This is a genomic window from Caulobacter sp. BE264 (assembly GCF_031457805.1).
Taxonomy (GTDB): Bacteria; Pseudomonadota; Alphaproteobacteria; order Caulobacterales; family Caulobacteraceae; genus Caulobacter.
Genome location: NZ_JAVDXI010000003.1, coordinates 390,607 through 445,212 on the forward strand (window position 1 = coordinate 390,607; position 54,606 = coordinate 445,212).

Sequence of the window (54,606 nt, forward strand, 5' to 3'; positions counted from 1 at the left end):
CATGCCGCGCGTCGGATGCCGCCATCGCACAAGCGCCTCGAAGCCGCACACCTCGCCGTCCGAGGCGCGAGCCAGCGGCTGATAGTGGACGACCAGCTCGTTGTCGGCGATGCCTTGGCGAAGGTCGCGCGCGAGATTGCGGCGTTCGCGGATGGAGTCGTCCATCTCGCGCTTGAAGAAACGGTAGACGCCCCGACCGCTTTCCTTGGCGCGATAAAGCGCCATGTCGGCGTTGGCCATCAGGGCCTCGGTGGTCCTGCCGTCGTCCGGATACAGGCTGACCCCGAGGCTGGATCCCAGCGCCAGATCTTGGCCGTCAAAGGCTACGGGCGCAGCGAGCATTTCGATCAATTGGCCGGCCAGTTCTGCGGCGGCGGCCGGCTGATCGCCGCCTGCGATCTGGACAACAATGAACTCGTCGCCGCCCAAGCGCGCCGCAAAGGACGGGGCCTGCACGGCGGACTGCAGCCGCCGGGCGGTTTCAACCAGCAGGGCGTCGCCCGCCAGGTGGCCATGCTGGTCGTTGGCCTCCTTGAAGTGGTCCAGATCGATGCAGATGACCGCCAGGCTTTCGCCGGACGCCTCGACGCGGTCGATGGCGGCCGCCAGGCGCATCTGCAGCGAGTTGCGGTTGGGCAAGCCGGTCAGGCCGTCGTGTTCGGCGAGATAACGGATCTTCTCTTCGGCGGCGCGACGCTCACGCAGGTCGCGCACCGCCAACACCGTCAGGCCCGAGGTTTCGACCCGGGCGCCGTCGTCCATGAGCCGCGAGAACACCTCGACCGGGATTTCTCGCCCCCCGACGACGGGGCGCAAGTGGCCCTCGCGTCGCACGTCGTCGCGATTGGGCCCAGCCTCGTCGAAGGTCAGCATCTCGCCGAAAAGCGGCCGTCCGACCAGCTCCGACAGTGGCGCGCCCGCCAGCTCGCAGAACGCGGCGTTGGCGTCGTTGATGCGGCCCGACTGCACGACCACGAGCCCTTCATAGGCGGCGTTGGCCAGACGGCGGATGCGCTCGAGGGCCGACCGCGACGTCTGGGATTCGATTGCGACGGCGCCCAGTCCGCCCAGGATGATCATGCTGGTGATCGAGCCGACAGCTAGAGTCAGCATGCCGCCGGATAGAAGCTGATCGGGGACCGCGACCGAGGCGTCCGGCACAATGGTGATCGCCGACATGCCGGTGAAGTGCAGTAGGACAATGCCAAGGCAAAGCAGACCGCCGCCGAGCGCCTGGCGCCGGATCGTCCGCGCCGTGCCGGCCAGCACTAGCGCCGCGATCGCGCCGCAGACCCCGAGAATGGCCGAAAGGCCTACCGTCGCATGTTCCCAGACGAGTTGGCCCTGCGTCACAAAGGCGGACATGCCCATGTAGTGCATGGCGGCCACGCCCAGGCCGATCAACACGCCGCCTGCGAAATCGTTGGTGGTCGTACGCTGCGCCGAAGCGACTGCGAAGCCGCTGGCCATGAAGAGCGCCGCGATCATCAGCGACAAGAGCGTGCCGGTCGGGCTGTAGCCGGTCTTCAGCCCCGGCGTGAAGGCCACCATGGCGATGAAATGGGTGGCCCAGACACTGGACCCTGCGACAAGGCCGGTCAGCAGGAGCCAGGCGGCCCTGACGACGCCGCGCGCGCCGCGCATCCGTGAATAGAGGCGGAAAGTTGTGAAGCAACCCGCCAGACAGACTACACCAGCGACAAGCACGAGCCGCAGGTCGTGCTGAGTCGTCAGGCAGGTTAGAAACTTGAACACGCAACGCCCCCCGAGGGTCACTCGCCTTTAAGGCTACCGGAGGAGTTACGAATAAACCCTTTCTGAGTACCGCCGCGCGTTGTGCTTGATCAGAGCTTGGTGCGGCTGCGATGCCACCGCCAGGCGCTGTCGAGGATGGCGTCCAGGTCGCGCGAGGGCCTCCACCCCAACTGGTCCCTCGCCTTGGCGTTGTCGCCGATCAGCACAGGCGCATCACCGGGGCGTCGCGGGGCGACCTCGAACGGCAGGGAGCGACCGATCGCCCTTCCCACGCCATCGACCAGTTCACGCACCGTGGTCCCGGTCCCGGTTCCGAGATTGAAGGCGTCTGACGCTCCGCCCGCGAGAAGCCGTCGAAGCGCTGCGACGTGAGCGTCGGCAAGGTCGAGGACGTGGACATAGTCGCGCACGGCCGTCCCATCGCGTGTGTCGTAGTCGTCGCCGAAGATCGTGAAGCGCGATCGTTGGCCCAGCGCGACTTGGATCGCCAGAGGGACCGCGTGAGTTTCAGGCTCGTGCCACTCGCCGATGCGGCCTTGTGGGTCGGCGCCGGCGGCGTTGAAATAGCGCATCACCGTACTTCTGAAGCCCACATAACGGTCGTAGTCGGCCAGCGCCTGCTCGACCATCAACTTGCTGCGACCGTACGGGTTCAACGGCGCCTGTGGGTGAGTCTCGGTCATCGGCAGATGAACGGGATCCCCAAAGGTCGCGCACGTTGACGAGAACACCAGAGCGTTTACGCCCGCGCGTCGGGCCGCCTCGATCAGGGTGATCGCGCCGCCGACATTGACGTCGAAGAAGACGCCGGGATTTGTGACCGACTCACCCACTTCAATGCGGGCGGCGAAGTGCAGGACCGCCACCGGCGCATGGGCGGCGAACACCGCGTCCAGACGCGCAGCGTTGCGGATATCACCGACTTCCAGCGGTCCCCATTGAACATGCTCGCGATGGCCGTTCGACAAGTCATCGAACACGACCGGTCGGAAGCCCGCCTCGGCCAAGGCTAGACAGCAATGCGCACCAACATATCCGGCGCCGCCCGTCACGAGAACGGTTTGCATCGCGTTCCTCTTTGCACAATGCGCCATCGCTAGCGACTTTGCCGAACGCGCGGAAGAGCGTATCGCGCGTTCTTCGCGACCACCATCTCGCGCATCGCTCAAGCTCTACGGGAGCTCGGCCGCCGCCCGTTTGGCCAGCTGATGCTCTCGCCACGAGATGAACAGGGTGGAGCAGACCACGATCACCGCGCCGACGATCGTCGCCATACGCGGGACTTCATGGAACAGCAGGAGGCCCACGATCACCGCGAACACGAGCCGCGTGTAGTCGATCGGCGCCATCACGGCGGCTTCACCCGCTTCCATGCCCTTGATGTAGGCGCCTTGGGTCAAGGTGCCGATGACGCCCATGACGGCCAGCAATCCGAGGTCCGGCCAAGTCGGCCAGCGCCACACGAAGAGGGCGGGCGGGATGGAAAAGACCAAGCCCAGGACTGCAGCATAGACCAGCAGCACGAACGGCGTGTGGTCCCGGGTCATGACCTTCATGCCGGTGATGGTCAGGGCGAACAGGAGCGCTGCGCCCAGGGCGCAGAGTTGCGGCCAGCCCAGCCAAGCCTCCACGCCGCCCTCGCCGGGTCGCAGCATGATGATCACGCCGACGAAGCCCACCAGGGCCGCAGCGATCCGCCGCGGCCCGATCGGTTCGCGCAGCACTAGGCCCGCGAGGGGCACCAGCCAGAGGGTCCGCGTGAAGGACAGAGCGTTCGCATCCGCGAGCGGCAGCTTCTGATAGGCGTAGAAGCTCATGATCAGCGCCAGCACCCCGGCGCTGGACCGGAAGATCACGATCCCAGGACGCGTCGTTCGGAACGCCCCCCGCCAGTCCCGGGCGATCAGCGGCAGCAGAACGAGGGCTCCGGCGAGTTGCCGGTAAAAGGTCTGCAGGGCCGCCGGATAGTCGTCGCCCAGGAACTTGATCAGGGTCGTCATCACCGTGAAGCCGACCGCTGAGGCCAGCATCCACAGGGCGCCGCGCAGGTTCGGACTGAGTGTCACCCGGCCCCGCCAGCCGCCAGCAACTGGGCTCGCATCTGCTCGGCCTGCTCGGGCGTGATGCCCATGGCCGCCAGAATCGGCGAGGGCGTGTTGGCGTCCCAGGCGCTGCGTGGGCCCACGGTGATGCCGCCGTCCACGACGATGTGCGTTCCGGTCACGAACCGCGAGTCGTCACTGGCGAGATAGAGCGCCGCCGCCGCGATGTCCTCCGGCAGGCCCGATTTCGGGATCGGCTGGATCTTGGGCCCGATCGAGGCGATCTGGGCGGCCATCTGGTCGGCGACCTCGCGCGGCAGGCCCATCGAGGCCCCGAAGATCGAGGTGGCGATCAGGCCGGGGCAGATGGCGTTGACGCGGATCTTCTGCGGCGAAAGCTCCGCCGCCGCGCAGCGGCTCATGTGGATCACCGCCGCCTTGGCCGAGGAATAGGCCAGGGGGCCAAAGCCCGCCTGCAGGCCGGCGATCGAGGCGGTGTTGATGATCGAGCCGCCGCCGCGCTTCAGCATCAGGGGCAATGCGTGCGTCATGCCCATGGCCGGGCCGCGCACCAACAGGGCGAAGGTCTTGTCCCAGGCCTCGGCGCTCAGTTCGGCCACGCCCGCCGGCGTGCCGCCGTGGCCGGCGTTGTTGAACAGGATATCCAGGCCGCCGAAGCTGCTCTCGGCCAGGGCCATGGTCTTGGCGAGATCGGCGTCCGCGGTGACGTCGCAGCGGGAGAAGCGCACCTTGTCCGGGAAGCGCTGCTCCAGCATGCGCCCCTTTTCGTCCTGCAGGTCTGCGGCGACGACGCACGCGCCCTCGGCGACGAACAGTTCGACGGTTCCCAGCCCGATGCCCGAGCAGCCCCCGGTGATGACGGCGACCTTGCCGTCCAGACGTCCGACCATGGTGAATTCCCTCCGCGTCCCGACCTCACGCGGGTCAGTGATCAATGATCATATTCGCGGAGCGAACCAGGATTGGCTAGGGGTTTCGCTCAGCTTTCGAGCGCTTGCGGCGCGGGGCGACGGGCGATGGGCTCCACGCGGCGTCCAAGGTGCGTAACCGCCAGCCAGAGCATGCAGGGGATCAGCAGCACCGCCCAGGCCACGCCCAGGCCGACGAGGCCTACGGCGGCCACGGCTCGATGAGCGAGGCTGGAGCGCTCCTTGGCCTCCAGGGTCATGACGCGGATATCCAGGCCCATCAGACTTCAAGCCCCCTGAAGTTCAACAGCACGACGGTCTCGTCACGAAGGGTGTCTACAGGAGCCTTCATGTTAGCGCGCCGCCTCGTTGCGGGCGCGGATCTGCTCCCAGCGCGCGTTTTCCGCCGCGCGGGACTCGCCCGTTGTCGAACGCCTGGACAGCGCTCGCACCACGTCGCCGCAAGCTGGACCGATCAGCGACCAGGGCTCGACGCAGTAGCGGAAGAAAAGACGCTGCGGGTCCGACATCAGGCGGAACAGCCACTCCATGCCCATCGGGCCCATCCAGCGCGGCGCGGCCTTCTGGACACCCGCTTCGTAGTCGAAAGCCCCGCCCACGGTGAAGGTCGCCGCCGGCCCGTAGGCCTTGTGGTTCTCCAGCGTCCAGATCTCCTGGCGCGGCATGCCCATGCCGACCAGGACGATATCGGGCGCATAGTCGCGGATCTTGGCCACGACCGCCTCGTTCTCGGCCGAGCCTGGGGTCACGTCGAAATAGCCTTGATGCGTTTCGATACGCGCGTTCGGCCAGTCCTGGCGGATGCGCTCGACCGCCTTTTCGCCGACCCCCGGCGCGCCGCCGACGAAGAAGACCTTCCAGGCCTTCTCGCTGGCCAGGGCCCAGAAGTCGTCGCGCCAGTCCAGATAGGTGCAGCGGTGGAAGCGCCGGCTGGCGCGGCCCACCAGGCGCGCCCAGAAGATCAGCGGCACCGAGTCGACCTCGACCAGGTCGGCGGCCTTGTAGAACTCGCCGATCTGGTGGTCCTTGCCGATCAGGTACAGGCTGTGAAGGTTGTGATTGGCGACGATGGCGCTTTGCCGCGCCTCCAGCTTGCCGGTGACGAAGTGGAAGACCTCCTCGGGGCGCACCAGGTCCATGGTCCCGCCCAGCACGCGCACGCGCTCCTCGGGACGCCGCGACAGCCGGAAAGGGCGACGCGGCGCGGCCGGCGCGGCTTCGTTGAGGCCGCTCTGCTCCTGGGGAACGAACATCTCCGCAGAGTCTCCTAGTCTTGGAGACATTCTGCGGAGATATCCTGTTTCCTTCGCTAAAAAGGATACTTAGCGGGATTTAACCACGTCTCGGACGCCCCCTTCAGTCGACGGTGATGACCACCTTGCCCATCGCCTTGCGGCTGGAAAGGTGCGCGATCGCCTCGCCGGCGCGGGCCAGCGGGAAGCGCTCGGACACGTAGGGACGGATCTTGCCGGCGGCGTAGAGGTCCATCAGCTCCTTGAGGTTCTGGGCGTGGCCCTTGGGATCGCGCGCCACCGCCGCGCCCCAGAACACGCCGACGATGTCGCACGACTTCAGGAGGGTCAGGTTCAGCGGGATCTTCGGGATGCCCGACGGGAAGCCGATGACCAGGAAGCGGCCGTTCCAGCCCGCCGCGCGGATGGTGGCCTCCGAATAGTCGCCGCCGACCGCGTCATAGGCCACGTCCCAACCGTCCGGGCCGCAGGCGCCCTTGATCAGGTTGGCCAGTTCCTTCTGGCCGTCCTTGTCGAACGGACCGCGCGGATAGACGACGCCGCTGTCGGCGCCGTGCTTGATCGCCAGATCGATCTTCTCCTGGCTCGAGGCTGCGGCGATCACCTTGGCGCCCATGGCCTTGCCCAGCTCAACGGCGGCCAAACCGACGCCCCCCGCCGCGCCCAGCACCAGCAGCGTCTCGCCGGCCTTCAGCACGCCGCGCTCCTTCAGCGCGTAGTACGAGGTGCCGTAGGTCAGGACAAAGGCGGCCGCCTCGTCGAAGGGCATGTTGTCGGGGATAGGCGTGCAGCGGCCCTCTTCCAGGGCCAGCTTCTCGGCGTAGCCGCCCCAGCCGGTCGAGGCCAGCACGCGGTCGCCGACCTTGAAGCGGGTCACGCCCTCGCCGACCGCCGAGATCACGCCCGACACCTCGCCCCCCGGCGCGAACGGGCGCGTCGGCTTGAACTGGTACTTGTCCTCGATGATCAGGACGTCGGGATAGTTCACCCCGCAGGCCTTTACGTTGATCAGCACCTGGCCCGGGCCGGCGACGGGATCGGGCAGCTCCTCCAGCACCAGGGTCTCGGGACCGCCGACTTCCTTGCTGAGCACTGCCTTCATGATCGCCTCTCCCCAAATCTTTTCGCTAAAAGGACGTTCTTCGCTAAGAGCCCGGACGCTAGCGCGGGACGCCGAGCCAAGGAAGCAGAATGTCAAACAAACGTTTTAGTCTCGCCCTGCACGGCGGCGCCGGGGCCAAGCGCGGCCACGACTACGGCCTCGAGATCGCCCACATGCGCGGCCTCGTCGAAGCCGCCCGCGATCGCCTGGCCGCCGGGGCCGGCGCGCTGGACGTGGCGGTCGAGACCGTCATCGGCCTCGAGGCCAGCGGCCTCTACATCGCCGGCAAGGGCGCCTCGCCCAACGCCGACGGCGAGTACGAGCTCGACGCCAGCCTGATGGACGGCGCCACCCTGCGCGCCGGTTCGGTCGCCGCCCTGCAAGGCTTCAAGAGCCCGATCCTGGCCGCCCGGGCGGTGATGGAGCACACCCCCCACGTCATGCTGGCCGGCCAGGGCGCCATCGACTTCGCCCGAGAGCAGGGCCTGGAGACGGTCGAGGACCCCGACGCCTGGTTCACCCGCGCCGGCGCCTTCGAGGACAATCACCCGCCGGACGCCTTGCCGACCGGCACGGTCGGCTGCGTGGTCCGCGACGGCGAGGGGCGCCTGGCCGCCGCCACCTCCACCGCCGGCGTGTTCGGCAAGCGGCCCGGCCGGGTCGGCGACAGCCCGATCATCGGCGCTGGGGCCTGGGCCGACGGCCACGCCGCCGTCTCCTGCACCGGCCAAGGCGAGTACTTCATCCGCGCCGCCGTCGCCGCCCAGATCGCCCACCGCGTCCGCTTCGGCGGCCAGCCGCTGGACGTCGCCGCCAAGGCCGCCATCGACAGCGTCGCCGAGCTCGGCGGTCACGGCGGACTGATCGCGGTCGATCGGGACGGAAACATCGCCATGCCGTTCGTCTCCAGCGGTCTCAAACGCGCCGCCCTGTCGCCCGACGGGACCATCTTCAGCGCGGCGTTCTAGAGAAATCCTCCCCCTCGCGGGGGAGGTGGTCCGCAGGACCGGAGGGGGAAGTTCTCCTGGCCCGGCCTCTTCCCCCTCCGTCGTCCCTTCGGGCCGACACCTCCCCCGCTGGGGGGAGGATTTTGGGAACATGCGTCCGCCGCTTCACGCGGCGTGACCGCTGAAGGTGTTGGGGAGGCGACGGAGCGTCCGGGCGAACCCGGAGACCGTGAGTTTGTGTTTGCGTTTCGGCTCGACTGTCCGCTCCGCCAGGTTGTTCTTGCCCGTGAGGATGGGGGGCGTGAGCGTCTTTCAGCTCGGGACCCCAGGAGCCCCCGGACGGGCGCGGACCAACTGGAGCGGCTACATCCGTGTCCAGCCCGACGATCCACGATAGGCGGCTTGTACGATCACCGCCCTGTCGCTCCGCGCTCGCCTCTCTGCGGCCTCTTCCGGGATCCCGGATCTATCCAACGAACAGACCCCGGTCGAAACCGCTTCGAGACCACGCGGCCCCGCTCAACCTAGCCCCGCCGCCGTATTGGGCCGGATCCATACGCCCTCCCCCGCGACGGGGATGGCTATGATTGTGCGGCAGGATTCAGCGCCGGGGACAAGTTGGCGCATAAAAGTGATAAGCGTTTGATTTCATTGGCTACCGAGTCGCCAATTCCGAGCGTTCACGGCCGCCGATCCCCATAAATCGGTTCCCTCTCCCAGAGGGAGAGGGTGGCCGCGAAGCGGTCGGGTGAGGGGTTTCAAAGCCGCCGCCCTGCCGGCGCTCCGGCCAAGGCCTTACCCCCTCTCCCCGGCCCTCTCCCCATGGGAGAGGGGGCAAGGCGCCCAATCGCCGCGCATTCGGCGGCGGGCTTTTGCCCCGCGGCGCTTTTCGTTCCGCAGCGGCGCGCAAGGCGGCGATACCGGAGAGACGCGAGGGGAGCGGGGCATGATCGATCGGCGGGGGTTTCTGAATCTGACGGCGGCCGGGCTGGCGGGGGCGACCGGGGCTCAGGCCCAGCCCTCCGCAAAGCCGACGGCCAAGGCCAAAGCCGGCGCGCCGGACGTGGCGGTGGTCGGGGCCGGGGTGTTCGGGGCGTTCACGGCCCTGTCGCTGCGCGAGCGGGGCCTGTCGGTGCTGGCGCTGGACCAGTACGGCCCGGCCAGCCCGAGGGCTTCGTCCTCGGGCGAGACCCGCTCGATCCGCGCCGGCTATGGCGACCAGGGCTTCTATTCGGCCTGGTCGATGCGGGCCCTGGCGATGTGGAAGGCGCGCGAGGCCGATTTCGGCCGTCAGCTCCTGTTCCCCAACGCCCGCCTGGAGCTGGCCCAGCGCTGGACCCCGGGCCTAACCGCTCAGAAGGCGATCTTCGAGCGCCTGAACCTGCCCTATGAGGTGGCCGACCGCGAGGCGTTGCGCCGCCGCTATCCGCAGATGGCCTTTGACGACGTCGAGTTCGCCTTCGTCGAGACCGCCGCCAGCGCCGCGGTGATCAAGGCGCGCGAGGCGGTGCTGGCCGCCATGGACGTCTTCGCCCGCAAGGGCGGGGCCTTACGCTTCGCCCGCGCGGTTCCCGGGCGCGCCGAGGGCCGGCGCCTGAGCCATCTGGCCCTCGACGGCGGCGACAGCCTCGCCGCCGGCCAGTTCGTGTTCGCCTGCGGGCCGTGGGCGGGGAAGCTGTTTCCAGAGCTCGCCAAGCCGCGCGTGTCGGTCTGGCGCAGCGAGTACTTCTATTTCGGCCCGCCGGCGGGCGATGACCGCTTCTCGTGGCCCCACCAGCCGGCCTGGCACGACCACATCCTGGGCGGCTATGGTTTCGGCAGCCTGGAGCGGGGCCTGAAATACGCGCCCGACGCCGGCGGCCGCGTCACCCAGGACCCGGACGCCGCCGAGCGCCTGCCGACCGACTATCTGCTGAAAAAGGGCCGCGACTACATGGCCCGCCGCTTTCCGGCGATGCGCGACGCCCCCGTCATGGAGGCCCGCGTCTGCCAGGTCGACAACACCGCAAACAGCCACTTCGTCATCGACCGCCACCCCGACTACGACAATGTCTGGCTGGCCTTCGGCGGCGGCGGCCACGGCTTCAAGCACGGCCCGATGGTGGGCGAGTACCTGGCCGACCGCCTGCTGGGCAAACCGGCCGATCCGGAGACCGCGCGGGTGTTCAGCCTAGCGGGGCACGGGGCGGGATGAGGGGATGCGATGATGCTCCCCCGCAGTGCGGGGGAGCTGCCGCGAAGCGGCTGAGGGGGCGAGCTGGAGGCCGAACGTGCGGGCCCCCTCCGGCCCGCTGGGCCACCTCCCCCGCGACGCGGGGGAGGATCTAGGCCCCCGCCCGCTCCCGCACCGCCCGAAACACCATCGCCATCTCGATGTGGGTGTGCACGAAGCCGCGTTCGAACAGCACGGTCAGCAGGCGGTCATAGGCGTCGTCGTGGTCGCGCATCGTCACGCTTCCGGGCGTGCGGGCTTCCTGTTCGACCAGAGCCAGGGCCTCCGGGGCCTCGGCGCGCAGGGCGGCGAGGACCTCGTCGATCTCGTCGGCCGTGTAGTCCGGCGGCGCGTGGGCGCGGCCGGGGTCGATCGGCGGGCGGCGAGAGAAACCCACGGCGGCTTACTGCCCCAGAGCGTGACTTGCGCCGAAACCGGCTTCCACTTTCGGCGTCACGCTCACCCCTCGGCCCGGGTGAGCTTCCAGCGGATCTTGGCCCCGACTTCGGGGCGGACCTGGCTTTTCAGCACGATCTGGCCGGCCTTGCGGGCCAGGCCGTGGTCGAAGTGGGCGCTGGGGGCGATCTCGACGTCGATGGCGTCGTTGCGCAGCCACCAGCCGATATTGTTCGGCCCCCGGATCAGCACGCTCTTGCCGTCGCGGGCGATCGAGGCGCGGGCCTCGGGGTGCAGGTGGAAGCGCACGGCGAAGGGCAGGTAGCGGCGCGGGCCTTCGGCCGCCTTGGGGTCGAGGGCCAGGGGCGAGAGGCTGTCTTCGCCGCGCAGCTCGTCATTGACCGCGTCGAGAAAGAGGCGCCGAGCGTGAGTCAGGCCCAGATGCCGCCAGCCGTCGTGGACGATGTCCAGCCAGACGCCGCCGACGTCGTCGTGGCGCTTGGCCTCGACCTTGGTCGCGCCATCGACCAGCCAGGGTCCCAGGGCCTTGGCGCGGAAGCCCGACAGCGGCCGGCCGGCCGAGCCGTCGCCGACGCTGACGGTCGAGGCCGCGTCCGACAGCCGGAAGGCGTGGGCGCCGGCGGCCTCGGGGCTCCAGCCGCAGCTGGTGATCAGGCGGTCCTTGGCGCAGACGATCTCCAGCGCCGCGGGCTGGGCGCAGGCGTTGACGCTCAAGGGGCCGGCCGGGGGGGCGCCGCAGTCGGCGATCACCTCAAGGCTGCCGCCGATCATCTTGTGATAGCCGCTGTGCGGGGCGGCGTTCAGGGGGCGGGGACCGGCGTCGTCATGGGCCAGGGCGGCGGCGATCCGCGCTGGGCCGACCGTCTCGCCGCCGTGGAAGGCCGCCAGATGTCCGTCCCCCAGGGTGAAGAACCGCGTGGCGCTGGACAGCCGGTCGATGGCCCGCGACAGGGTCTCGGGGCTGGGACGGCCGCGCTGGCCCAGGGCGTCATCGAGGGTCAGCAGGTCGAACAGAAGCTCGATCCCAGCCTCGGGGCTGCGGGTGGCGTGACCGCCGTCGCCCAGCACCATGGCGTCCAGCCGGGGGACCAGGGCCTTGAGGGCCTTGTCGATCAATTGCTCGCCCGCCTTGCCGGCCAGGACGCAGCCGGCCAGGCCCGCGGCGGCGGCGCGTTCGAGGGCGCGTTCGGGGCTGCGCCTGATCTCCAGCAGGTGGCGACCCTGGCGGGCGAGATCGAAGACGAGATCGGCGACCTCGGCGTCGCTGCCTTCGGCGGCCAGGCTCTTGGCGGCGCAGGCCAGGTTGTGGACGCGCCGCTCCAGGCATTCGGGGCCCCAGGAGAAGGCGTTCCACTTGCCGAACACCCGCCGCCAGTCGTCGATCAGGCGCAGGGCGCGGCGGGCGCCGTCGGGGCCGGCGGCGACCAGGTCCGGCAGCCAGTCGAAGCGGTGCAGGCTGACGGCGAAGCGGCGCGAGGGGCTGGCGGTGTCGAACGGATCGCCGTCCGGGCCGAGCCGCAGCGAACCACCGTCCAGGGCCAGGGTCCCAGCCAGGATCTTCTGGCCGTGGGCGGGGTCGACCGGACGCGGATCGTGCGGCCGGGCGGCGAGGCCTTCTGGCCGGGGCAGGGCGATCTTCAGGCGATGGGGCCCCGAGCCGAACCACTCGCGCTCAACATGGCCGGCGGCCTCGGCGCGGATCGCCTTCCACAGCACGCCGCCCCGCGGCAGCGCGGGGAGGGCCAGGCCGAGGACGGGGGGTTTGCCGGCCATCGCGATCCGTCAGCCGCCCTTGAGCGCGCGGATGTTGTCGGCGTAGGCGGCGGGACCACCCTTGAAGACCGCCGAGCCGGCGACGAGGGCGGTGGCTCCAGCGGCCACGCATTGCGGGGCGGTGACCGGAGTGACGCCGCCGTCGACCTCGATGATGATATCGAGCCCGGCCTTGTCGACCAGCTTGCGCAGGGCCTCGACCTTGCGCAGCTGGCCCGGAATGAAGCTCTGGCCGCCAAAGCCGGGGTTCACTGACATGACCAGCAACAGGTCGACGTCCTCGAGGATCCATTCGACGTGGTCGATGCCCGTCGAGGGGTTGAACACCACGCCCGCCTTGGCGCCCAGTTCGCGGATGCGCTTCAAGGAGCGGTGCAGGTGCGGGCCGGCCTCGGGATGGATGCTGATGAGGTCGGCCCCGGCGGCGCGGAAGGCCTCCAGATACGGATCGGCCGGGCTGATCATCAGGTGCACGTCGAACGGGATCTTGGCGTGCGGCCGGATGGCTTTGACGATGTCGGGGCCCAGCGTGATGTTGGGCACGAAGTGGCCGTCCATCACGTCCACGTGCACCCAGTCGGCGCCGGCCGCTTCGATGGCGGCGACTTCTTGCCCGAGCTTGGCGAAGTCGGAGGCGAGGATGGAGGGGGCGATGATCGGCGCGGTCATGGCCCTGGCTTAACCGCGTCGCGCCGCTCTGTCATCTCTGCTTGCCTCGGTCCCGGCTTTCGCCGGGATGACAGCTTACGCCGTCACCTTGCGAAACCGCGCGGCGAAGAAGCCGTCCTGACCGTCGTCGCGGTGGTGCGGCAAAAGGCGCAGGGTCCCGCGCGGGGTCAGGCTGGCCTGCGGGAAGCCGGCCGACGGCGCCTCGGCGGCGGTGATCGGCTCCAGCGCCATGTCCTTGCGGCGGGCCAGGAACGCCTCGACCTGAGCCTCGCCCTCTTCGGGTTCCAGCGAGCAGACGCAGTAGACGAGGCGCCCGCCGGGCTTCAGCCGGTCGGCGGCGGCGTCCAGGATCCGGGCCTGCACGCCGGCCAGGCTGGCCACGTCGCCGGGCCGCGCGGCCCACAGCACGTCGGGATGCCGGCGGAACGTGCCGGTGGCGCTGCAGGGCGCGTCCAGCAGGATGGCGTCGAAGGTTCGCTCATCGTCCCAGGCGCCGGCGTCGGCGGCGACGATCTCGGCGGTGAGGCGCGTGCGGGTCAGGTTCTCCGACAGGCGCTTCAAGCGGGCGGCCGAGCGGTCCAGGGCCACGACCTGCGCGCCGGCGGCCGCCAGTTGCAGGGTCTTGCCGCCCGGCGCGGCGCAGAGGTCGAGCACGCTCTGGCCCGACTGGACGTCCAGCAGGCGAGCGGGGACGGCGGCGGCGGCGTCCTGCACCCACCAGCCGCCGTCCTCGAAGCCGGGCCAGGCGGCGACGTCGCCCTTGCGGCGCAAGCGCAGGGTCCCGCCGGGCAGGGCCTCGGCCTCCAGCGCCGCGATCAGCGAAGTCAGGTCGGCGCCGGGCTTGGCCGACAGGTCGGTGGCCGGCTCGATGGCGATCTGGCCGGCGATCTCCCGCGCCGTGGCCTCGCCGAACGCCGACACCCAGCGGGCGTACAGCCACGGCGGCGCCAGCAGGCTGGGATCATCGGTCGGCGGCGCATCGCGCAGCAGGCCGCGCAGCACAGCGTTGACCAGGCCCTTGAACGGCCGGCTGGTCTTGTTGGCGCCCGCCAGCTCCACCGAGGTCGCCACGGCGGCGAAGGCGGGGACCTCCAGATAGAAGGCCTGCGCCGCGCCCAGACGCAGAAGGTGCATCACCCGGTCCGGCGGGGCCTTTTGCAGGCGCGCCGTCAGGGCGCGGTCGATGGGGCCAAGGTGGCGCAGCACGGCCATGGCCAGCGCCCGCGCGAACGCGCGCTCACGCGGCTCCAGGAAGCGGAAACCGTTGGCGGAGGCGGCTTCGTCGAGGCCGCCGCGACGCGACAGGGCCGCGTCGATCAGGGTAAGGGCGGCTTCCCGGGCGGGGAGGCCGTCGTTCAGTTCTTGAGTCACCGCCTCGCCGTGCCTCGGGACGCGCCCGGACGCAAGTCTATTGTCGCCCGGCGCTGTGGACGGCGATGATTGCCGGCGGCCAGGATCGCTCTATATCGGCAGGTGAGGAGCCCGCGCATGACCGACACCCCGACCCCCGAAGCCGACGCCGCGCCCGAGGTTCCCGGCGCCGCCCCCGGCAAGACGCTGACGCCCGCCGCCCGCCGCGCGCTTGAGGAAGCCGCCGCCCGCCGCGCCGCCGAGGCGGCCTTGGCCTTGCCGCCGGAAGAGGGCGGCCGCGACGGTCCTGAGCCCACGCGCTTCGGCGACTGGGAGAAGAAGGGCGTCGCCGTCGACTTCTGAGTGCGAACTCATCTGACCATTCTAGGCGTTCCAACCGGGCGGACAAGGCTCTGTTATTTATCGATAATGCAAGACCGCGCCTAGGGCGGGCGCGGAAATGATTGCGGTAACATCGCGGTTGTGCTGACCTGTGGCCTGACCAGTTTACAATCTGGTGCGGTCATGTCGTCGGTCCCCATGCGTCCAGCCCAAGGGCCTGGACGGGTCCTCGACGCTGCCCGAAACCAGGATGCCGGGGAGACGCGCGTGGTGATTGGGTTTGAGACGGCCGGCCGCGTCAGCGGTCCATGGCGGGCATGGCGTCGCTTTTCCCGGGCGCAGACCCGCCATGCGGCCGGTCTGGCCCTGACGCTGATTGTGACGATGGTCGCCTCGGCGGCTCTCGCCTGCGTCGCGCCCGTCGATGTCTGCGCCACCAAGCGGTCAGGCGGCTTCACGCTGATCGAGGGCGGCGTCCCCGCCGATGTCTATATCGACGCCGAGGCCGACCCGGCGGTGCGCTACGCCGCCGCCAGCCTGCGCGAGGACCTTGGCCGAGTCAGCGGACGGCCAGCGACCGCCCTGACGACGCTTGCCGAGGCGCGAGGGCCAACGATCATTCTGGGGCAGCTGGGCAAGAGTCCGGCGATCGACGCGCTGGTGAAGAGCGGCAAGCTCCCGCTCCAGGACCTGACGGGGCAGTGGGAAGGCTACCGCCAGGTGGTCGTCGAGCGGCCCACTCCAGGGATCCAGCGCGCCCTCGTCATCGTCGGCTCCGACCGGCGGGGCGCCGTCTTCGGGGCCTATGACCTGTCGGAGCGGATGGGCGTGTCGCCCTGGGTCTGGTGGGCCGACGTGCCGGTCACGCAGCGTTCGGCGCTCTATCTGGTCGCCGGCGCGCGCGCCGATCATCCGCGCGTCAAGTATCGCGGCTTCTTCATCAATGACGAGGACCCGGCGTTCAGCGGCTGGGCGAAGGCCAAGTTCGGCGGGATCAACGCCAAGGCCTATGCGCACGTTTTCGAACTGATGCTGCGGCTGAAGGCCAACTACCTCTGGCCCGCCATGTGGGCGCCCAAGGCGTTCAATGACGATGATCCGGACAACAAGGTGCTCGCCGACGCGATGGGCGTGGTGATGGGCAGCTCCCACCATGAGCCCATGACCCGGGCGCAGGACGAATGGCATCGCAACAAGGACAAGGGCGTCACCGGCGGGCGCTGGGACTACGCCACCAACGCCGAAAACCTGCGGACGTTCTGGCGCGGCGGCGTCGAGCGGATGATGTCCAAGGGTGACGGCGTCGGCTACGAGAGCCTGATCACCGTCGGCATGCGCGGCGACGGCGACGAGCCGATGGCCGAGGGGGCGGCCACCGAACTGCTCGAGACGATCGTCCGCGACCAGCGCGCGATCATCGCCGACGTCACCGGCAAGCCGCCGGAGAAGACCCCGCAGGTCTGGGCGCTCTACAAGGAAGTGCTCGACTACTATGACCACGGCATGCGCGTGCCCGACGACGTGACCCTGCTGTTCGCCGATGACAACTGGGGCCAGATCCGCCGGCTGCCGGTGGCGGGCAAGGACCGCCTGGATCGCGCCGGCGGCTATGGCGTCTACTACCACTTCGACTATGTGGGGGCGCCCCGGAACTACAAGTGGATCAACACCAACCAGGTCGCCAAGGTCTGGCAGCAGATGGATCTGGCCTATCAGCGCGGGGCCAAAAACCTCTGGATCGTCAATGTCGGCGACATCAAGCCGATGGAGTATCCGCTGTCGTTCTTCATGCGCATGGCGTGGAACCCGGAGGCGATGACGCCCGAAGCGCTCGAGACCTTCCCCCGCCGCTGGGCCGGCGAAACCTTTGGTCCCGAGCTTGGTCCGGAGATCGGGCGGATCCTGGCGACCTACGGAACCTACGCCGCGCGCCGTAAGCCCGAGCTGATCGATCCGGACACCTTCCGGCTTGGCGAGGGCGCCGGCGCGGTGCTGGACGGCGGCGAGTTCGGAGCGCTGGTCGAGGCCTGGCGGGAGCTCGTCCGCGCCGTCGAGGACACCAAGACGCGGGTTCGTCCCGACCAGCAGGACGCCTACTTCCAACTGGTCGAGCATCCGGTTCTGGCGCTCTCCAACCTCTACGAAATGTACTACGCCACGGCGTGGAACCGTCGGCTGGCCGCCCGCAACGATGCGCGCGCCAATCACTTCGCCGATATCGTCGAAGCGACCTTCCGGCGCGATGCGGAGCTGACCGCGCAATATCACGCGCTCGGCGGCGGCAAGTGGGCCGGGATGATGAACCAGGTCCACATGAACTATGTCATCTGGAACGACCCCACCGAGCAGACCATGCCCAGCGTCGTCCGGGTCGCAGCCGACACGCCGCCGGAGAAGCTGGCGGCCAGGGTGGTGTTCGCGCGCCCGGCGGCGGTTCGACGCGATTATGCGATCCCGGCGACGGCTTACGCCAGCGCCTCACAGGGGGCGGGATTGGCTTGGAAGACGATCACGGACCTTGGTCGCAACAAGGCGGTGATCGCCTGGCCGCAGGGGCGTCCCGCCACCGGCGTTCAGGACAAGATGTGGCTCGGCTTCGACGTCTCCGCCGCGAGCGCCGGTCCGGCGCGGGTGGCGGTGCGGATCGCTCCCACGCTGGACACCCTGGGCGGCGAGGGTGTCCGGCTGGGTGTTTCTCTCGACGACGGCGAGGTCCAGATTCTCACCGCGCGACTATCCGCGACCGGGGGCGGCGCCGTCACGGCGGGGCAGAAGGCCTGGTACAAGGCCGTGATCGACAACGGCGTGACGCTGGACCACACGTTCGCCGATGTCGCCGCCGGCCGCCATACGCTGAAGGTCTGGCGGATCGACGACAATGTGATCCTGGAGGGCGTGAGCTTCGAGGCCGCGGCGCCGAACTGACGCCCCCCGCCGCGAGGGTCGTTGCCGCGCTCGCCGTTCGCCAAGACCGTTGTCCGCGCCCGCCAATCGGCTAGCGTGGGCGGACGAAGTCCTGGAGTCTCGCCTTGCGCCTGTTTGCTCATCTCGTCGCAGCCTTCTCGGCGGCGCTTCTGCTGGTCGCGCCCAGCGTCGAGGCCAAGCCGAAGTCCACCGTGGCGGCGGTCCGGGCGCTGGACGCCGGCGCCGTGGCTTCGCCGGATCGTTACGGCGCGCTGGCGGCGGAGGAGATCCTGAAGGCCGGCGGCAACGCCGTCGACGCGGCGGTGGCGACCGGCTTTGCCCTGGCCGTCACCTATCCCGAGGCCGGCAATCTGGGCGGCGGCGGGTTCATGACCGTCTATATGGACGGTAAGCCCTACTTCCTCGACTACCGTGAGACCGCGCCGGCGGCGGCCAAGGCCGACATGTACCTGGGCCCGGACGGCGAGCCGGTGGAAGGGCTGTCACTGTACGGCGGCCTGGCGGCGGGCGTGCCCGGCACGGTCCGGGGCATGGCCATGGCCCACCAGCGCTTTGGCAAGCTGCCCTGGGCGCGGGTGCTGGCGCCGGCCATCCGCTATGCGCGCGAGGGCTTCGCCGTCGATGCGCACCTGGCGGGCGTGCTGGCCGACGAGCCGCCGCCTGAGTTCGCCAAGACCAACTTCCGCACCTACTTCGCTGCGCACAAGGCCGGGACGGTGTTCAAGCAGCCCGAACTGGCCGCCACTCTGGAGCGGATCGCCAGGGGCGGCGACAAGGCCTTCTACACAGGCGAGACCGCCGACCTGATCGTCGCCCAGATGGCCCGCGGACCGGTGAAGGGGCTGATCACCAAGGCTGATCTTGCGGCCTACAAGGCCGCTTGGCGCGCGCCGCTGGTCGCGCCCTGGCGCGGCTACCAGGTGATCACCGCCCCGCCGCCCAGCTCGGGCGGCATCGCCCTGATGCAGCTGCTCCAGATGAAACAGGAACTGGCCCCGCGCTTCCAGGGCGTGCCCTTGAACGATCCGCAGTACGTCCATCTGCTGGCCGAGATCGAAAAGCGCGTCTACGCCGACCGGGCCGAGTATCTGGGCGATCCGGACTTCGTGAAGGTTCCCGTCTCGAACCTGATCGACCCGGCCTATGTGGCGCGGCGCGCCCAGGAGGTCGACCCCGACAAGCCGTCGGCCACCAAGGCCGTGAAGCCCGGTCTCGAGAAGCCCCAGACCACCCACTATTCGATCGTCGATCGATGGGGCAACGCCGTCTCCAACACCTACACCCTGAACGGTTCGTTCGGCTCGGGCGTGGTGGTCGAGGGCGCGGGTTTCCTGCTCAACAACGAGATGGACGACTTCTCGGTCAAGCCGGGCACGCCCAACATGTTCGGCGTGGTCGGCGGATCGGCCAACGCCATCGCGCCCGGCAAACGTCCGCTGTCCTCGATGACCCCGACCATCCTGACCAAGGACGGCCGCGTGGCCATGGTGATCGGCACCCCGGGGGGATCGCGGATCTTCGCCTGGGTCTTCCAGGTGCTGGCCAATGTCTATGACCATGGTCTGAGCCTGAAGGCCGCCCAGGCCGCGCCGCGCTATCACCATCAGCTGCTGCCGGAGAACGTGATCTTCTACGAGCGCTCAGGTCCGCCCTCGCCGGCCCTGAAGGCGGCGCTGGAAGCGCGGGGCTACAGCTGGACCGAAAGCTTCAGTGGCGACGTCGAGGCGATCCAGGTGCTGGACCGCACGCCGGTCCCGGAGCCCGACCCGCGTGGGCGGGGCGTGGGGCTGGTGGTGAAGTGATCGCCCGTCCCCATCGAGGGCGGGCGTGAGTTAGACCCCCGCCATCTCCGCCACCACCTTCAGGGCCGCCTCGCGCGGGTCGTTGGCGGCCGTGATCGGGCGGCCGCAGACGAGGTGCGTGGCGCCGGCGGCTAAGGCGTCGGCGGGCGTGGCGGCGCGGGCCTGGTCGTTCTTGGCCGACCATTGGGGACGCACGCCCGGGGTGACGATCAGGAAGTCGGGCTGGCCCGCGTCATTGGCGATCTCGCGCGCCAGGGCGGCTTCGTGAGGCGAGGAGACGATGCCGTCGACGCCGCAGCCGAGCGCCTGGCGCACGCGGCGCTCGACGAGATCGCGTGCGTTGAAGGCGTAGCCCATCTCCACGAGGTCTGCGTCGGTCAGGCTGGTCAGCACGGTCACCGCCAGGATCTTCAGCGACGAGTCGCCGCGCGCCTTCACCGCCGCCTTCATCACCTGCGGCTCGGCGTGGACGGTCAGGAGGTCGCAGCCGCTGGTCGCCAGCACCCGGGCCGAGCGCTCGACCGTGGCGCCGATGTCGTGCAGCTTCCAGTCGAGAAAGATCGACTTGCCCGAGGCCTTCAGGTCGTAAGCTAAGGCCATGCCGTCGCTGGCCAGGAGCTCCAGGCCGATCTTGTAGAAGCTGACCGCGTCGCCCAGGCGCTCGACCATGGCGCGGGCGTCGTCGACGGTGGGCAGGTCCAGCGGCACGATCAGGCGCGGATCAGCGGTCATAGAAGTCCCCCGGGGTTGGCGCGCGCGTCGGTCCGCCCTAGGAAAGGACAAGCTCAGCCGCGATCTGAAAGGTAGGGACGTCGAATGACCGAGGCCCAACTCGCCGTCAACTTCTTCGTCGCGTTGTTCGCGCTGATCGACCCGATCGGCAATGTGCCGCTGTTCGCCGCCGCCACCCTGGGCGCGGCCGCGGCCGGCCGGCGCATGGTGGCGGCCTATATCGGCCTGTTCATGGCCGGGTTCCTGATCTTCTTCTATTTCACGGGGGTGGGCCTGCTGGCCTTCTTCGGCATCTCCATGCCGGCCTTCCGGATCGCCGGCGGCATCATCCTGTTCATCCTGGGCCTGGACATGGTGCGCGACGACTTCACCACCATGTTCGCCGACGCTGCGGAGGGGATCGAGGGCCAGACCCCGCGCGCCTACGCCAAGCAGCGCTTCGAGCGCCTGATCGTGCCGTTCGCCATGCCGCTGCTGATCGGCCCTGGGGCGATCTCGACCGTGATCATCTACGCCGCCGAGGCCAAGCCGCTCGGCTGGGCCGGCGCGGGGATCGGGGTCGCAGTGATCTGCGCCGTCTCGGCCGTCGCGGTCGCCACCTTCTGGGCGGCGCCGCTGGTCAGCAGGGTGCTGGGGCGCATCGGCATGAGCATCGTGGTCCGGGTGCTGGGCCTGATCCTCTGCGCGCTGGCCGTCCAGTTCGTGCTGGTCGGGGTCGCCGACGCCACGCGCGGCCTGATCAAGAACGACGCCAAGGTCCCCTACGCCGAGAGCCATAAGTAGGGGCCCGGCTCTGGACAGCGACGGGCGGCGGGGCCCATATCCCCGCCATGCGCGCTCACGACGCTGATGTGATTATCGCCGGCGCCGGCATGGCCGGCTCCACCCTGGCCCTGGCCCTCGCCTCGGGCGGCCTGCGGCCGCTGCTGGTCGATCCCCAGCCATTCGAGGCCCAGCTGGCCCCGACCTTCGACGGCCGCAGCTCGGCCATCGCCTATTCGTCGTTCCGCCAGTGGCGGGCGATCGGCGCCGGCGAGGCGCTGGAGCCGCACGCCCAGCGTATCGAGCAGATCCTGGTCACCGACGGCCGCACGCCGGGCGCTGCGGCCCGCAAGCCGCTGCCGGCCTTCCTGCGCTTCGACTCCAGCGAGATCTCGGGCCGCATCGAAGGCGAGCCGCTGGGCTACCTCGTCGAGAACCGCCAGATCCGCGCGGCGCTCTCCAAGGCGGTGATCGATCAGAACATCCCGGTGATCGCGCCGATGGCGGCCAAGGCCCTGACCGTCGAGCCCGGCGCGGCCAAGCTGACCCTGTCGGACGGCCGGGTGTTGACCGCGCCGCTGGCCGTCAGCGCCGAGGGGCGCGGTTCGGTGCTGCGCCGCGCGGCCGCCATCGGCGACATCGGCTGGAGCTATGGCCAGAGCGGCGTGGTCTGCACGGTCAGGCTCGAGCGCCCGCACGAAGGCGTGGCCCACGAGTACTTCCTGCCCAGCGGCCCCTTCGCCATCCTGCCGCTGACCGACAATCGCGCCAGCCTGGTCTGGACCGAGAGCACCGCGCGCGGCGAGGCGCTGCGCCATTCCGGCCCCGAGGCCTTCCACGCCCACCTGATGCGCCGGTTCGGCGACTTCCTGGGCGCGGTGACGATCGAGGGCCCAATCTTCGTCTATCCGCTGTCGCTGTCGCTGGCCGAGCGGATGGTCGCGCCGCGCCTGGCTTTGATCGGAGACGCCGCCCACGGTGTGCATCCGATCGCGGGGCAGGGGCTGAATCTGGGTCTCAAGGACGCCGCCGCGCTGGCCGAAGTGCTGGTCGAGGCGGTGCGAAACGGCGAGGACATCGGCGCGGAAGCCGTGCTGGAGCGCTACGCCCGCTGGCGGCGGTTCGACACCGTGACCAACGCCCTGGCCTTCGACGCCTTCGTGCGGATCTTCTCGAACGACAACCCGCTGCTGCGCCTGGCGCGGGGCGCGGGCCTGGCTGTGGTCAACCAGATCGCCCCGGCGCGGCGCTTCTTCATGCACGAGGCCGGCGGCGGCGTGGGCGATCTGCCGAAGCTGTTGCGGGGGCAGAGCCTGTAAGGCGCTAGATCCTCCCCCGCGGGGCGGGGGAGGTGGCCCAGAGGGCCGGAGGGGGCAGGCTGGACGGACAGGGGCGCTAGCCCCCTCAGTCGCTCCGCGACAGCTCCCCCGCATCGCGGGGGAGCGTCTACTACCCCTCCAGCTCCCGCGCCTCTTCCGGCAGCATGATCGGCACGCCGTCGCGGATCGGGTAGGCCAGCTTGGCCGAGCGGCTGATCAGTTCGCCCTTGGCGCGGTCGTATTCCAGCGGGCCGCGGGTCACGGGGCACACCAGCACTTCCAGCAGGCGCGGATCGACGTCGATGAGGGGGGCGGACGTTTCAGTCATGGGGTCTGTCTACTGGCCCTGATCCCTATTGAATAGAGGTGGGTTCGTCATCGTCGCCGCCGGCCGCGTCGATCTCGAGCAGGGCGGTCAGGGTGGCCTTGCGCTCGAAGATGGTCTCGGCCTCGAGCAGGGCCTGCTTCTCCATCGGATCGAAAGGCAGGGCCATGGCCAGGCTGTTGATGAGGGCGTCCGACGGCGCGGCCTCGGCGTCGCTCCAGTCGATGGCGAGGCCTCGGTGGTCGAGATAGCGCCGCAGGGCGCTCATCAGGCGATCGATCTCGGTGGCCGTGCGCGTTCCGGCCACATCCTCGCGCAGGTCGGCTTCGTAGGGGGCGAAGTCGGCTCGTACCTGGCGATACGGCGTGCGCGCCGGCAGTTCCTCGCCGGCCCGGAAGCGGCAGACCCCGGTCAGGGTGATCAGATAGCGGCCATCGCTGGTCTCGGCGAAGCTGGTCACGCGACCCGCGCAGCCCACCGGCGCCAAGGCCGGACGATGCTGGTCGCCGCCTCTACCCCCGACAGAGGGCCTTGTCTGGATCATGCCGATCATGCGCTCGCCGGACATGGCGTCGTCCAGCATGTTCAGATAGCGGGGCTCGAAGATGTTCAGCGGCAACTGCCCGCCCGGCAACAGCAGGGCGCCGTCCAGCGGGAACACCGGGATCACCAGGGGCAGGTCGCTGATCTTGCGGTAGGCCGCCACCATCCAGAGCTCCTGAGCTAGCTGAAGAGGATCGAGGACAGTTTCCGCCGGCCCTGCTTGGCGACCTCGGACGTCGGTCCGGCGGCCTCGAACACGGTCAGCAGTTGCTTGCGCGCGGCGTCGTCGTTCCAGGCACGGTCGCGCGCGATGATGGTCAGAAGATGGTCGGCGGCGTCCTGCAGGCGGCCCATGCCGGCCAGGGCCTTGGCCAGTTCCAGGCGCGCCTCGTGATCATCCGGATCGGCGGCCAGGCGCTGCTCGAAGGCGGCGGTTTCGGACGGCGCCTCGGCCGCCAGGGCGAGGGCCGCGCGCGCGGCGTCGAGGTCGGGATCCTTAGCGTCGGCGGGCGCCATGGCCACCACCTCGGCCGCGCCTTCGGGATCGCCGTTGGCCAGATAGACCCGGGCCATGCCGCCCAGAGCCTTGGCGCTGGTCGGGTCGATCTGCAGGGCCTGGGCGAAGGCCTGAGCCGCGCCGCCCAGGTCGCCGATCTCCAGCGACTCCTTGCCCATGGCGATCATCTCGTCGAGGGCGCCGCCGTCGGCCGCGCCCGCGAGCTTTTCCACGAAGGCCCGGACCTGGCTCTCGGGCAGGGCGCCCTGGAAGGCGTCCACCGGGCGGCCGTCGACAAAGGCGTAGACGGTCGGGATCGACTGCACGCGCAGCTGGCCCGCGAAGCCGGGGTTCTTGTCGACGTCGATCTTGACCAGCTTGACCGCGCCCTTGGCGGCGTTGACGACCTTCTCGATCGTCGGGGTCAGCGTCCGGCACGGCCCGCACCAGGTGGCCCAGAAGTCGACGATAACGGGCTGAGTCTTCGAGGCCTCGATCACGTCGGCCATGAAGCTGGCGTCCGTGCCGTCCTTGATGTGTTCGCTTTTCGAAGAGGGCGCGGGCTTTTCGCCGATCAGGGACATCGGGGTTCTCGTACTCGGAAATTGGGGGAACGCTTGAGCCGTCAAGATGGTCCCTCATCGAGCCGCGCGCAATGACCCGTTCGCTTGACGAGCGAGCTTAAGCGACCACTTCCATCGCCCCGAAATCGACGATCATTGGCGTGACGCCCAGCGCGGCGAGGAACTTGCGTAGGCCCGCCTGGCTGACGGCTGTGGTCGCGTCGTTCTTCAGCGGATGGAAGTTGACCGGGTCGCTGTCGGCCAGGGCCTTGTCCAGCACGAAGCGGACGCGCTTGTCGGTGTCGTTGATCAGGCCAAAGGCGGTGACCGAGCCCGGCGTCACGCCCAGGGTCTCCAGCATCATCGCCTCGGGCCCGAACGACAGCCTTCCCGAGCCGATCACGTGGTGCAGCTTCTTCAGGTCGATGGTCGTCTCGCCCAGGGCTGAGATCAGCCACAGCTGGCCCTTGGCGTCCTTGAGGAACAGGTTCTTGGTGTGACCGCCGGGCAGGGCGGCCTTGATCTCCAGCCCCTCCTCGACGCGGAAGACGGGCGGGTGGTCCAGGGTCTTGTGGTCGACGCCGTGGGCGTCGAAGAAGGCGAACAGGTCGGCGCGGGTCTTCATGCTGAGCTGCTTACTGGTCTTGACCCTCAATTCCAATTCCGACTTCCCCGGCGAATGCCGGGGGCCAGATCGAACCCCCTGAATTGGACCATAAAGATCGGCTTTGGGCGTGATCACGCCAAACTCTCCGGATGAATCTGGGCCCCGGCATTCGCCGGGGAAGTCGGTGGAGTTTGTGGCGCTGCTCTAGGTGCTGGACGGCGCGAGGCCGCGAGCGCTAGACCTGATCCCAGGGCAGGAAGATCAGACAAAGGACCGGCATGGAACTGGAGTGCTATCCCACCGAGAACCGTCCGCCGGAGATCGTGCCGGGACGGCCGCAGCGCGCCTGGATGGACCGGTTCGCCGAGCGCCATCCCTATCGCTGCCTGCCGCTGACCATGGCCAACACCACCGGGTGGGACATTCTCTGCCCGGTCGGCTTCACCATGACCTGGGACGGCGGAGCGCACCAGGAGTGCATCAAGTTCCAGCCCGACCACCCCTATCCGGGCTTCCATGACTTCGTGAAGTCGCACTTCACGCGGGGGGTGGTGACCTTCCACACCGGCTATCTCTTCCGCACGCCGCCGGGCTGGTCGCTGATGGCCATGGGGCCGCCCAATCACGTTAAGGACGGGATCCAGCCGCTGGCCGGGGTGATCGAGACCGACTGGCTGCCGTTCCCCTTCACGATGAACTGGATCTTCACCCGCCCCGGCACGGTGCGGTTCGAGAAGGGCGAGACCTTCTGCTTCATCATGCTGATCCAGGATAAGCCCATGGAGGCCTTCCAGCCGGTGATCCGCTCGATGAACTCCAATCCGGAGCTGCGTCGCCAGTATGACGTCTGGGCCGAGAAGCGCACCGAGTTCAACAACCTGATCTTCAAGCGCGACCCCGAAGCCACCAAGGAGGCCTGGCAGCGCTTCTACTTCAAGGGCGAATACCCCGAGGAGATCCAGGCCGAGGCCCCCAGCCACCACGTCAACAAGCGGCGGATGAAGTCGCCGAAGGTCGGGGTCTAGGGGGCGGACTCGAGTGAAGGGGTGGAATTCCCCTATATTTCAAATGCTAAACTCTCGTCATCCCGGAAGCCTCGCAGAGGCTGTCTTAGGACCCAGGGGCCGCCGCACTGCCGCTTGCCCCTGGGTCCCGGCGCTCCAGCCCGCTTCGCGGTCTTCCGGCCGGGATGACGAGAGAAAACGATGTGATCTGATTTCGTCTGAGGTCTAGGCGGGGCCGCCGCGCCACCTGCACGCAAGCAGCCAGAGAACTCTGCTTGACAGAGCTCAAAGTCGAGCGCTTACTCTGCATCACAGAGCGCTCTGACGCGCCTGGAAATGGAGGGGGCCATGGCCATCACCCGCAACGAGGCGGCCGCCGCGCTGTCCGACATCGAGAGCACCCAGCGCCGGGGCATGACCCTGCGCGGCTACCGCGTCGGCGGACCGATCCTGATGATGTGGTCGCTGATCTGGGCGACCGGCTATCTGACCATGGGCCTCGCGCCGCCCGAGCTGTGGCTGCCGGTGTGGCTGGCTCTGGATGTGGTCGGCGTCGCCGCCGCCCTGCTGCTGGCCCGAGCGGGCAAGCCTGAGGCGGCCGGAGCGCCCCCGGGCATGACCTGGCGCCTGCTGTGTGGCTCGCTGTCGATGATGGTCTTCGCGCTCAGCGTCTTCTGGGTGATGAAGCCCACGGACCCGGCCGCCGCCATGGCCTTTCCGGGCCTGCTGATCGGGGTGATCTACGCGGTGGTCGGCTTCTGGGCCGCGCCGCGCTATGCGCTGATCGGCGGGCTGATGTTCGGCCTGACCCTGGTCGGCTACTTCCTGTTCCAGCCCTGGCTGCCCTTCTGGATGGCGGCGGCCAGCGGCGCGCTGTTCCTCAGCGGCGTCTGGCTGTGGAGGCGCTGAGCGTGGCGGCGTCCGACGACATCATCCATCAGCCGCTACGCCTGAAAATCATGGCCGCCCTCAGTGCCGAGAAGGGCCAGCCGCTGGATTTCCCGCGCCTGAAGGCCGTCACCCAGGCGACCGACGGCAATCTCGGCAGCCACCTCGCCACCCTGGAGAAGGCCGGCTATGTCGCCATCGAAAAGGACTTCGTCGGCAAGCGCCCCCGCACCCAGGCCAGGCTGACGCCGCAGGGGCGCAAGGCCTTCCGCACCCATGTCGACTATCTGCGGGCGGTGGTCGAGGCGGCGGACGAGGAGGGCGGCTAGCCGAGGAACCCCGGCCGTGACACCGCGCAGCTTCCCCCCTAGGGTCACGCCCAAATCGTGCCCATCAGGTGTTCGGGGGAAATCAAATGGATCGTCGGCTGACGGCGCTGGCCGCCTTGTTGTTGATGTCGGGCTCGGCCCTGGCCCACCAGGCGTTGGCGCAAGCCGCGCCCGGCGCGGCGCCGGCGGCGAGCGCCGCCAAGGCCGACAAGCCCGAAAAGTGGAACGTCAACGCCCCGCCCGGCGTCGCCACCCGCGAGGTGCGGATCAGCGTCGACAACGGCACCTGGATGAATGTCGACGTCTCGCGCGACGGCAGGCTGATCGCCTTCGACATCCTGGGCGACATCTACACCATGCCGATCGCCGGCGGGACGCCGACGCGCATCGCCGAGGGCCTGGCCTATGACCAGCAGCCCCGCTTCTCGCCGGACGGCAAGCGGATCGCCTTCACCTCCGACCGGGGCGGCGGCGACAATATCTGGGTGATGAACCTGGATGGGAGCGACAAGCGCCAGGTGACCAAGGAGGACTTCCGTCTGCTTAACCAGCCCAGCTGGAGCCCCGACGGCCGTTTCATCGTCGCCAAGAAGCACTTCACCACCGGCCGCTCGCTGGGGACCGGCGAGGTCTGGGTCTATCACGTCTCGGGCGGCGGCGGCGTCCAGCTGGTCAAGCGCGCCAGCGAGCAGCTCCAAAAGGAGCTGGGCGAGCCGATCTATGCGGCCGACGGCAAGAGCGTCTTCTACACCCGCAATGTCACGCCCGGCCCGATCTTCGAATATGCGCAGGACTCCAACACCGCCCTCTTCGATATCGAGCGCTATGACCTGGAGACCGGCGAGGTCACGACCGCCGTCTCGGGCCTGGGCGGTTCGGTGCGGCCGACGCCCTCGCCGGACGGCAAGAAGATCGCCTTCGTTCGCCGCGAGCGGACGAAGTCCAAGCTCTATGTGAAGGACCTCGTCTCCGGCGAGGAGCGCAAGATCTATGACGCGCTGGATCAGGACGTCCAGGAGACCTGGGCGGTGACCGGCGTCTATCCGAACATGGCCTGGACGCCCGACGGCGCCGCCGTGGTGTTCTGGGCCGGCGGCAAGATCCGGCGGGTCAATGTGGCGGACGGCGCGTCCGGCGTGATCCCGTTCAAGATCGACGACACCCGCGTTCTGATCGACGCGATCCATCCCGAGGTCGAGGTCGCCCCCGATCGCTTCACCACCAAGATTCCGCGCTGGGCCAGCGTGTCGCCGGACGGCAAGGCGGTGGTGTTCGAGACTCTGGGCAAGCTGTGGATCAAGTCGACGGCGGGCGGCGAGCCGCGTCGTCTGGTCAGCGGCGACGAAGACGCGTTCGAGCTCTATCCGTCGTGGTCGCGGGATGGCCGAACGATCGTCTTCGTCAGCTGGACCGACGCGGGGCTGGGGCGGCTACGCACCGTGCCGGCCGGCGGCGGCGCGGCCAAGGACGTGATCGCCCAGCCGGGCCACTATGGCGCGCCGCGCTTCTCGCCGGACGGCAAGACCATCGTGTTCGAGCGGCGTCGCGGCGGCGGCCTGACCTCCGGGCGCTGGTCGCAGGATCCGGGGATCTACCGGGTCGCCGCTACGGGCGGGACGCCGGTGCGGGTCTCGCGCGGCGGGTCTGAGCCGCAGTTCGGCGCGGCCAACGACCGGGTGTTCATGCTGATGTCGAGTGGCGACAAGCGCCAGCTGGTCAGCACCGATCTGAACGGCCAGGCCAAGCGGGTGCACGCCAGCGGCGACATGGTCAACGACTACAAGGTCTCGCCGGACGGCCGGAACCTCGCCTTCCGCCAGAACTACGAAGCCTTCGTCATGCCGCTGATGCCGGGGACCCAGGAGGTCTCGGTCGACCAGAAGGGCGGTCCGCTGCCGGTGACGCGGGTCAGCGCCGAGGGCGCGGACTTCATCCACTGGTCGAAGGACGGCAAGCAGGTCCACTGGAGCATGGGCCCGACCTTGTTCACCGCCGAGACGGACGCGCTCTACGCCAGCGCTCCGGCCGCCGACGGGGCCAGCAAGGACGATGGCAAGTTCAAGCCGGTGAAGACGGGTCTGTCGCTGTCGATGGAGGTCGCCGCCGACAAGCCGACCGGCGTCGTGGCCCTGACCGGCGCGCGTGTGGTGACCATGGCCGACAAGGCGGGCGGGATCATCGACGACGCGGTGATCGTGATCAAAGGCGACCGCATCGTGGCGGTCGGACCCAAGGCCAGCACGCCCGTTCCGGCTGACGCCAAGGTGGTCGACGTGACGGGCAAGACCATCATCCCCGGCCTCGTCGACGCCCACGCCCACGGGCCGCAGGGGAGCAACGACCTCATCCCGCAGCAGAACTGGTCGGCCATGGCCAACCTGGCTCTGGGCACGACGACGATCCACGATCCCTCGTCGCAGGCGTCGATGATCTTCGCCGCGGCCGAGCTGCAGCGGGCCGGCAAGATCCTGGCCCCGCGCACCTTCTCGACCGGCGAGATCATCTATGGAGCCAAGGCCGCCGAGGTCTATGCCGAGATCAACAGCCTGGACGACGCGCTGGCCCATGTCCGCCGGCTGAAGGCGCAGGGCGCGCACAGCGTCAAGAACTACAACCAGCCCCGCCGCGACCAGCGGCAGATGGTCGTCGTCGCGGCCCAGAAGGAAAACATGGAGGTCGTGCCCGAGGGCGGGTCGCTCTACACCCTGGACGTGACCCTGATCCAGGATGGCAACGCCACCGTCGAGCACAATGTGCCGGTGGATCGCTTCTACGACGACATCGTCAGCCTGTGGTCGCAGACCAAGACCAACTACACCCCGACCCTGGTCGTGGCCTATGGCGGCCCGGCCGGCGATCCCTACTGGCGCCAGCACATGGACGTCTGGACCCATCCGCTGTTGTCCAAGCACGCGCCGCCGGCGCTGCTGGCCGCCCAGAACGCGCGCCGTCAGGCTGCGCCCGAGGAAGACTATGTCGACGGCGCCGCCGCGCGCGAGGCCAAGAAGCTGGCCGATCGTGGCGTGCAAGTGTCGATCGGCGCCCACGGCCAGCAGGCGGGCCTGGGGTCGCACTGGGAAATGTGGTCGTTCGCGCGCGGTGGCTGGAGCCCGGTCGAGGCCCTGGCGGCCGGCACGATCAACGCCGCCCGATCGCTGGGCTACGCCAAGGACGTGGGCTCGCTGGAGATCGGCAAGCTGGCCGACCTTCTGGTGCTGGACGCTGACCCGACCGTCGACATCCGCAACAGCGACAAGCTGCACCGCGTAATGCTGGGCGGCCGGCTCTATGACCCGGCGACCCTGAACGAGACCGTCACCGGCCAGCGGGTCCGTCAGCCCTACTGGTGGGAACGCTCGGGCGAAGCCTGGAGCGGCGGCCAGGGGGGCGCTGGCCACACCGACGACGTGGGGTGATGAAAGGCTGAGTTCGCATTGGGTGTGGACGCGTCATGGCGGCCGCCCTCGCCCTTCGACAAGCTCAGGGTGAGGACGACTGCTGGCCTCGGTTCACACAAAATCCTCATCCTGAGCTTGTCGAAGGACGAGGATTTCCAGCCGCGTCAGCGCCCACACTCAATGCGAATACAGCCTAGCGAGAGCAGGCATTCTTAAGCCGCCTTCACCGCCGAGGCGATCGACTTGACGACCTTCTTCACCAGGGCCGGGTCGTCGCCCTCGGCCATAATGCGGATCAGCGGCTCGGTGCCCGAGGCGCGCACGACAATGCGGCCCGCGCCGTTCAGCTGGGCCTCGCCGTCGGCGATGGCTTCCTTCACCGCCGCCGCCTCCAGCGGCTTGCCGCCGGCGAAGCGGACGTTTTCCAGGAGCTGCGGGACCGGCTCGAACTGACGGCCCAGCGCGCTCATCGGCTTGTCGGTCTCGACCATGACGGCCAGCACCTGCAGGGCTGCGATCAGGCCGTCGCCCGTGGTCGAGAAGTCCGACAGGATCAGGTGGCCCGACTGCTCGCCGCCGACATTGAAGCCGCCCTCGCGCATGCGCTGCATGACATAGCGGTCGCCCACAGCGGTGCGCTCCAGCGACAGGCCCAGGGTGTTCAACTGACGCTCGAGGCCAAGGTTCGACATCACCGTGGCGACGACGCCGCCGCCCTTCAGGGTCCCGGCCTTGTGCGAGGCTGCGGCGATGATCGCCATGATCTGGTCGCCGTCGACGACCACGCCCTTCTCGTCGCAGATCACCAGGCGGTCGGCGTCGCCGTCCAGGGCGATGCCGATGTCGGCGCGGTACTCGCGCACCATCTTGGCCATGGCCTCGGGATGGGTCGAGCCGCACTCCTCGTTAATGTTGGTGCCATCGGGCGAGACGCCCAGGGTGATCACCTCCGCGCCCAGCTCGTAGAGGGCGGTCGGAGCCACCTTGTAGGCCGCGCCATTGGCGCAATCGATGACGATCCGCAGGCCCGACAGGTTCAGATGGCGCGGGAAGGTCGCCTTGACGATCTCGACATAGCGGGCCTGGGCGTCGTCGATCCGCTTGACGCGGCCCAGCTCGCGCGGGGCGGCCAGGCCCTCCTGCAGGCCCTGGTCCATCAAGGCCTCGATGCCCAGCTCCTGGGCGTCCGACAGCTTGTAGCCGTCGGGGCCGAACAGCTTGATGCCGTTGTCGGCGAAGCTGTTGTGGCTGGCCGAAATCATGATGCCGAGGTCGGCGCGCATCGAGCGGGTCATCATGGCCACGGCGGGGGTCGGCAGAGGGCCGAATAGGCGCACGTCCAGACCCACGCTGGTCAGGCCGGCCACGAGGGCCGGCTCGATCATGTAGCCCGACAGGCGGGTGTCCTTGCCGATCACCACGAGGTGGCGACGCTCGTCCTGCGAGCGGAACAGCTTGCCGGCCGCCAGACCGACGCGCAGGGCCACCTCGGCCGTCATCGGATGCTTGTTGGCCTGGCCCCGGATGCCGTCGGTGCCGAAATAGGCGCGCTTGCTCATGGTCGTTCTGTCGTCTCTTTTGGGTCGTGCTTCGGACGCGAAACGATCCGAAATGCAGATTTATGCGAAGCGGTCTTTAGCCAGTGCTAAAGCGCCTCACGCAAATTCGCGTGTCGGTAGGCATAAGCCTGTCGGCGCGTTCTACAAGGGATCATGGCTCATGTGCGGCATTATCGGCATCGTCGGAAAAGAACCCGTCGCCGACCGGCTGATCGAGAGCCTCAAGCGGCTGGAGTATCGCGGCTATGACTCCGCCGGCGTCGCGGGCGTGGTTGGCGGAAAGGTCGAGCGTCGGCGCGCCCAGGGCAAGATCAAGGCTCTGGAAGCCGTATTGGCCGATGAACCCCTGACGGCGACCACGGGCATCGGCCACACCCGCTGGGCCACCCACGGCGCGCCGAACGTCCGGAACGCCCACCCACACACCGCCGGCCGCGTCACCCTGGTGCACAACGGCATCATCGAGAACTTCGCCGAGCTGAAGGCCGAGCTGGCCGCCGCCGGCCGGACCTTCGAGAGCGACACCGACACAGAGGTCATCGCCCAGCTGATCGACGCCGAACTGGCCACGGGTCTTGCCCCGCTCGACGCCTTCAAGGCCACGCTGGACCGCCTGACCGGCGCCTATGCGCTCGCGGTGCTGATCCAGGGCGAGGCCGACCTGATCCTGGGCGCCCGCCGCGGCAGCCCGCTGGTGGTCGGCGAGGGCCAGGGCGAGATGTTCCTGGGCTCCGACGCCCTGGCCGTCGGTCCCTTCACCAACCGCGTCATCTATCTGGAGGAGGGCGACTACGTGGCCCTCGACCACGACAGCCGCCGCATCTTCGACGCCTCGGGCGCGCCGGTCGATCGCCCGGTCCGCGTGGTGCCGACCTCGTCGGTGATGTTGGAGAAGGGCAACTACCGGCACTTCATGGAAAAGGAGATCCATGATCAGCCCGAGGGCTGCCAGCGGACCATCGCCGCCTATGTCGACACCCTGACCTCGAAAGCTTCGGTTCCCGGCGACATCGACTTCGCCAAGCTCGAGCGCATCCAGATCGTGGCGTGCGGCACCTCCTACATCGCCGGCGTGGTCGGCAAGTATCTGATCGAGCAGCTGGCCGACCTGCCGGTCGATGTCGAGATCGCCTCGGAGTTCCGCTATCGCACCCCGGCCCTGCGCCCCGGCTCGCTGGTCGTGGCCATGTCGCAGTCGGGCGAGACCGCCGACACCCTGGCGGCCCTGCGCTACTGCAAGGCCAAGGGCATGAAGAGCGCGGTGGTCGTCAACGCCACCGAGTCGACCATGGCCCGCGAGGTCGACGTCGTCTGGCCGATCCACTGCGGTCCCGAGATCGGCGTGGCCTCGACCAAGGCCTTCACCGCCCAGGTCAGCGTGATGATCGCCCTGGCCATCGCCGCCGCCAAGGCGCGCGGGACGATCGACGCCGCCGAGGAGCAGCGTCTCGTCAAGGTTCTGCTGGAGGCCCCGCGCCTGATCGCCGAGGCCATCGGCCTGGAAGACGCCATCAAGGAGATCGCCGCCGACGTCGCCAAGGCCCGCGATGTGCTCTATCTGGGTCGCGGCCCGATGTCGGCGCTGGCCCTGGAAGGGGCGCTGAAGCTGAAGGAGATCAGCTATATCCACGCCGAGGGCTACGCCGCCGGCGAGCTCAAGCACGGCCCGATCGCCCTCGTCGACGACCAGACTCCCATCGTCATCCTCGCGCCTCACGACAGCTATTTCGAGAAGTCCGCCTCGAACATGAGCGAGGTGATGGCGCGCGGCGGCCAGGTGATCTTCATCACCGACACCGAGGGCGTGAAGCACGCCCCCGCCGGCGCTAAGGTGGTGGTCACCGCTCCCGCCAGCGACCCTCTGGTCTCGACCCTGGTGATGTCGGCCCCGATCCAGCTCTTGGCCTACCACGTCGCCGTGGTGAAGGGCGCGGACGTCGACCAGCCTCGGAATCTGGCGAAGTCGGTGACGGTGGAATAGTCGCTATCGAGACCCGCTGAGCAGATAGTCTCGCGTCAGCGGAACCGCGTCGCGTTTCTTGGCCAGTTGGATCTGGAAGACCATGTGGCCGCCGTGGCGGAAGCCCAGCTCCGCACCGGCCAGATAGAACTCCCACATCCGCCGGAACCGTTCGTCGAACATCTGCGGGATGTCCGGGTCGGCCATAAAGCGCTCGCGCCAGATCCGGCAGGTCTCAGCGTAGTGCAGCCGCAGGATCTCGATGTCGGTGATCCAGAGGCCCGCGCGCTCGATCGCCGTGACGATCTCGGACAGACCGGGGATATAGCCGCCGGGGAAGATGTACTTCTGGGTGAAGGCGTTGGTCGCGCCGGGTCCGTGCATCTTGCCGATCGAATGGACCAGGGCGACGCCGTCCTCGTCCAGCAGGCGGGCGATGGTGTCGAAATAGGTCTGGAAGTTTGGCGCGCCGACATGCTCGAGCATGCCGACCGAGACGATGCGGTCGAAGGGTTCGGCGAGGTCGCGATAGTCGGTGAGGCGGAAGTCGATCCGCTCTGAGAGGCCGGCCGCCTCCGCCCGTTCCTTGGCCAGGGCCAGCTGCTCGGTCGACAGGGTGACCCCGGTCATCCGCGCCCCGAAGTCCTTGGCCAGTGTCATCGAGAGGCCGCCCCAGCCCGATCCGATGTCGAGCGTTTTCATGCCGGGCCGGATCAAGAGCTTGCGGCCGATCAGCGCCTTCTTGGCGACTTGGGCCTCTTCCAGCGTCATGTCGGGCCGCTCGAAATAGGCGCAGGAGTACTGCATGTCGGCGTCGAGGAAGCGCCGGTAGAGGTCGTTTGACAGGTCGTAGTGGTGGGCGACGTTGCGGCGCGAGGCGACGCGGTCATTGACCTGCTGGAGCTGGCGCTTGATCGCCTTGCGAAGCCGCGTGAGCGCCGAGCCGCGCTTGGGCTTTCGCCCGCCGCTCTCGCCGACGATGGTCAGCAGGTCGCAGATCGTCCCCTGCTCGAAGACGATGTCGCCTTCCATGTAGCCCTCGCCAAGGCCCAGACTGGGATTGGCGAGACGGCGCAGCCCCCTGGCGTTGATCCGCATCACCACGGACGGTCCTGTTCCGTCTCCGGCCTTGATGACGCGACCGCCGGGCAGACACGCCGTCAGGTCGCCGGTCTTGATCATCTTGCTCAGCAGCGCTTCGATCATGACAGTGCCTTTGGAGAAGATTTGTCCGCGAGAGGCCCTCGCATCTTCCGTGTAAGGACGCGCAATGTCGATCATGATGACGCCGATCGGATGGGTCGAGGGTGGACGGACGGTTCCGGACGACGACGACTGGGGCGACAGCCGCGCGCGGATCGTCCTGGATCCCGCGCGCTTCGACGACGAGGCGCTGATGGGGCTGGACGCCTTCAGCCACGCCGAGGTGATCTTCGTGTTCGACAAGGTCGGCGAGGACCAGATCATCACCGGGGCGCGCCATCCGCGCGGCAATGCCGATTGGCCGCGCATCGGCATTTTCGCCCAGCGCGGCAAGAACCGGCCCAACCGGATCGGCGTCACCGTCTGCGAGATCGTTTCGGTGGCGGGGCGGGGGCTGGAGGTGCGGGGTCTGGACGCCATCGACGGCACGCCCGTGCTCGACATCAAGCCGGTGATGAGCGGCTTTGCGCCGCGCGGGGCAGTCCGCGAGCCCGACTGGGCCAAGGCCATCATGGAAAACTACTGGTGAGCCGCAGCCTCATCGTCGATCGCGCCCGCGCCGACGAGGCGACGATCGTCGCCAACCTGATGCAGCTCTATATCCACGACTTCTCGGAACTGTGGTTCGACCGTGAGGTCGAAGGCGAGCTGGGCCCGGACGGGCGCTATTCGGACTATCCCGGGCTCGAGACCTACTGGCGCGACCCGACCCGCGAGGCCTGGCTGTTCCGGATCAACGGCCTGCCCGTCGGCTTCGGCCTGGTCAATGCGGTCGCCCACGCCGACACGCCGATCGACCGCGCGGTGGCGGAGTTCTTTGTGGTCCGCAAGCATCGCGGGCGCGGCGTGGGTCTGGCCGCCGCCCATGCGCTGTTCGCCTCGGCCTGGGGCGTCTGGGAAGCGGCGACGGTGCGCCGTAACGTCGGCGCGCGCGCCTTCTGGCGTCGCGCGGCCGAGACCTATCCTGGCGTCCGCGACGTGGTCGAGGAAGATCGCCATGACGCCCGCTGGGATGGAACGGTGCTGACCTTCCGGGTGGGCTAGCGCTTCCGCAGCTCTGGGCAGGCCTCGGGTTCGGCCGTCCAGCTGACGCTCGCCACCTTCCAGGCCCCGTCGGCCTTGGCGAGGGTGAAGATATTGACGCCGCAATGGACGGTCTTGCCGTCGCGGGTGATCTCGAAGGGTCCGGTGACCGTCGCCAAGGCGCCGCGCCGCACCACGGCCGGCGACCACATCCATTCCTTGAGGCCCGGCGCCACCTTCTTGCCGAAGCTGTCCTCGAACCCGAAGCGACGAAGGTCGATCGAGCCGTCCGGCTTGGTCGTGACGGCCATCATCGGGATGTTGGGCAGCGCTGCGGCGCGCATGGCGGCCGAATCTCCGGCTTCCAGGCCGTCGAAAAAGACCTGGGTTGCGGCGAGGACAGCCTTGTCCTCCGGATCAGCGGGCGGGGTCGAGACAACGGCGGCGGCGAGCAGAAGAGCGGTGAACGGCATGGATGGTCCGGGTCAGGTGTCGTCGGAAAGCCGATTGAGGAACGCTTGGGCGGCCTCCTTGTGGCGCGGCTTGAGCGTCTTGCCGAGGACGGCCATAAGGGCCGCGATCACCGCGGCGTCGTCGGTGAAGCCGATGACCGGCAGAAGGTCTGGCAGGGCGTCGGTCGGCAGGACGAAATAGGCCAGGCCCGCCAGCATCATGCCCTTGGCCGCCATCGGGGTCTCCGGATCGCGCGCGGCCCACCAGACCGACAGGGCGTCGGCCGCAAACGGGATCTTCGCCGCGACCTTGCGGATTTTCGGCAGGAAGCCCTCGCGCACGCGCTCTTCGTTCACGCGGACGGTCGCGGGGACCAGCGCCTTGGCTGGATCCAGCACCTCGTTGACGTTTACGTCGGGGGACGGTTTGGCGCCGCCGCTCATCGGGATAAACCTCTGTTCAAACTTGATCCTAAACGCGAACGCTTCAAACGCGAACTAGCAGGGAAACGTCCAATGAAACTCGACAACACCGTCGCCGCCGTCGTCACCGGAGGCGCTTCGGGCCTCGGCGAAGCCACCGCCCGCGCCCTGGCCGCCCAAGGCGTCAAGGTCGCCCTCTTCGACATGAACGAAGAGCGCGGTCTGCAGGTCGCCAAGGAGATCGGCGGCGTGTTCTGCAAGGTCAACGTGACCAGCGACGCCGATGTCGACGCCGGCTTCGAAAAGGCCCGCGCCGCGCACGGCCAGGAGCGCATCCTGGTGAACTGCGCCGGCACCGGCAACGCGGCCAAGACCGCCAGCCGCGACAAGGCCACCGGCGAGACCAAGCACTTCCCGCTCGACGCCTTCGACCGCATCATCCAGATCAACCTGGTCGGCACGTTCCGCTGCATCGCCAAGTCGGCCAAGGGCATGCTGGACCTTGAGCCGCTAGAAGACGGCGAGCGCGGCGCGATCGTCAACACCGCCTCGGTGGCGGCCGAGGACGGCCAGATGGGCCAGGCGGCCTACTCGGCCTCGAAGGGCGGCGTGGTGGGCATGACCCTGCCGATCGCTCGTGACCTGATGAGCGAAGGCATCCGCGTCAACACCATCCTGCCGGGCATCTTCAACACCCCGCTGATGAACAACGCGCCGGAAGCGGTGAAGGCCGGCCTGGCCGCCAGCGTTCCTTTCCCCAAGCGCCTGGGTCATCCGGAAGAGTACGCCCAGCTGGCGGTCACCATGATCACCTGCGGCTACTTCAACGGCGAGGACGTCCGCCTGGACGGCGGCATCCGCATGGCGCCGCGGTAAGGGTCGCGCGCTCCTCCCCCGCGATGCGGGGGAGGTGGCCCAGAGGGCCGGAGGGGGCGAACTCGGCCTTGGCGGCGCTAGCCCCCTCAGTCACTCCGTGACAGCTCCCCCGCATCGCGGGGGAGCATCTTCCGACTTACTTCGCTTCAGGCCGGACGATCGTACTGGCCAGGTTGGCCATGATCTCGCGGGCGTCGTAGGCGCGGGGATCGCCCTGCGGCTTCTGGCCCTTGTGCATGACGATCTCGGCGCCGGCCTCGAACTTCTCGACTGTGCGGATCTGGCCGCGATCAGCGAAGAAGGGGTCACCCCAGAAGGGGTCCCAGGTGCGCCAGCCATAGGCGGGGCCGTAATAGCGCCAAGCCGGGCGCCAGTAGCCGTACGGATAGCCGAAGCCGAAGCCTGGGCGCGAGAACGGATCGGGCTCGACATAGGTGCGCGAGGTGCGGTCCGTGCGGTGGTCAGCGGTCTCGAACCAGTCATACCCTTGCTGCACCGTCAGCTCGGCCGAGCGGTACAGCAGATAGCGCTCGACGGTTTCGCGCGAGGTCAGGTTGTTGCCGGCGAACGACACGCGATAGCGGTCGCCTTCCAGCTTCTGCTCCGAGAAGCCGCCGGTGACGGCGCCGGAGGTGACGCGAGGCTGATACGGCGTAGGCGTGGCGCAGGCGGCGAGGCCGGCGGTCACGACCAGCGCGGCGGCGAGGGCGGCCTTCTTGATCGACATGACGTGCTCCTTCACGCGGAGTCCTTGGACATTGTCACAACTCTGGCCGCGCTTTGTGGTTTCGCCAAGGCCGCTTTGCCTCATGGTTGAAACTTAACCGCGCGAGACGATCAGGACGGCGGCCGTGATCAGCAGAATTCCGACCAGGATCGCAAAGCCGCGACGGAAGCCCGGTTCGTTCATCCGGCTGGACAGCGCCGCGCCGCCGACGCCGTAGGCGGACATGCTGATCAGGTCCATGCCGATGGTGGCGCAGGCGAACATGATCAGCTGCGGGACCAGCGGGCGGTCGACGTCGAGGAAGGGTGGCAGCACAGCCGAGAAGAACAGCAGGATCTTCGGGTTGGCGATCTGCACCATGAAGCCGTCGAAGAAGGCGGAGCGGCCGGCCCTGACACTGGCGGACGCTTGGCTCTCCAGGTTCCGGATCCCGGCCCACAGCGACTTCAGGCCCAGCCAGACGAGATAGGCCGCGCCAGCGAGGGCCAGGACGTGAAAGGCCTTGGGAAAGGTGATGATCAGGGCGCCCAGGCCGAGCGCCGAACAGGCGAACCAGACCAGGGTGGCGGTGTTCATGCCCAAGACGCCCAACAGGGCGGCGGTCTTGCCCCGCGCCATGCCCGTGGCGATCGCGAACAGGTTGGCGGGCCCTGGCGTGATCGCCATGACGAACATGGCGACGAGAAAGGCGCCATAGCGGGCGGGATCGACGGGCAGGTGGTCCATGGCGCGGATATAGGCTGCTCCGCCACGGACCACCAAGCAAAGCTAGGCGCCGACGACCGCATAGACGTAGATCGCCCGCCCCAGGGCGCCGAACAGCAGCACGGCCGTGGCCAGCATCTGGATGATGAAGCCCAGCTCTCTCTTCTTGGCGTCTGCGGCGTAGCCCAGGGCGTAGAGGATGCGGCCGATGATCCACACGACGCCGGCGGCGGCGGCGAACAGGTCGTTCCAGTAGATCGCGAACAGCCACAGCGACGGCAGGTAGATCACTAGCCACTCGACCGTATTGGCCTGGACGCGGATGTGGCGCTCCAGCTCCGGATCACCGGTCATGGCCGGGGCGTCGATGCCCGAGCGACGGCGGGCGCCGCCAATCCTCAGGATCATCCAGACATAGACGAGCAACGAGACCAGGGTGACGATCGCCACCAGCGCGTGGGATTGCTGCATGTGTTTGTTTCCTCCCGACGGCCTTCTGGGCCGCTTAAGGGACGACCCTAGCGGGGTTCGAGGTGGCTTGGCATCCCCCCGCGCGCGCCTTAAGGGACTTGCGCGTTAAACACTTGTTAGGGATAGCTGTCGTCGTCGCGCGCGAAGGATCCGTTGGAACCTCGCTCCCGTTCGTTCGCTTTTCCCGATGACGATCCTCATCCGCGGAGGCTTTGCGCCATGCGAGTGGAATCCACGGCGATCACCGAAATCACCTACACCCCCGAGCACGGCAAGCTGTTCGTCACGTTCCACGACGGCGACGAATACGTCTATGTCGGCGTGCCCGAACGGATCAGTCAGGCCTTCTATCGATCTCGCTCGAAGGGGCGGTTCTTCCAGCGGATGATCCGGGATCGGTACCCGTACAATCGGGTGTGAGCGGCGGCTAACTCCCGCCCGGCAGCTTGATCCCCAACAGCACCAAGCGCTCCCCGATGATTCCGAACCAGTGAGGGACGCCTGCGGGGATCAGGATGACATCACCTGCGCCAAGCGGCCGCGTCGCGCCGCCTTCGATGCGACTCCCCTCCACCAGGCCTGGCCTGCGGGTCTCCGGATCGACGAGGGCGCCGCCGGAAACCAGCGTGCCCGCCCCCTCAAGCACGATCGCGTATTCCGCCTCGCTCGGATGCACAGCGGGACGGCCCGGCTTCTTCCAGATTTCGATCGCCGCCACATTGGTCCCGTCGCGGACCAGCGGGCGCCAGGCGAAGCCTTGATCAGGCTTCATCGCGCCGAGCATTTCGCTCAGCTGAGCCTGTACATCAGCCTGGCTCGCAAAGCCTGACGGCTCAGGCGGCGAAGCCTCGGCGACCTGCGCCGAAGCGGCGGCGCTGATTGAGAGCGCTAGCGCAACAGGCGCAACGCCCAACTTGAAGGCTCTTGCCGGTGTCATCGCTCCAGACCCCCTCAGACGCGTGGGCTAGCCATAGCGGCGCGCGCTCAGAAAAGACATCGCCCATAGAAAAAGGCGCCGCGAGTATCCCCCGCGACGCCCTTCAACCTTTCGCGCCGACGCGCGACTAGCCGCGCTTGTCGCGCTTGGCCAGGACCCGCAGACGCAGGGCGTTGAGCTTGATGAAGCCGCCGGCGTCGCGGTGGTCGTAGGCGACCTTGCCTTCCTCGAAGGTGACCAGGTCCTGGTCGTAAAGCGAGTAGGGGCTCTCGCGGCCGATGACCGTGACATTGCCCTTGTACAGCTTCACGCGGACGCTGCCGGTGACCTTGTCCTGGCTGTAGTCGATGGCGGCCTGCAGCATCTCGCGCTCGGGCGAGAACCAGAAGCCGTTGTAGACCAGCGATGCGTACTTCGGCATCAGCTCGTCCTTCAGGTGCATCGCGCCGCGGTCCAGCGTGATGCTTTCGATGCCGCGGTGAGCGGCCAGCAGGATGGTGCCGCCCGGGGTCTCGTAGACGCCGCGCGACTTCATGCCGACGAAGCGGTTCTCGACGAGGTCAAGGCGGCCGATGCCGTTGTCGCGGCCCAGCTCATTGAGCTTGGTCAGCAGGGTGGCCGGGCTCATCGCCACGCCGTCGATGGCGACCGGGTCGCCCTTCTCGAAGTCGATGGTGATGATGGTCGGCTTATCGGGCGCGTCTTCCGGCGCGATCGTGCGCATGTGGACGAACTCGGGGGCCTCGACCGCCGGGTCTTCCAGGACCTTACCCTCGGACGAGGAGTGCAGCAGGTTGGCGTCGACGCTGAACGGCGCTTCGCCGCGCTTGTCCTTGGTGATCTGGATCTGGTGCTTCTCGGCGAAGTCCAGCAGGGCCTCACGGGACTTGAAGTCCCACTCACGCCAGGGGGCGATCACGGTGATGTCGGGCTCGAGGCCATAGTAGCCGAGCTCGAAGCGGACCTGGTCGTTGCCCTTGCCGGTCGCGCCGTGGCTGACGGCGTCGGCGCCCATCTTGCGAGCGATCTCGATCTGCTTCTTGGCGATCAGCGGACGCGCGATCGAGGTGCCGAGCAGATACTGGCCCTCATAGACCGTGTTGGCGCGGAACATCGGGAACACGAAGTCGCGCACGAACTCCTCGCGGACGTCCTCGATGAAGATGTTCTCGGGCTTGACGCCGGCGGCCAGCGCCTTGGCGCGGGCCGGTTCGATCTCTTCGCCCTGGCCCAGGTCGGCCGTGAAGGTGATGACCTCAGCGCCGTACTCGGTCTGCAGCCACTTCAGGATGATCGAGGTGTCGAGGCCGCCCGAATAGGCGAGCACGACCTTCTTCACGGACTTGTCGGCCATGAGCGGGTCCTTTCGGAGAGAAACACAAAGTCGCGCGCCTTCAACGGCGAAAGGCCGCGCGGGTCAAGCGTTAATAGGGCTGCCTACAGGACGTCCTCGTCCTGCAGCGTCTTGATGGCCGACCGCAGGTGGAAAAGCTGGGCCATGGCCAGTACGGCGCCGAGGGTGGCGCGCACGCAGAACACCATCACCGCCTCGAGCCCTTCCGCCCGGAACGTCGTGCCCGACAGGGTGAAGGCGAAGATGATCGCCATCGACGCGACCGGAATCCACAGCAGGCCTGCGGCCTTGTTGAACCGAAGCGCCGGCTTGCCGTCACGACCCCATACGATCGGCACGCTCGCGCCGGCCGGGATGCGTTTCCAGGCGCCGTGGGCGGTGGTGGCGATGATGGTCAGGGCGGCGATCGACAGACCGTCGCCGATGATCCGCAGGGCCGTTTCCATCGCCTAGACCGTCACCTGGGCGCCCAGCTCGACCACGCGGCCGGGCGGGATCTTGAAGAAGTCCGTCGGGTTGGCGGCGTTCTTCATCAGGTAGATGAACAGGCGGTCCTGCCACAGCGGCATGCCGCTGTTGGCCGACGGCACGATCGAGCGGCGGCCGAGGAAGAAGCTGGTGGCCATGATGTCGAACTTCAGGCCCTGCTTGCGGCACACGGCCAGGGCCTTGGGGATGTTCGGGCTTTCCATGAAGCCGTAGTTGACCACGACCTTCTTGAAGTCGTCGTTGACCTTCTCGATCTTGACCCGGTCCTCCTCGGCGACACGCGGCGTCTCGGCGGTGCGGACCGTCAGGATGACGTTGCGCTCGTGCAGCACCTTGTTGTGCTTGAGGTTGTGCATCAGGGCGACGGGCGTCATGTCCGGGTCGGACGTCAGGAAGATCGCCGTGCCCGGCGCGCGGTGCGGGGCGCGGGCGCGCAGGATGTCCATCAGGTCGGCGACGGGCAGGCTGTCGCGGCGGGTCTTGTCGGTCAGGATCTGGCTGCCGCGCACCCAGGTGGCCATCACCGTGAACAGCGCCGCGCCGATCAGCACCGGCAGCCAGCCGCCCGAGAAGAAGCGCAGGGCGTTGGCGCTGAGGAAGGTGATGTCCAGGGCCAGGAACGGCACCAGGAAGAGCAGCGCCATCGGCATGCTCCACTTCCACAGCTTGCGCATGACGATGAAGGCCATGCACGTGGTCACGATCATCGTGCCGGTCACGGCCAGGCCATAGGCGTGGGCCAGGGCCGAGGACGTCTGGAACGTGAACATGATGGCCAGCACGCCGACCAGAAGCATGGTGTTGAGCTGGGGCACGAAGATCTGGCCCGATTGGGTCTCAGAGGTCCGGCGCACGTCGAGGCGCGGCAACAGGCCCAGCTGGATGGCTTGCTGGGTCAGCGAGAACGCGCCGGTGATCACGGCCTGGCTGGCGATCACGGTCGCCGCACCGGCCAACAGCACCAGCGGCAGGCGCAGCGCCTCGGGGGCCATCTCGAAGAACCAGTTCAGCTCCGGCATCGCGGTTCCGGCCGCCTCGGCGGCTTGAAGCGTGGTCAGGGCGAAGGCGCCTTGGCCCAGATAGTTCATGGCCAGGCACGGCAAGACGAAGAACAGCCAGGCGGCCTGGATCGGCCAGCGGCCGAAGTGACCCATGTCGGCGGTCAGGGCCTCGACGCCGGTCACGGTCAGGAACACCGCGCCCAGGACGATGAAGCCGGTCAGGCCGTGCTCGGCCAGGAACTTGACCGCATAGAACGGGTTCACCGCCATCAGGATGCCGGGGTTGCCGGCCAGATTGATCAGACCCAGCGAGAACATCACGCCAAACCAAACGGCGCAGACCGGGCCGAAAAGCTTGCCGACCGAGGCCGTGCCCCGGCTCTGGATGAAGAACAGGCCCAGCAGCATCACCGTGGCGATCAGCAGCACGACCTCATTGGTCACGCCGTGTTCAAGGGCGGGGATGGTGCGAAGGCCTTCGACGGCGGACAGCACCGACATGGCCGGCGTGATCACCGCGTCGCCGTAGAACAGCGCCGCGCCGGCGACGCCCAGAGCGAAGACCAGGGTGGTGCGCCGCCCCATGGCGTGCTGGGCCAGGGCCATCAGCGAGAGCACCCCGCCTTCGCCCTTGTTGTCGGCGCGCATGATGAAGACGACGTACTTGATCGTCACGATCAGGAACATCGCCCACAGGGCCAGCGAGACGACGCCGAAGATCTCCGACCGGGTGACGCCGTCATGGGCGGCTGCGGCGAGGGCTTCCTTGAAGGCGTAGAGCGGGCTGGTGCCGATGTCGCCGAACACCACGCCGACCGAGCCCAGGGCCAGAGCAAAAAAGCCATGGCCCTTCAGGTCATGGCCGTGACCGTTGGTTGCGGCGCCGTCTTGTTGGGGAATGTCTGAGGACGCAGGCGCACAGTCGGCTGCGGAGTCGATGGGGGCTTCGGAAGCCATGTAATCCCTCCGGGGAGCCCTCGCAAAACGCTGCTGGCCGACCCATATCGCGATCAAGCGCGGCGCGATACACCCAAACCGCGCCCGGTTCAATCGTCACGCTGCGTCGCATCATGCGGCCTGTTCGTCGGCGAACGCTTTCATCGCTGCGCAGTTTTCGGTTGAACGCGCGGGCGGCCACCTTACGTTCCCGGGTTGAGATGTCGGACAGTCAGAAATTCCCCGTCGCGGCCCATGCCCTGGCCTATCTGGCGCACAAGGCCGCGTTCTCGGCCGATCGCGCCGTGGCCAGCGCCGAGCTCGCCGCCTCGGTGCCGACGAACCCGGTCGTGGTCCGCCGGGTCACCGCGATGCTGGGGAAGGCCGGCCTGATCGGCGCCCGCGCCGGCGCCAATGGTGGGGCCTGGCTGCTCAAGCCCGCCGAGACCATCACCCTTGATGTCGTACTGCGGGCCGTCAACGGCTGCGCCCATCTCGGCGTCGCGCCCAAGGGCGTGAAGGGTTGCCCGGTGGGCGAGAAGATCCCCGACGCCGTCCGCGCAGCGATCCTGGCTGCAGATCAGGCCGCCGCCGAGCGGTTGTCCCGGATCACGGTCGCGGATCTTCTGAGCGAACTTCACTAGACCATAAGCCCTGGCCTTCAGCCGCGCTGATTCCAGCCTTCGAAAAACTGCATCAAACATTGTTGCTGTTCCTCTGGTGGCGCGATTGGGCGTCATTACGTAATCGCTACCGTTTCAGTTTCTAAACGCGAGGGATTACCCATGACCACCGTCGCCATCGCCTATCATTCCGGCTACGGCCACACCGAAGTCCTGGCCCAGAAGGTCGCCGAAGGCGTTCGCGACGCCGGCCAGACACCGGTGCTGCTGAAGATCGAAAGCGCGACCCAGGATTTCGCGCCGCTGATCGACCAGATCACCCAGGCCGACGCCGTCATCTTCGGCGCCCCGACCTACATGGGCGACGTCTCGGGCGTATTCAAAGTGTTCGCCGACGCCACCTCCAGCGCGTTCTTCACCAGCGCCTGGAAGGACAAGCTGGCCGCCGGCTTCACCAACTCGCACAGCTTCGCGGGCGACAAGGCCCATGCGCTGGCCAGTCTGACCATCCTGGCGGCCCAGCACGGCATGAACTGGATCAACCTGGGCCTGGCGCCGCCGAACGTCACCGCCGCCGAGCGCGGCCCCGAGACGATCAACCGCGTCGGCTCGTTCATCGGTCTGGCCGCTCAGTCGGACAACGCCTCGCCCGAGATCACCCCGCCCTCCGGCGACCGCGAGACCGCGCGCCTGCTGGGCGAGCGCGTCGCCAAGGCGGCGGCGCGTTGGGCGGCCGGCGCGGCGCGCGGCGGACTCGACCAGGCCGCCTAGGGCGGGTCCACGATCGCGGCCGCCGCCCTCCCGGCCGTGATCCGAAAGGGGCGCGCCTCGCCATTCCGGCGCGCCTCTTTCGTCCCGGCGTCTGGAGGGTTGCTTGAACCAAATCACGGGCCGTGCTCGACTCTGGCGAAGTTTCCACCGGATCACTCTGTCATGGCCCGTCGTCTCGCCCTGATCACCGGCGCCTCCGCCGGCATTGGGGCCGCCTCCGCCCGCATCTACGCCAGCCACGGCTATGACGTGGCCTTGACCGCGCGCCGGGTCGACCGCCTGGAAGGACTGGCCGCTGAGATCAAGCTGCGCTCGGGCGTCGAAGCCTATGCCATTCCGGCCGATCTCGCCGAGGTCAGCGGGGTCGACACCGTGCTCTCGGCGATCGCCAAGCAGGGACGGGAGGTCGACGCCCTGATCAACAACGCCGGCTATGGCCTGCCGGGGACCTACGACGCGACGAGCTGGGCTGATCAGGCCAAGTTCCTGCAACTGATGCTGACCAGCGTCTGCGAGATGACCCACAAGGTCCTGCCGGGGATGGTCGAGCGCAAGTTCGGCCGGATCGTCAACGTGGCCTCGCTGGCGGGCCTGGTTCCCGGCGCGGCGGGCCACACGCTCTACGCGGCGACCAAGGGCTTTCTGGTGAAGTTCTCGCAGAGCCTGCACCTGGAGAACCTGTCCAACGGGGTGCACGTCACCGCCCTGTGCCCGGGTTTCACCTATTCGGAGTTCCACGACGTCAACGGCACGCGCGCCCAGGTCAGCCAGGGCGTGCCCGAGTGGATGTGGCTGGGCGCCGACGAGGTGGCCGCCGCCGGCTACGAAGCCGCCGAGGCCAACCGCTCGATCTGCGTGCCTGGCGCGCCGAACAAGGCGATCGCCGCCATCGCCAAGATCGTCCCCGACGACTGGGCCCTGGCCCTGATGGCCAGCCAGGGAAGCCGGTTCAGGAAGGTGTAACTGCTAAAGTTGTCATCCCGGACAAGCGCGCAGCGCGCTGATCCGGGACCGCCGGAAGCTCCGCGTTCGTGGCGGTCCCGGCTCTCCGCTTCGCTGCGGCCGGGATGACAGGAATTTGGTCGCAGGCCGTCCTTTTGGAAAACCGGGCCTGATCTGCTATAGACCCGCCTCGACCCCGAAGAGCCGGACATCCCCTTGAGCGTCACCCTCGACCTGTCGCGCGTCTCGTCCGAGACGACGCCCGCCCAACCCGTCGCCAAGCCGCTGGTCAACCTGTCGGGCCTGACGCGCCCGCAGCTGGTCGCGGCCTTGGTCGAGAGCGGCGTGGTCGAGCACGGCAAGGCCAAGATGCGGGCCACCCAGATTTTCCGCTGGATCCATCATCGCGGCGTCACCGACTTCGCCGACATGAGCGATGTGGCCAAGGAGACTCGCGCGCGTCTGGCCGAGGCCTTCACCATCGCCCGCCCCGAGATCGTCGAGCGCCAGGTGTCCAAGGACGGCACCCGCAAGTGGCTGATCCGCATGGCGCCCGGCATCGAGGTCGAGAGCGTCTACATCCCCGGCGTCGGGCGCGCCGGCGCTCTGTGCGTGTCCAGCCAGGTCGGCTGCACGCTGAACTGCAGCTTCTGCCACACGGGTACCCAGCCGCTGGTCCGCAACCTGACCACGGCCGAGATCGTCGCCCAGGTGCAGGTGGCCAAGGACGACCTGGCGGAATGGCCGTCCGACAAGGAGGATCGCCAGCTCTCGAACATCGTGTTCATGGGCATGGGCGAGCCGCTCTACAATCTGGGCCAGGTGGCCGACGCCATCGAGATCATCAGCGACAACGAGGGCATCGCCATCTCGCGTCGCCGGATCACCGTGTCGACCTCGGGCGTGGTGCCGATGCTGGAAAAGCTGGGCTCGACCACCCAGGCCATGCTGGCCATCAGCCTGCACGCCACCAACGACCCGCTGCGCGACGTCCTGGTGCCGCTGAACAAGAAGTACCCGATCGCCGAGCTGATGGCCGGCATCCGCGCCTATCCGGGCCTTAGCAACGCCCGCCGCGTGACCTTCGAGTACGTGATGCTGAAGGGCGTCAACGACAGCCCCGAGGAAGCGCGCGCCCTCGTCAAGCTGATCAAGGGCATCCCGGCCAAGATCAACCTGATCCCGTTCAATCCCTGGCCTGGCAGCGACTACCAGTGCTCGGACTGGGCGACGATCGAGGCGTTCGCCGCGATCCTGAACAAGGCCGGCTATTCCTCGCCGATCCGCACCCCGCGCGGTCGGGACATCCTCGCCGCCTGCGGCCAGCTGAAGAGCGAGAGCGAAAAGGTCCGCGCCTCGGCGCTGCGCAAGCTGTCGCTGGCGGCGATGGCGGGCGTGCTCTCCGACGATGACGAGGACGAGGCGGCTTAGGCCTCTTCCGCCTCCACCATCGTCTTGAGCCGGCTAAGCATGCTCGCCGCATAGGCCGCGTAGGGCCCGATCCAGCGTTCGTGGAGGGCGTGGATCGGCAGGGCGTCCAGGTGGTTCCACCGCTCGCGCCCGCGCCGCTCGGCCACCACCAACCCGGCCTCTTCCAGCACGCCCAGATGCTGCATCACCGTGCAGCGATCGAGTTCGGGAAACCGGCCGCAGAGCATGCCCGTGGTCAGGGGCTCGTCCTTCAACAGATCCAGCATCCGGCGCCGGACCCGATGGCCCAGCGCCTTGAAGATCAGGTCCGATTCGTCCTCGCTTGACATGTTATAGATTTATAACACATTGTCGCAGGCAGCAAGGACGGAGCACATCGATGCCCTACGAATTCACCGTCGGCGGCCGCATCGCCAAGCCCGTGGCCGAGGTCTTCGAGGCCGTCGCCGATCCCCAAAAGCTGTCGGGCTACTTCACGACCGGCGGGGCGCAGGGCCGGCTGGAGACCGGCGCGATGGTCACCTGGGATTTCCACGACTTCCCGGGCGCGTTCCCGGTCGAGGTGGTCGAAGTCGTCACCAACGAAAAGATCGTTCTGCGCTGGGAAGCGGCGACCGGCGGCTTCACCATGGTCACCATGACCTTCGCCGACACCGGCGACGGACGGACCCTGGTGCGCATCCATGAGGCTGGCTGGGGCGATACGCCAGCGGACGAGAAGGCGGCGTTCGGCAACTGCGAAGGCTGGACCGGGATGCTGTGCGCGATGAAGGTCTTCGTCGAGCACGGGATCAACCTGCGCCAGGGCTTCTATAAGTAGGGCCTGTTTCCCCACGGACGGGCGCCCCCTACGCAAGTCTTGCCGACCCGTGTTAGTCAGGGGTCAGCACGATTATCGGGGTCATTTGCGTCCATGCCGTCCCAGCTTCAGTCGCCCGAGGTCCAGGCCTTCGCCACCGGCTTTCCGATCACCCTGCTGCATGCGGGCGTGACCCTGGTGATGCTGATCCTGGGGGCGGCGCTGTACGCGCTGCTGACCCCGCACAAGGAAATCACCCTGATCCGCGAGGGCAACTCGGCCGCGGCCCTGTCGCTGGGCGGCGTGTTCGTCGGCCTGGCCATCCCGCTGTCGGTGTCGTTGCGGGCGTCGACCTCGGTCACCGAAATCGTCATCTGGGGCGCGGCCACCATCGCGGTGCAGTTGCTGGTCTTCCGCATCACCGACATGCTGCTCAAGGGTCTGCCCGAACGCATCAACGAGGGCGAGGTCGCCGCCGCCGCCCTGCTGGTCGGCGCCAAGCTGGGCGTCGCGCTCATTCTGGCCGCGGCGGTGGGCGGCTGATACACTCGCGCCCGGAGGTCGTCCGGTGCATTTCCCCAAGCTTCCCGACTGGCTAGTCTACGCTGCGGCGGTGAGCGCCCTGGTGATCGTCGCCGTCGGCCGCCAGGAGCGGTCGGACGCGCCCCCGCCCCCGCCGCCGGTGCCGGGCGAAGAGGGCCTGCCGCTGGGACCGTCCTCGCCGTTTGATCCCTCCATCGTGGTTCAGGTGCCCGACAAGCCGGCGCCGGGCTCAGGCACGGCCTTTTCGGTCGGCGACGACGGCGTCTGGCTAACGGCGCGCCATGTGGTCGACGGCTGCAAGCAGGCCGCCATTGTCGTCGCCGACGGGCGCGGCGTGGCCGCCAAGGTCCATGTCGACACCCGCGCCGATGCGGCGGTCCTGACCACCGAAGGCGGCGCGCCCGCCGTGCCGATGGGATTGGACGAACCCCTGCGCCGGGGCGCGCGCGCCTATCACCCCGGTTTCCCGCAAGGCCATCCGGGTGAAGCCGCCTCGCGCCTGCTGGGACGCGAGAATCTGGTCGTCCACGGCCGGGGCGCCCGGACCGAGCCCGTGCTGGTCTGGGCCGAGGTCGGTCGCACCGACACCTTGAAGGGCACGCTCTCGGGCCTTTCGGGCGCGCCCGCGCTCGATGCGGCAGGACGGGTGATCGGCGTCACCGTGGCCGAGGCCCCGCGCCGGGGCCGCATCTACACGACCGCGCCTGAAACCCTGAAGGCCGTGCTCGGATCGCACCGTCGCCCCGCCGCCTCGGAGTTCGCCCCCAGCGAGCCGATCACCACCGAGAACTACGGCCGCGTCGCCGACGGCCTGCGCCGCGATCTGCGGGTGGCGCAGGTGGTGTGCCTGGCGGTTTAGAGAATTTTTGAAACGCTCTAAGACGCCGCCAGCGTCTTGCCCTGACGGGCCGCCACCATGAATGACAACACGATCGCGGCGACGCCGATCAGCGCGGTGTAGATGAAGAAGGCCGTATAGCCGGCCGCCATGGCCGGTGCGCTGACGCCCAGCTTGGCGCCGGCGGCGGTGAAGCTCTCGGGCGGCAACCGAGTGAACAGGCCCTTGAGCGGCGCGGTGAAGCCCCCCGCCTCGGCCGCCTTGGCCGAAGCCTCGACGATCCGGCCCGACTGCGAGGCGATCAGTTTGCCCGGCAGAGCGTACAGCGACGAGAACAGCGCATACTGCGTGGCCGTAAACCCTGCGCTGGTCAGGCTGGACATGTAGGCGATGAGCGCGGTGCCCGCGACGCCGCCGGCGATGTTGTCCAGGCAGATCGACACGAACAGCATGCTGGTGTTGTGACCGCTCATGGCCAGCAGCGCGAACATCAGGTTGCTGATCGGCTGGGCGAAGGCGCCGATGACCAGGGCCTTGATCAGGCCCAGACGCGCAACGATCACCCCGCCCAGGAACACCCCCGCCATCGAGGCGATGATGCCGAACACCTTCCGGATCTCGGCGATCTCGGTCAGCGTGAAGCCCATGTCGCGGTAGAACGGGTTCATGATGTTCAGCACGAAGTCCGACACCCGATAGACGCAGATGGCCGCCAGGATCAGGCCGGCCACCCCGTGGAACCGGGTCAGGAATTCGCCCAGCGGCTCGCCGAACGCCTTGGACATGTAGACGCCGGGCTTGGTGCGGATCTTGGGGATCGGCCAGGCGGCGACAACGACGATGGCGAGGCCGGTGATCACGCCGACAAGTTGCAGCCAGACGCCGTTCGGCTTGGCGGTCCAGGCCTCGGCCAGGGCTTCGCCGCCGATCAGCTTGGAGAGCAGGGTCGCATCGCCCGACAGGCCCGAGCCCAGCGCCAGCGCGCCGAGCAGCAGGACGGCCAGGCGCACGAGCCACTCGCTGACTTCAAGCGCTTTCGGTTGCTTGACGTCGTCCGTCGGGATCGGCCGGATGGTGTGCTCGGCTTCGCGCGGGGCGCACAGGGTGGCCAGCACGCCAAGACCCACGATCAACCCCATCACCGCGTAGGATAGGTTCCAGCCAAACCGCTCGGCCAGCAGCAGCGGCCCCGCTCCGGCCACGATCATGGCGACGCGATAGCCCCACTGGTAGGCCACGACCATCGGCCCCTGCTCTTCCTTGTCGGCGACCTCGATGCGCCAGGCGTCGATGACGATGTCATGTGAGGCCGTGGCGAAGCCGACCGTGACGGCCGCGGCCGCCAGGAAGCCCAGCTGGTTCAGCGGGTTCATGGTCGAGATGGCCCACAGTCCGAGGACCATCACGGTCTGGAAAACCAGCATCCAAGCGCGGCGATGACCGAGAAGCCGGTGCAGCACCGGCACGGTGGTGCGGTCGATCAGCGGCGCCCACAGGAACTTGAACGAGAACGACAGGGTCGCCAGGCTGAAGAAGCCGATGACCGCCAGCGACAGGCCCGCGTCGCGCAGCCACAGCGACAGGGTGTCGAAGATCAGCATGAACGGCAGGCCGGACGCGAAGCCCAGGCCGAGCATCACCAGGCTGCGTCGCTCGCCGAAGAAGGCGAGGGTTTGCAGAAGGCTCTTCTTTTCCGGCGCCTTGGCTTCTTCGGACATGCGGCGATCCCCCAGCGGGGGAACGCCCCCGTATCAGCCGGCGACCTTGGCTCGCGTCGCGGGTTTCGTCCAGCCGCCGGAGACGCCGCCGGTGGTCCAGCGGGTGAGGACGTCCCGCAGGGCCTCCTGGGTCAGAGGCTTGACGAGGAAGTCGTCCATGCCCGCCGCCAGACAGGTGCGGCGGTCCTCGTCGAAGGCGTCGGCGGTCAGGGCGGCGATCGGGGTGGCGACACCCTTGGCGCGCAGGGCGCGGGCGGCCTCGATTCCGGTCAGGCCCGGCATGCGCAGGTCCATGAGGATGAGATCGTAGAGTCCAGCCGCGGCGGCGGCGACGGCCTGTTCGCCATCGGCGACGCGGTCGACCTTGCAGCCTTCGCGCTCCAGCAGGGTGCGCGCCAGGAGAGCGTTGATCGGATTATCCTCGGCCAGCAGCACCCGCGCGCCGCTGGCGACGGCGCCGGCGATGCGGTCGTCGTGGGCGGGCTCGTCCTCGGCCACGCCGCCCGCGGCGGTCGCCTGCAGCACCTGGGCGACCAGCGACGCCGCACGCAAGGGCTTGATGAGATAGCCCGAGAAGCCGGCCGCCTTCAGACGGTCGATGCGGTCGCGCTGTTCAGGTGTCAGCAGCACCACTGAGCGCCGGCCGGCGGGCGGCTTGAGCGCGCCGCGGGGGCCCGAGAGGGCCGCATCGATCAGCAGCACCGCGTCGGCGGGCGCGCCGGCCAGGGCCGAGGCGATGTCGACGGCGGCGTAGGCCCGCCCGCCCGCCGCCTCGATCTGGCGAGCTGTGGCGGCGCGGACAATGGCGTTGGGCGAGGCGATGGCGACGTTACGGCCTTCCAGCGGCGCGGCTCGCACGGGGGCGGCGGCTAGGGCGAACGGCGCTTCGAACCAGAACTCCGCGCCCTGGCCGAGCTCGCCGCCGACACCGACCGCGCCGTCCATGGCGGCCGAGAGGCGCGACACGATCGCCAAGCCCAGCCCGGCCCCGCCCAGCTGGGTGGCGTGGGTGATGTCGGTCTGGACGAAGGCCTCGAAAATCCGGGCGCGCGCTTCGGGGGCTACGCCGGGTCCGGTGTCGGCCACCGAGAAGCGGATTCGACCGCCGTCCACGGCGCTGGCCGTTAGCAGGACGCCGCCGGTCTCGGTGAACTTCACGGCGTTGCCGGCGAAGTTCAGCAGGATCTGGCGCAGCCGGCCCTCGTCGGCCAGGATGGTCGGCAAGGGCGAGGAGACGGCCCAGGCGATCTCGATCCCCTTTTCGTGCGCGCGCGGGCTCATCAGTTCGGCGACCTGGCGCAGCAGGCCCTCGATATCGACCGGCGCCAGCGACAGTTCGATCGAGGCCGCGCCCAGACGGGCGAAATGCAGCACGTCGTTGACCAGCGACAGAAGGTGATCGCCGCTCTCGCGAAGGGCGGTGACATAGGATCGCTGCTCGGCCGTCAGCTTGGTGTTTTCCAACAGGCGCGCCATGCCCAGCACGCCGTTCAGCGGCGTGCGGAACTCGTGGCTCAGGGTCGCCAGCTGCTCGGGCGTGACGCTGGGGTGGCGGTCGTCGGGTCTGCTGTCGCTCATGGAAACCAAGGTTAGCCGACGCGGCTTAACGGGCGGTCAAACGTGGCCCGCCGCCGCGACGCTTTCGTCTGCCGCCCCGCTGGTGCGCCGATAGGCCAGCGCTTCGGCGACGTGGACCCGCTTGACGCTCTCCGCGCCCTCGAGGTCGGCGATGGTGCGCGACAGGCGCAGAACGCGGGTCCACCCCCGCGCGCTGATGCGTCCGGCCTCGGCGGCGCGGGACAGCAGGTCGCGGCCGGGGGTGTCGAGCCCGGCGACCCTTTCCAGGAAGGCGCCCTCGGCGCGGCCGTTCAGGCCATCGGCTGCGCCGAGGGCTTCGGCGCGTTCAATCTGGAGGGCTCTTGCGCGCGCTACGCGGGCGGCGACCTCGGCCGAGCCCTCGACCGGCGGCGGCAGGGCCAGGTCCGCGGCGGTGACGGCGGGCATGTCGACGGCGATATCGATCCGATCCAGGAGCGGTCCGGAGATGCGGCCCTGATAGTCCTTCTGGCAGCGGGGCGCCTTCCCGCAGGCGCCCCGTCCTGCGCCGCCGTGGCCGCAGCGACAGGGGTTCATCGCCGCGACCAGCTGGACCCGGGCCGGATAGCGGACATGGGCGTTGGCGCGGGCGACCATCACTTCGCCGGTCTCCAGAGGACCGCGCAGACTGTCCAGCGCCTGCACGCCGAATTCGGGTAGCTCGTCCAGGAACAGCACCCCATTATGCGCCAAGGACACTTCCCCCGGCTTGGCGCGATGCCCG

General features: G+C 68.5%; 54 protein-coding genes and 2 pseudogenes (2 of these 56 cut by a window edge). 24 read left to right on the forward strand and 32 right to left on the reverse strand.

The annotated features are described in order from the left end of the window. From J2X45_RS10180 to J2X45_RS10210, 7 genes are all read right to left on the reverse strand, one after another. Positions 1 to 1,776: the 5' portion of an EAL domain-containing protein gene (locus J2X45_RS10180; protein ID WP_310214217.1), read on the reverse strand. Its footprint begins 654 nt before the window's first position; only the first 1,776 of its 2,430 coding nucleotides appear in the window; the start codon lies at positions 1,774 to 1,776; the stop codon falls past the left edge of the window. Positions 1,777 to 1,844: 68 nt separating this feature from the next. Continuing rightward, positions 1,845 to 2,822: a UDP-glucose 4-epimerase GalE gene (galE, locus tag J2X45_RS10185; protein WP_310214219.1), complete on the reverse strand. Its 978-nt coding sequence runs from the start codon at positions 2,820 to 2,822 to the stop codon at positions 1,845 to 1,847. A gap of 105 nt (positions 2,823 to 2,927) precedes the next feature. After that, positions 2,928 to 3,821 carry a DMT family transporter gene (locus tag J2X45_RS10190; protein ID WP_310214220.1) on the reverse strand — a complete coding sequence of 298 codons (894 nt, stop codon included), beginning with the start codon at positions 3,819 to 3,821 and terminating at the stop codon, positions 2,928 to 2,930. Then, entirely contained in the window at positions 3,818 to 4,708 is an 891-nt protein-coding gene (locus tag J2X45_RS10195; RefSeq protein ID WP_310214221.1) for a glucose 1-dehydrogenase, read from the reverse strand. Before J2X45_RS10195 ends, J2X45_RS10190 begins: the two co-directional genes overlap by 4 nt. Positions 4,709 to 4,797: 89 nt before the next feature. Next, on the reverse strand, positions 4,798 to 5,007 hold the full coding sequence (locus J2X45_RS10200) for a hypothetical protein (protein ID WP_310214223.1): 210 nt from the start codon (positions 5,005 to 5,007) through the stop codon (positions 4,798 to 4,800). 72 nt (positions 5,008 to 5,079) lie between these two features. Next, on the reverse strand, positions 5,080 to 6,000 hold the full coding sequence (locus J2X45_RS10205) for a WecB/TagA/CpsF family glycosyltransferase (protein WP_310214225.1): 921 nt from the start codon (positions 5,998 to 6,000) through the stop codon (positions 5,080 to 5,082). Positions 6,001 to 6,103: 103 nt separating this feature from the next. Next, a complete protein-coding gene (locus J2X45_RS10210) occupies positions 6,104 to 7,102 on the reverse strand; it encodes an NADPH:quinone oxidoreductase family protein (RefSeq protein ID WP_310214227.1) in 999 nt (332 codons plus the stop codon). Between the two features lie 89 nt (positions 7,103 to 7,191). On the opposite strand from J2X45_RS10210, the gene J2X45_RS10215 reads away from it, so the two are divergent. The 3 genes and pseudogenes from J2X45_RS10215 (at position 7,192) to J2X45_RS10225 (ending at position 10,243) form a co-directional block, all read left to right on the forward strand. Continuing rightward, complete coding sequence (locus J2X45_RS10215) at positions 7,192 to 8,070, forward strand: isoaspartyl peptidase/L-asparaginase (protein WP_310214229.1); 879 nt, start codon at positions 7,192 to 7,194, stop codon at positions 8,068 to 8,070. Positions 8,071 to 8,072: 2 nt separating this feature from the next. Then, positions 8,073 to 8,191: pseudogene (locus J2X45_RS10220) on the forward strand (peptidase); the annotation flags it as partial. An 804-nt stretch (positions 8,192 to 8,995) separates the two neighbouring features. After that, positions 8,996 to 10,243 carry an FAD-dependent oxidoreductase gene (locus J2X45_RS10225; RefSeq protein ID WP_310214230.1) on the forward strand — a complete coding sequence of 416 codons (1,248 nt, stop codon included), beginning with the start codon at positions 8,996 to 8,998 and terminating at the stop codon, positions 10,241 to 10,243. Positions 10,244 to 10,373: 130 nt separating this feature from the next. Here the strand turns inward: J2X45_RS10225 and J2X45_RS10230 are convergent, their stop codons facing one another. The 4 genes from J2X45_RS10230 to J2X45_RS10245 form a co-directional block, all read right to left on the reverse strand. Beyond that, positions 10,374 to 10,658 (reverse strand): hypothetical protein, encoded by a 285-nt coding sequence (locus tag J2X45_RS10230; protein ID WP_310214231.1) that lies wholly within the window; start codon positions 10,656 to 10,658, stop codon positions 10,374 to 10,376. A gap of 62 nt (positions 10,659 to 10,720) precedes the next feature. Then, a complete protein-coding gene (locus tag J2X45_RS10235) occupies positions 10,721 to 12,451 on the reverse strand; it encodes a heparinase II/III family protein (protein WP_310214233.1) in 1,731 nt (576 codons plus the stop codon). A gap of 9 nt (positions 12,452 to 12,460) precedes the next feature. Beyond that, complete coding sequence (rpe, locus tag J2X45_RS10240) at positions 12,461 to 13,120, reverse strand: ribulose-phosphate 3-epimerase (RefSeq protein WP_310214234.1); 660 nt, start codon at positions 13,118 to 13,120, stop codon at positions 12,461 to 12,463. Between the two features lie 75 nt (positions 13,121 to 13,195). After that, positions 13,196 to 14,491 (reverse strand): RsmB/NOP family class I SAM-dependent RNA methyltransferase, encoded by a 1,296-nt coding sequence (locus tag J2X45_RS10245; RefSeq protein ID WP_310214236.1) that lies wholly within the window; start codon positions 14,489 to 14,491, stop codon positions 13,196 to 13,198. A gap of 117 nt (positions 14,492 to 14,608) precedes the next feature. Between J2X45_RS10245 and J2X45_RS10250 the strand changes: the two genes are divergently transcribed. From J2X45_RS10250 to ggt, 3 genes are all read left to right on the forward strand, one after another. After that, entirely contained in the window at positions 14,609 to 14,833 is a 225-nt protein-coding gene (locus J2X45_RS10250; RefSeq protein ID WP_310214237.1) for a DUF1674 domain-containing protein, read from the forward strand. 246 nt (positions 14,834 to 15,079) lie between these two features. Further along, complete coding sequence (locus J2X45_RS10255) at positions 15,080 to 17,737, forward strand: glycosyl hydrolase 115 family protein (RefSeq protein ID WP_310214238.1); 2,658 nt, start codon at positions 15,080 to 15,082, stop codon at positions 17,735 to 17,737. A gap of 104 nt (positions 17,738 to 17,841) precedes the next feature. After that, entirely contained in the window at positions 17,842 to 19,539 is a 1,698-nt protein-coding gene (gene ggt, locus J2X45_RS10260) for a gamma-glutamyltransferase (RefSeq protein WP_310214239.1), read from the forward strand. 30 nt (positions 19,540 to 19,569) lie between these two features. Here the strand turns inward: ggt and pyrF are convergent, their stop codons facing one another. Beyond that, entirely contained in the window at positions 19,570 to 20,271 is a 702-nt protein-coding gene (gene pyrF, locus J2X45_RS10265) for an orotidine-5'-phosphate decarboxylase (RefSeq protein ID WP_310214240.1), read from the reverse strand. A gap of 84 nt (positions 20,272 to 20,355) precedes the next feature. Here pyrF and J2X45_RS10270 point away from each other — a divergent pair, with 84 nt between their 5' ends. Both J2X45_RS10270 and J2X45_RS10275 read left to right on the forward strand, forming a co-directional pair. After that, a complete protein-coding gene (locus J2X45_RS10270; protein ID WP_310214241.1) occupies positions 20,356 to 21,054 on the forward strand; it encodes a MarC family protein in 699 nt (232 codons plus the stop codon). A 47-nt stretch (positions 21,055 to 21,101) separates the two neighbouring features. Beyond that, entirely contained in the window at positions 21,102 to 22,352 is a 1,251-nt protein-coding gene (locus tag J2X45_RS10275) for a UbiH/UbiF/VisC/COQ6 family ubiquinone biosynthesis hydroxylase (RefSeq protein WP_310214242.1), read from the forward strand. A 130-nt stretch (positions 22,353 to 22,482) separates the two neighbouring features. On the opposite strand, the gene J2X45_RS10280 is transcribed toward J2X45_RS10275, so the two are convergent. From J2X45_RS10280 to J2X45_RS10295, 4 genes are all read right to left on the reverse strand, one after another. Further along, positions 22,483 to 22,680, reverse strand: coding sequence for a Trm112 family protein (locus tag J2X45_RS10280; protein ID WP_310214244.1), 198 nt, complete (start codon positions 22,678 to 22,680; stop codon positions 22,483 to 22,485). 25 nt (positions 22,681 to 22,705) lie between these two features. Continuing rightward, entirely contained in the window at positions 22,706 to 23,386 is a 681-nt protein-coding gene (locus tag J2X45_RS10285) for an LON peptidase substrate-binding domain-containing protein (RefSeq protein ID WP_310214245.1), read from the reverse strand. Between the two features lie 14 nt (positions 23,387 to 23,400). Continuing rightward, positions 23,401 to 24,300, reverse strand: coding sequence for a thioredoxin (trxA, locus tag J2X45_RS10290; protein WP_310214246.1), 900 nt, complete (start codon positions 24,298 to 24,300; stop codon positions 23,401 to 23,403). Positions 24,301 to 24,397: 97 nt separating this feature from the next. Next, positions 24,398 to 24,904 (reverse strand): prolyl-tRNA synthetase associated domain-containing protein, encoded by a 507-nt coding sequence (locus tag J2X45_RS10295; protein WP_310214249.1) that lies wholly within the window; start codon positions 24,902 to 24,904, stop codon positions 24,398 to 24,400. Between the two features lie 260 nt (positions 24,905 to 25,164). Here J2X45_RS10295 and J2X45_RS10300 point away from each other — a divergent pair, with 260 nt between their 5' ends. The 4 genes from J2X45_RS10300 (at position 25,165) to J2X45_RS10315 (ending at position 30,523) form a co-directional block, all read left to right on the forward strand. Then, entirely contained in the window at positions 25,165 to 25,911 is a 747-nt protein-coding gene (locus J2X45_RS10300; protein ID WP_310214250.1) for a DUF6065 family protein, read from the forward strand. Positions 25,912 to 26,226: 315 nt separating this feature from the next. After that, a complete protein-coding gene (locus tag J2X45_RS10305) occupies positions 26,227 to 26,799 on the forward strand; it encodes a hypothetical protein (RefSeq protein WP_310214252.1) in 573 nt (190 codons plus the stop codon). Positions 26,800 to 26,801: 2 nt separating this feature from the next. Next, positions 26,802 to 27,107 carry a transcriptional regulator gene (locus J2X45_RS10310; protein ID WP_310214254.1) on the forward strand — a complete coding sequence of 102 codons (306 nt, stop codon included), beginning with the start codon at positions 26,802 to 26,804 and terminating at the stop codon, positions 27,105 to 27,107. 86 nt (positions 27,108 to 27,193) lie between these two features. Continuing rightward, entirely contained in the window at positions 27,194 to 30,523 is a 3,330-nt protein-coding gene (locus J2X45_RS10315; protein ID WP_310214256.1) for an amidohydrolase family protein, read from the forward strand. 96 nt (positions 30,524 to 30,619) lie between these two features. On the opposite strand, the pseudogene J2X45_RS10320 reads toward J2X45_RS10315, so the two are convergent. Both J2X45_RS10320 and glmM read right to left on the reverse strand, forming a co-directional pair. Continuing rightward, positions 30,620 to 30,682 (reverse strand): annotated as a pseudogene (locus J2X45_RS10320) (hypothetical protein); the annotation flags it as partial. A 35-nt stretch (positions 30,683 to 30,717) separates the two neighbouring features. Next, entirely contained in the window at positions 30,718 to 32,064 is a 1,347-nt protein-coding gene (gene glmM / locus J2X45_RS10325) for a phosphoglucosamine mutase (RefSeq protein ID WP_310214258.1), read from the reverse strand. 160 nt (positions 32,065 to 32,224) lie between these two features. On the opposite strand from glmM, the gene glmS reads away from it, so the two are divergent. Continuing rightward, positions 32,225 to 34,045: a glutamine--fructose-6-phosphate transaminase (isomerizing) gene (gene glmS / locus J2X45_RS10330; protein WP_310214259.1), complete on the forward strand. Its 1,821-nt coding sequence runs from the start codon at positions 32,225 to 32,227 to the stop codon at positions 34,043 to 34,045. 3 nt (positions 34,046 to 34,048) lie between these two features. On the opposite strand, the gene J2X45_RS10335 is transcribed toward glmS, so the two are convergent. Then, positions 34,049 to 35,230, reverse strand: coding sequence for a cyclopropane-fatty-acyl-phospholipid synthase family protein (locus tag J2X45_RS10335; protein ID WP_310214261.1), 1,182 nt, complete (start codon positions 35,228 to 35,230; stop codon positions 34,049 to 34,051). 64 nt (positions 35,231 to 35,294) lie between these two features. On the opposite strand from J2X45_RS10335, the gene J2X45_RS10340 reads away from it, so the two are divergent. Together J2X45_RS10340 and J2X45_RS10345 are read left to right on the forward strand one after the other, a co-directional pair. Further along, positions 35,295 to 35,756 (forward strand): SAM-dependent methyltransferase, encoded by a 462-nt coding sequence (locus tag J2X45_RS10340; RefSeq protein ID WP_310214263.1) that lies wholly within the window; start codon positions 35,295 to 35,297, stop codon positions 35,754 to 35,756. Continuing rightward, the gene (locus J2X45_RS10345) at positions 35,753 to 36,271 is read left to right on the forward strand and encodes a GNAT family N-acetyltransferase (protein WP_310214265.1); all 519 of its coding nucleotides are present in this window, start codon (positions 35,753 to 35,755) and stop codon (positions 36,269 to 36,271) included. The genes J2X45_RS10340 and J2X45_RS10345 overlap by 4 nt, the downstream gene beginning before the upstream one ends. On the opposite strand, the gene J2X45_RS10350 is transcribed toward J2X45_RS10345, so the two are convergent. Together J2X45_RS10350 and J2X45_RS10355 are read right to left on the reverse strand one after the other, a co-directional pair. Next, positions 36,268 to 36,723 (reverse strand): hypothetical protein, encoded by a 456-nt coding sequence (locus J2X45_RS10350; protein WP_310214266.1) that lies wholly within the window; start codon positions 36,721 to 36,723, stop codon positions 36,268 to 36,270. The genes J2X45_RS10345 and J2X45_RS10350 overlap by 4 nt on opposite strands. A gap of 12 nt (positions 36,724 to 36,735) precedes the next feature. Continuing rightward, positions 36,736 to 37,146, reverse strand: coding sequence for a YkvA family protein (locus J2X45_RS10355; RefSeq protein WP_310214269.1), 411 nt, complete (start codon positions 37,144 to 37,146; stop codon positions 36,736 to 36,738). 72 nt (positions 37,147 to 37,218) lie between these two features. On the opposite strand from J2X45_RS10355, the gene J2X45_RS10360 reads away from it, so the two are divergent. Continuing rightward, positions 37,219 to 38,001, forward strand: coding sequence for an SDR family NAD(P)-dependent oxidoreductase (locus J2X45_RS10360; RefSeq protein ID WP_096052862.1), 783 nt, complete (start codon positions 37,219 to 37,221; stop codon positions 37,999 to 38,001). A 136-nt stretch (positions 38,002 to 38,137) separates the two neighbouring features. Here J2X45_RS10360 and J2X45_RS10365 read toward each other — a convergent pair whose 3' ends face one another. From J2X45_RS10365 to J2X45_RS10375, 3 genes are all read right to left on the reverse strand, one after another. Then, the gene (locus J2X45_RS10365) at positions 38,138 to 38,728 is read right to left on the reverse strand and encodes a CC0125/CC1285 family lipoprotein (RefSeq protein ID WP_310214271.1); all 591 of its coding nucleotides are present in this window, start codon (positions 38,726 to 38,728) and stop codon (positions 38,138 to 38,140) included. 93 nt (positions 38,729 to 38,821) lie between these two features. Then, a complete protein-coding gene (locus J2X45_RS10370; protein ID WP_310214273.1) occupies positions 38,822 to 39,490 on the reverse strand; it encodes a LysE family translocator in 669 nt (222 codons plus the stop codon). Between the two features lie 6 nt (positions 39,491 to 39,496). After that, a complete protein-coding gene (locus J2X45_RS10375; RefSeq protein WP_310214276.1) occupies positions 39,497 to 39,904 on the reverse strand; it encodes an MAPEG family protein in 408 nt (135 codons plus the stop codon). Positions 39,905 to 40,123: 219 nt separating this feature from the next. Between J2X45_RS10375 and J2X45_RS10380 the strand changes: the two genes are divergently transcribed. Beyond that, positions 40,124 to 40,324 carry a KTSC domain-containing protein gene (locus J2X45_RS10380; protein WP_310214279.1) on the forward strand — a complete coding sequence of 67 codons (201 nt, stop codon included), beginning with the start codon at positions 40,124 to 40,126 and terminating at the stop codon, positions 40,322 to 40,324. 7 nt (positions 40,325 to 40,331) lie between these two features. On the opposite strand, the gene J2X45_RS10385 is transcribed toward J2X45_RS10380, so the two are convergent. From J2X45_RS10385 to J2X45_RS10400, 4 genes are all read right to left on the reverse strand, one after another. Next, entirely contained in the window at positions 40,332 to 40,841 is a 510-nt protein-coding gene (locus J2X45_RS10385; protein ID WP_310214282.1) for a cupin domain-containing protein, read from the reverse strand. A gap of 127 nt (positions 40,842 to 40,968) precedes the next feature. Next, positions 40,969 to 42,195, reverse strand: a complete 1,227-nt coding sequence (locus J2X45_RS10390) for an argininosuccinate synthase (protein ID WP_310214283.1) — start codon at positions 42,193 to 42,195, stop codon at positions 40,969 to 40,971. Positions 42,196 to 42,278: 83 nt separating this feature from the next. Then, positions 42,279 to 42,641, reverse strand: a complete 363-nt coding sequence (locus tag J2X45_RS10395; RefSeq protein ID WP_310214285.1) for a hypothetical protein — start codon at positions 42,639 to 42,641, stop codon at positions 42,279 to 42,281. A gap of 3 nt (positions 42,642 to 42,644) precedes the next feature. Next, positions 42,645 to 44,642, reverse strand: a complete 1,998-nt coding sequence (locus J2X45_RS10400; protein ID WP_310214288.1) for a potassium transporter Kup — start codon at positions 44,640 to 44,642, stop codon at positions 42,645 to 42,647. A gap of 200 nt (positions 44,643 to 44,842) precedes the next feature. Here J2X45_RS10400 and J2X45_RS10405 point away from each other — a divergent pair, with 200 nt between their 5' ends. From J2X45_RS10405 to rlmN, 4 genes are all read left to right on the forward strand, one after another. Next, on the forward strand, positions 44,843 to 45,265 hold the full coding sequence (locus J2X45_RS10405) for an Rrf2 family transcriptional regulator (protein ID WP_310214289.1): 423 nt from the start codon (positions 44,843 to 44,845) through the stop codon (positions 45,263 to 45,265). A 141-nt stretch (positions 45,266 to 45,406) separates the two neighbouring features. Then, positions 45,407 to 46,015, forward strand: coding sequence for a flavodoxin family protein (locus J2X45_RS10410; protein WP_310214293.1), 609 nt, complete (start codon positions 45,407 to 45,409; stop codon positions 46,013 to 46,015). 162 nt (positions 46,016 to 46,177) lie between these two features. Continuing rightward, positions 46,178 to 46,978 (forward strand): SDR family oxidoreductase, encoded by an 801-nt coding sequence (locus tag J2X45_RS10415; RefSeq protein ID WP_310214294.1) that lies wholly within the window; start codon positions 46,178 to 46,180, stop codon positions 46,976 to 46,978. Positions 46,979 to 47,173: 195 nt separating this feature from the next. Next, positions 47,174 to 48,388 (forward strand): 23S rRNA (adenine(2503)-C(2))-methyltransferase RlmN, encoded by a 1,215-nt coding sequence (rlmN, locus tag J2X45_RS10420; RefSeq protein WP_310214296.1) that lies wholly within the window; start codon positions 47,174 to 47,176, stop codon positions 48,386 to 48,388. Here the strand turns inward: rlmN and J2X45_RS10425 are convergent. Continuing rightward, complete coding sequence (locus J2X45_RS10425; RefSeq protein WP_310214299.1) at positions 48,385 to 48,717, reverse strand: helix-turn-helix domain-containing protein; 333 nt, start codon at positions 48,715 to 48,717, stop codon at positions 48,385 to 48,387. The genes rlmN and J2X45_RS10425 overlap by 4 nt on opposite strands. A 50-nt stretch (positions 48,718 to 48,767) precedes the next feature. Between J2X45_RS10425 and J2X45_RS10430 the strand changes: the two genes are divergently transcribed. The 3 genes from J2X45_RS10430 to J2X45_RS10440 all read left to right on the forward strand — a co-directional run bounded on the left by J2X45_RS10430 (position 48,768) and on the right by J2X45_RS10440 (position 50,589). Next, positions 48,768 to 49,208 (forward strand): SRPBCC domain-containing protein, encoded by a 441-nt coding sequence (locus J2X45_RS10430; RefSeq protein ID WP_310214302.1) that lies wholly within the window; start codon positions 48,768 to 48,770, stop codon positions 49,206 to 49,208. A 93-nt stretch (positions 49,209 to 49,301) separates the two neighbouring features. Further along, positions 49,302 to 49,730: a DUF350 domain-containing protein gene (locus tag J2X45_RS10435; protein ID WP_310214305.1), complete on the forward strand. Its 429-nt coding sequence runs from the start codon at positions 49,302 to 49,304 to the stop codon at positions 49,728 to 49,730. Positions 49,731 to 49,755: 25 nt separating this feature from the next. After that, complete coding sequence (locus tag J2X45_RS10440; RefSeq protein ID WP_310214308.1) at positions 49,756 to 50,589, forward strand: serine protease; 834 nt, start codon at positions 49,756 to 49,758, stop codon at positions 50,587 to 50,589. A gap of 17 nt (positions 50,590 to 50,606) precedes the next feature. Here J2X45_RS10440 and J2X45_RS10445 read toward each other — a convergent pair whose 3' ends face one another. The 3 genes in view from J2X45_RS10445 to J2X45_RS10455 are tightly spaced (at most 36 nt apart) and all read right to left on the reverse strand, a layout consistent with a single transcriptional unit that may run on beyond the window. Continuing rightward, positions 50,607 to 52,286 carry an AmpG family muropeptide MFS transporter gene (locus J2X45_RS10445; protein WP_310214310.1) on the reverse strand — a complete coding sequence of 560 codons (1,680 nt, stop codon included), beginning with the start codon at positions 52,284 to 52,286 and terminating at the stop codon, positions 50,607 to 50,609. 33 nt (positions 52,287 to 52,319) lie between these two features. Next, positions 52,320 to 53,864 carry a response regulator gene (locus J2X45_RS10450; protein ID WP_310214312.1) on the reverse strand — a complete coding sequence of 515 codons (1,545 nt, stop codon included), beginning with the start codon at positions 53,862 to 53,864 and terminating at the stop codon, positions 52,320 to 52,322. Between the two features lie 36 nt (positions 53,865 to 53,900). After that, positions 53,901 to 54,606 carry the final stretch of a YifB family Mg chelatase-like AAA ATPase gene (locus J2X45_RS10455; protein WP_310214314.1) on the reverse strand. It continues 839 nt past the right edge of the window, so the window shows 706 of its 1,545 coding nt (coding positions 840-1,545); the start codon falls outside the window, past its right edge; its stop codon occupies positions 53,901 to 53,903.

What these genes read in the sequence shown, in the direction of transcription:
- J2X45_RS10410 (WP_310214293.1), top strand. Translation starts at nt 45,407, where the DNA reads ATGACCACCGTCGCCATCGCCTATCATTCCGGCTACGGCCACACCGAA.
- J2X45_RS10225 (WP_310214230.1), top strand. Translation starts at nt 8,996, where the DNA reads ATGATCGATCGGCGGGGGTTTCTGAATCTGACGGCGGCCGGGCTGGCG.
- J2X45_RS10305 (WP_310214252.1), top strand. Translation starts at nt 26,227, where the DNA reads ATGGAGGGGGCCATGGCCATCACCCGCAACGAGGCGGCCGCCGCGCTG.
- J2X45_RS10400 (WP_310214288.1), bottom strand. Translation starts at nt 44,642, where the DNA reads ATGGCTTCCGAAGCCCCCATCGACTCCGCAGCCGACTGTGCGCCTGCG.
- J2X45_RS10390 (WP_310214283.1), bottom strand. Translation starts at nt 42,195, where the DNA reads ATGGCCGACAAGTCCGTGAAGAAGGTCGTGCTCGCCTATTCGGGCGGC.
- J2X45_RS10395 (WP_310214285.1), bottom strand. Translation starts at nt 42,641, where the DNA reads ATGGAAACGGCCCTGCGGATCATCGGCGACGGTCTGTCGATCGCCGCC.
- J2X45_RS10375 (WP_310214276.1), bottom strand. Translation starts at nt 39,904, where the DNA reads ATGCAGCAATCCCACGCGCTGGTGGCGATCGTCACCCTGGTCTCGTTG.
- pyrF (WP_310214240.1), bottom strand. Translation starts at nt 20,271, where the DNA reads ATGACCGCTGATCCGCGCCTGATCGTGCCGCTGGACCTGCCCACCGTC.
- J2X45_RS10380 (WP_310214279.1), top strand. Translation starts at nt 40,124, where the DNA reads ATGCGAGTGGAATCCACGGCGATCACCGAAATCACCTACACCCCCGAG.
- J2X45_RS10365 (WP_310214271.1), bottom strand. Translation starts at nt 38,728, where the DNA reads ATGTCGATCAAGAAGGCCGCCCTCGCCGCCGCGCTGGTCGTGACCGCC.
- J2X45_RS10335 (WP_310214261.1), bottom strand. Translation starts at nt 35,230, where the DNA reads ATGATCGAAGCGCTGCTGAGCAAGATGATCAAGACCGGCGACCTGACG.
- J2X45_RS10360 (WP_096052862.1), top strand. Translation starts at nt 37,219, where the DNA reads ATGAAACTCGACAACACCGTCGCCGCCGTCGTCACCGGAGGCGCTTCG.
- J2X45_RS10385 (WP_310214282.1), bottom strand. Translation starts at nt 40,841, where the DNA reads ATGACACCGGCAAGAGCCTTCAAGTTGGGCGTTGCGCCTGTTGCGCTA.
- J2X45_RS10340 (WP_310214263.1), top strand. Translation starts at nt 35,295, where the DNA reads ATGTCGATCATGATGACGCCGATCGGATGGGTCGAGGGTGGACGGACG.
- rpe (WP_310214234.1), bottom strand. Translation starts at nt 13,120, where the DNA reads ATGACCGCGCCGATCATCGCCCCCTCCATCCTCGCCTCCGACTTCGCC.
- J2X45_RS10215 (WP_310214229.1), top strand. Translation starts at nt 7,192, where the DNA reads ATGTCAAACAAACGTTTTAGTCTCGCCCTGCACGGCGGCGCCGGGGCC.
- J2X45_RS10250 (WP_310214237.1), top strand. Translation starts at nt 14,609, where the DNA reads ATGACCGACACCCCGACCCCCGAAGCCGACGCCGCGCCCGAGGTTCCC.
- J2X45_RS10405 (WP_310214289.1), top strand. Translation starts at nt 44,843, where the DNA reads ATGTCGGACAGTCAGAAATTCCCCGTCGCGGCCCATGCCCTGGCCTAT.
- J2X45_RS10415 (WP_310214294.1), top strand. Translation starts at nt 46,178, where the DNA reads ATGGCCCGTCGTCTCGCCCTGATCACCGGCGCCTCCGCCGGCATTGGG.
- galE (WP_310214219.1), bottom strand. Translation starts at nt 2,822, where the DNA reads ATGCAAACCGTTCTCGTGACGGGCGGCGCCGGATATGTTGGTGCGCAT.
- J2X45_RS10315 (WP_310214256.1), top strand. Translation starts at nt 27,194, where the DNA reads ATGGATCGTCGGCTGACGGCGCTGGCCGCCTTGTTGTTGATGTCGGGC.
- J2X45_RS10430 (WP_310214302.1), top strand. Translation starts at nt 48,768, where the DNA reads ATGCCCTACGAATTCACCGTCGGCGGCCGCATCGCCAAGCCCGTGGCC.
- glmS (WP_310214259.1), top strand. Translation starts at nt 32,225, where the DNA reads ATGTGCGGCATTATCGGCATCGTCGGAAAAGAACCCGTCGCCGACCGG.
- glmM (WP_310214258.1), bottom strand. Translation starts at nt 32,064, where the DNA reads ATGAGCAAGCGCGCCTATTTCGGCACCGACGGCATCCGGGGCCAGGCC.
- J2X45_RS10235 (WP_310214233.1), bottom strand. Translation starts at nt 12,451, where the DNA reads ATGGCCGGCAAACCCCCCGTCCTCGGCCTGGCCCTCCCCGCGCTGCCG.
- J2X45_RS10435 (WP_310214305.1), top strand. Translation starts at nt 49,302, where the DNA reads ATGCCGTCCCAGCTTCAGTCGCCCGAGGTCCAGGCCTTCGCCACCGGC.
- J2X45_RS10425 (WP_310214299.1), bottom strand. Translation starts at nt 48,717, where the DNA reads ATGTCAAGCGAGGACGAATCGGACCTGATCTTCAAGGCGCTGGGCCAT.
- J2X45_RS10200 (WP_310214223.1), bottom strand. Translation starts at nt 5,007, where the DNA reads ATGGGCCTGGATATCCGCGTCATGACCCTGGAGGCCAAGGAGCGCTCC.
- J2X45_RS10450 (WP_310214312.1), bottom strand. Translation starts at nt 53,864, where the DNA reads ATGAGCGACAGCAGACCCGACGACCGCCACCCCAGCGTCACGCCCGAG.
- J2X45_RS10270 (WP_310214241.1), top strand. Translation starts at nt 20,356, where the DNA reads ATGACCGAGGCCCAACTCGCCGTCAACTTCTTCGTCGCGTTGTTCGCG.
- J2X45_RS10210 (WP_310214227.1), bottom strand. Translation starts at nt 7,102, where the DNA reads ATGAAGGCAGTGCTCAGCAAGGAAGTCGGCGGTCCCGAGACCCTGGTG.
- J2X45_RS10295 (WP_310214249.1), bottom strand. Translation starts at nt 24,904, where the DNA reads ATGAAGACCCGCGCCGACCTGTTCGCCTTCTTCGACGCCCACGGCGTC.
- J2X45_RS10350 (WP_310214266.1), bottom strand. Translation starts at nt 36,723, where the DNA reads ATGCCGTTCACCGCTCTTCTGCTCGCCGCCGCCGTTGTCTCGACCCCG.
- J2X45_RS10205 (WP_310214225.1), bottom strand. Translation starts at nt 6,000, where the DNA reads ATGTTCGTTCCCCAGGAGCAGAGCGGCCTCAACGAAGCCGCGCCGGCC.
- trxA (WP_310214246.1), bottom strand. Translation starts at nt 24,300, where the DNA reads ATGTCCCTGATCGGCGAAAAGCCCGCGCCCTCTTCGAAAAGCGAACAC.
- J2X45_RS10445 (WP_310214310.1), bottom strand. Translation starts at nt 52,286, where the DNA reads ATGTCCGAAGAAGCCAAGGCGCCGGAAAAGAAGAGCCTTCTGCAAACC.
- J2X45_RS10280 (WP_310214244.1), bottom strand. Translation starts at nt 22,680, where the DNA reads ATGACTGAAACGTCCGCCCCCCTCATCGACGTCGATCCGCGCCTGCTG.
- J2X45_RS10355 (WP_310214269.1), bottom strand. Translation starts at nt 37,146, where the DNA reads ATGAGCGGCGGCGCCAAACCGTCCCCCGACGTAAACGTCAACGAGGTG.
- J2X45_RS10195 (WP_310214221.1), bottom strand. Translation starts at nt 4,708, where the DNA reads ATGGTCGGACGTCTGGACGGCAAGGTCGCCGTCATCACCGGGGGCTGC.
- J2X45_RS10275 (WP_310214242.1), top strand. Translation starts at nt 21,102, where the DNA reads ATGCGCGCTCACGACGCTGATGTGATTATCGCCGGCGCCGGCATGGCC.
- J2X45_RS10300 (WP_310214250.1), top strand. Translation starts at nt 25,165, where the DNA reads ATGGAACTGGAGTGCTATCCCACCGAGAACCGTCCGCCGGAGATCGTG.
- J2X45_RS10285 (WP_310214245.1), bottom strand. Translation starts at nt 23,386, where the DNA reads ATGGTGGCGGCCTACCGCAAGATCAGCGACCTGCCCCTGGTGATCCCG.